This is a genomic window from Pseudomonas sp. Irchel 3A5 (genome assembly GCF_900187575.1).
Classification (GTDB): Bacteria; Pseudomonadota; Gammaproteobacteria; order Pseudomonadales; family Pseudomonadaceae; genus Aquipseudomonas; species Aquipseudomonas folii.
The window spans coordinates 1-57,671 of sequence record NZ_FYDU01000019.1; the positions used below are offsets into that span (position 1 = coordinate 1).

At 55.4% G+C, this 57,671-nt stretch carries 45 protein-coding genes and 2 pseudogenes (1 of these 47 running past the window's edge); 29 read left to right on the forward strand and 18 right to left on the reverse strand.

Going from position 1 to position 57,671, the window contains the following annotated elements:
• The first annotated feature begins 44 nt into the window (after positions 1 to 44).
• Positions 45 to 416 carry a hypothetical protein gene (locus CKW31_RS25820; RefSeq protein WP_141230188.1) on the forward strand — a complete coding sequence of 124 codons (372 nt, stop codon included), beginning with the start codon at positions 45 to 47 and terminating at the stop codon, positions 414 to 416.
• Between the two features lie 214 nt (positions 417 to 630).
• On the opposite strand, the gene CKW31_RS29930 is transcribed toward CKW31_RS25820, so the two are convergent.
• From CKW31_RS29930 to CKW31_RS25835, 3 genes are all read right to left on the reverse strand, one after another.
• Entirely contained in the window at positions 631 to 1,710 is a 1,080-nt protein-coding gene (locus tag CKW31_RS29930) for a hypothetical protein (RefSeq protein ID WP_176469989.1), read from the reverse strand.
• 105 nt (positions 1,711 to 1,815) lie between these two features.
• A complete protein-coding gene (locus CKW31_RS25830; RefSeq protein ID WP_095101389.1) occupies positions 1,816 to 3,342 on the reverse strand; it encodes a purine phosphorylase in 1,527 nt (508 codons plus the stop codon).
• A 50-nt stretch (positions 3,343 to 3,392) separates the two neighbouring features.
• Complete coding sequence (locus CKW31_RS25835) at positions 3,393 to 4,211, reverse strand: YafY family protein (RefSeq protein WP_240995185.1); 819 nt, start codon at positions 4,209 to 4,211, stop codon at positions 3,393 to 3,395.
• A 345-nt stretch (positions 4,212 to 4,556) separates the two neighbouring features.
• Between CKW31_RS25835 and CKW31_RS25840 the strand changes: the two genes are divergently transcribed.
• From CKW31_RS25840 to CKW31_RS25900, 13 genes are all read left to right on the forward strand, one after another.
• Positions 4,557 to 5,501 carry a CBASS oligonucleotide cyclase gene (locus CKW31_RS25840; RefSeq protein WP_095101391.1) on the forward strand — a complete coding sequence of 315 codons (945 nt, stop codon included), beginning with the start codon at positions 4,557 to 4,559 and terminating at the stop codon, positions 5,499 to 5,501.
• Entirely contained in the window at positions 5,498 to 5,986 is a 489-nt protein-coding gene (locus CKW31_RS25845) for a hypothetical protein (protein WP_081360873.1), read from the forward strand. The genes CKW31_RS25840 and CKW31_RS25845 overlap by 4 nt, the downstream gene beginning before the upstream one ends.
• Positions 5,986 to 6,882: an ATP-binding protein gene (locus CKW31_RS25850; protein ID WP_081360875.1), complete on the forward strand. Its 897-nt coding sequence runs from the start codon at positions 5,986 to 5,988 to the stop codon at positions 6,880 to 6,882. The genes CKW31_RS25845 and CKW31_RS25850 overlap by 1 nt, the downstream gene beginning before the upstream one ends.
• A 64-nt stretch (positions 6,883 to 6,946) precedes the next feature.
• Entirely contained in the window at positions 6,947 to 7,495 is a 549-nt protein-coding gene (locus tag CKW31_RS25855; protein WP_095101393.1) for a 3'-5' exonuclease, read from the forward strand.
• A 109-nt stretch (positions 7,496 to 7,604) separates the two neighbouring features.
• Positions 7,605 to 7,907, forward strand: coding sequence for a hypothetical protein (locus tag CKW31_RS25860; protein ID WP_095101395.1), 303 nt, complete (start codon positions 7,605 to 7,607; stop codon positions 7,905 to 7,907).
• A gap of 158 nt (positions 7,908 to 8,065) precedes the next feature.
• On the forward strand, positions 8,066 to 8,425 hold the full coding sequence (locus CKW31_RS29935) for a hypothetical protein (RefSeq protein ID WP_176469990.1): 360 nt from the start codon (positions 8,066 to 8,068) through the stop codon (positions 8,423 to 8,425).
• 407 nt (positions 8,426 to 8,832) lie between these two features.
• Positions 8,833 to 10,071, forward strand: a complete 1,239-nt coding sequence (locus CKW31_RS25870; RefSeq protein WP_141230189.1) for a hypothetical protein — start codon at positions 8,833 to 8,835, stop codon at positions 10,069 to 10,071.
• A 535-nt stretch (positions 10,072 to 10,606) separates the two neighbouring features.
• Complete coding sequence (locus tag CKW31_RS25875) at positions 10,607 to 11,743, forward strand: radical SAM protein (RefSeq protein WP_095101399.1); 1,137 nt, start codon at positions 10,607 to 10,609, stop codon at positions 11,741 to 11,743.
• Positions 11,743 to 12,357: a 3'-5' exonuclease gene (locus CKW31_RS25880; RefSeq protein WP_095101401.1), complete on the forward strand. Its 615-nt coding sequence runs from the start codon at positions 11,743 to 11,745 to the stop codon at positions 12,355 to 12,357. Before CKW31_RS25875 ends, CKW31_RS25880 begins: the two co-directional genes overlap by 1 nt.
• Positions 12,351 to 12,935 (forward strand): AAA family ATPase, encoded by a 585-nt coding sequence (locus tag CKW31_RS25885; protein ID WP_095101403.1) that lies wholly within the window; start codon positions 12,351 to 12,353, stop codon positions 12,933 to 12,935. The genes CKW31_RS25880 and CKW31_RS25885 overlap by 7 nt, the downstream gene beginning before the upstream one ends.
• Positions 12,932 to 13,717, forward strand: a complete 786-nt coding sequence (locus tag CKW31_RS25890; RefSeq protein ID WP_095101405.1) for an aldo/keto reductase — start codon at positions 12,932 to 12,934, stop codon at positions 13,715 to 13,717. The genes CKW31_RS25885 and CKW31_RS25890 overlap by 4 nt, the downstream gene beginning before the upstream one ends.
• 95 nt (positions 13,718 to 13,812) lie before the next feature.
• Positions 13,813 to 14,622: a TIGR02391 family protein gene (locus tag CKW31_RS25895; RefSeq protein WP_095101407.1), complete on the forward strand. Its 810-nt coding sequence runs from the start codon at positions 13,813 to 13,815 to the stop codon at positions 14,620 to 14,622.
• A 70-nt stretch (positions 14,623 to 14,692) separates the two neighbouring features.
• Positions 14,693 to 15,190 carry a GIY-YIG nuclease family protein gene (locus CKW31_RS25900; RefSeq protein WP_095101409.1) on the forward strand — a complete coding sequence of 166 codons (498 nt, stop codon included), beginning with the start codon at positions 14,693 to 14,695 and terminating at the stop codon, positions 15,188 to 15,190.
• A gap of 402 nt (positions 15,191 to 15,592) precedes the next feature.
• Here the strand turns inward: CKW31_RS25900 and CKW31_RS29690 are convergent.
• Positions 15,593 to 15,688: pseudogene (locus CKW31_RS29690) on the reverse strand (IS3 family transposase); the annotation flags it as partial.
• Positions 15,689 to 16,040: 352 nt separating this feature from the next.
• On the opposite strand from CKW31_RS29690, the gene CKW31_RS25910 reads away from it, so the two are divergent.
• Complete coding sequence (locus CKW31_RS25910; RefSeq protein ID WP_095101413.1) at positions 16,041 to 19,562, forward strand: NACHT domain-containing NTPase; 3,522 nt, start codon at positions 16,041 to 16,043, stop codon at positions 19,560 to 19,562.
• A 253-nt stretch (positions 19,563 to 19,815) separates the two neighbouring features.
• Here the strand turns inward: CKW31_RS25910 and CKW31_RS25915 are convergent, their stop codons facing one another.
• From CKW31_RS25915 to CKW31_RS25930, 4 genes and pseudogenes are all read right to left on the reverse strand, one after another.
• Positions 19,816 to 22,923, reverse strand: coding sequence for an ATP-binding protein (locus CKW31_RS25915; RefSeq protein WP_095101415.1), 3,108 nt, complete (start codon positions 22,921 to 22,923; stop codon positions 19,816 to 19,818).
• Positions 22,916 to 24,676 (reverse strand): hypothetical protein, encoded by a 1,761-nt coding sequence (locus tag CKW31_RS25920; RefSeq protein ID WP_218192164.1) that lies wholly within the window; start codon positions 24,674 to 24,676, stop codon positions 22,916 to 22,918. The genes CKW31_RS25915 and CKW31_RS25920 overlap by 8 nt, the downstream gene beginning before the upstream one ends.
• Positions 24,677 to 24,854: 178 nt before the next feature.
• Positions 24,855 to 25,553, reverse strand: a pseudogene (locus CKW31_RS25925) (conjugal transfer nickase/helicase domain-containing protein); the annotation flags it as partial.
• 49 nt (positions 25,554 to 25,602) lie between these two features.
• The gene (locus CKW31_RS25930; protein ID WP_095101417.1) at positions 25,603 to 26,517 is read right to left on the reverse strand and encodes a LysR family transcriptional regulator; all 915 of its coding nucleotides are present in this window, start codon (positions 26,515 to 26,517) and stop codon (positions 25,603 to 25,605) included.
• A 373-nt stretch (positions 26,518 to 26,890) separates the two neighbouring features.
• Here CKW31_RS25930 and CKW31_RS25935 point away from each other — a divergent pair, with 373 nt between their 5' ends.
• The 4 genes from CKW31_RS25935 (at position 26,891) to pgm (ending at position 34,432) form a co-directional block, all read left to right on the forward strand.
• On the forward strand, positions 26,891 to 27,919 hold the full coding sequence (locus tag CKW31_RS25935) for a zinc-dependent alcohol dehydrogenase family protein (RefSeq protein WP_095101419.1): 1,029 nt from the start codon (positions 26,891 to 26,893) through the stop codon (positions 27,917 to 27,919).
• A gap of 595 nt (positions 27,920 to 28,514) precedes the next feature.
• The gene (locus CKW31_RS25940) at positions 28,515 to 30,020 is read left to right on the forward strand and encodes a hypothetical protein (protein WP_095101421.1); all 1,506 of its coding nucleotides are present in this window, start codon (positions 28,515 to 28,517) and stop codon (positions 30,018 to 30,020) included.
• 353 nt (positions 30,021 to 30,373) lie between these two features.
• Positions 30,374 to 32,659, forward strand: a complete 2,286-nt coding sequence (locus tag CKW31_RS25945; protein WP_256582734.1) for an ATP-dependent DNA helicase — start codon at positions 30,374 to 30,376, stop codon at positions 32,657 to 32,659.
• 132 nt (positions 32,660 to 32,791) lie between these two features.
• A complete protein-coding gene (pgm, locus tag CKW31_RS25950; protein WP_095101423.1) occupies positions 32,792 to 34,432 on the forward strand; it encodes a phosphoglucomutase (alpha-D-glucose-1,6-bisphosphate-dependent) in 1,641 nt (546 codons plus the stop codon).
• Between the two features lie 227 nt (positions 34,433 to 34,659).
• On the opposite strand, the gene CKW31_RS25955 is transcribed toward pgm, so the two are convergent.
• On the reverse strand, positions 34,660 to 35,355 hold the full coding sequence (locus tag CKW31_RS25955; RefSeq protein ID WP_095101425.1) for a pirin family protein: 696 nt from the start codon (positions 35,353 to 35,355) through the stop codon (positions 34,660 to 34,662).
• A gap of 280 nt (positions 35,356 to 35,635) precedes the next feature.
• Between CKW31_RS25955 and CKW31_RS25960 the strand changes: the two genes are divergently transcribed.
• Positions 35,636 to 38,128, forward strand: a complete 2,493-nt coding sequence (locus CKW31_RS25960) for a UvrD-helicase domain-containing protein (protein ID WP_176469991.1) — start codon at positions 35,636 to 35,638, stop codon at positions 38,126 to 38,128.
• A gap of 173 nt (positions 38,129 to 38,301) precedes the next feature.
• On the opposite strand, the gene CKW31_RS25965 is transcribed toward CKW31_RS25960, so the two are convergent.
• Positions 38,302 to 38,574 carry a DUF1652 domain-containing protein gene (locus CKW31_RS25965; RefSeq protein WP_176469993.1) on the reverse strand — a complete coding sequence of 91 codons (273 nt, stop codon included), beginning with the start codon at positions 38,572 to 38,574 and terminating at the stop codon, positions 38,302 to 38,304.
• 358 nt (positions 38,575 to 38,932) lie between these two features.
• Between CKW31_RS25965 and CKW31_RS25970 the strand changes: the two genes are divergently transcribed.
• From CKW31_RS25970 to CKW31_RS25995, 6 genes are all read left to right on the forward strand, one after another.
• Positions 38,933 to 40,051 (forward strand): MFS transporter, encoded by a 1,119-nt coding sequence (locus CKW31_RS25970; protein WP_095101429.1) that lies wholly within the window; start codon positions 38,933 to 38,935, stop codon positions 40,049 to 40,051.
• Positions 40,052 to 40,336: 285 nt separating this feature from the next.
• Positions 40,337 to 41,017, forward strand: a complete 681-nt coding sequence (locus tag CKW31_RS25975; protein ID WP_095101431.1) for a hypothetical protein — start codon at positions 40,337 to 40,339, stop codon at positions 41,015 to 41,017.
• A 65-nt stretch (positions 41,018 to 41,082) separates the two neighbouring features.
• A complete protein-coding gene (gene lexA, locus CKW31_RS25980) occupies positions 41,083 to 41,700 on the forward strand; it encodes a transcriptional repressor LexA (protein WP_095101433.1) in 618 nt (205 codons plus the stop codon).
• Positions 41,700 to 42,317, forward strand: coding sequence for a translesion DNA synthesis-associated protein ImuA (gene imuA, locus CKW31_RS25985; protein WP_095101435.1), 618 nt, complete (start codon positions 41,700 to 41,702; stop codon positions 42,315 to 42,317). Before lexA ends, imuA begins: the two co-directional genes overlap by 1 nt.
• Positions 42,318 to 42,326: 9 nt before the next feature.
• The gene (locus CKW31_RS25990; protein ID WP_095101437.1) at positions 42,327 to 43,742 is read left to right on the forward strand and encodes a DNA polymerase Y family protein; all 1,416 of its coding nucleotides are present in this window, start codon (positions 42,327 to 42,329) and stop codon (positions 43,740 to 43,742) included.
• A complete protein-coding gene (locus tag CKW31_RS25995; RefSeq protein WP_095101439.1) occupies positions 43,739 to 46,840 on the forward strand; it encodes an error-prone DNA polymerase in 3,102 nt (1,033 codons plus the stop codon). Before CKW31_RS25990 ends, CKW31_RS25995 begins: the two co-directional genes overlap by 4 nt.
• 131 nt (positions 46,841 to 46,971) lie before the next feature.
• Here the strand turns inward: CKW31_RS25995 and CKW31_RS26000 are convergent, their stop codons facing one another.
• Complete coding sequence (locus tag CKW31_RS26000) at positions 46,972 to 47,409, reverse strand: response regulator (RefSeq protein ID WP_095101441.1); 438 nt, start codon at positions 47,407 to 47,409, stop codon at positions 46,972 to 46,974.
• Positions 47,410 to 47,953: 544 nt separating this feature from the next.
• On the opposite strand from CKW31_RS26000, the gene CKW31_RS26010 reads away from it, so the two are divergent.
• Positions 47,954 to 48,853 (forward strand): polysaccharide deacetylase family protein, encoded by a 900-nt coding sequence (locus tag CKW31_RS26010; RefSeq protein ID WP_095101446.1) that lies wholly within the window; start codon positions 47,954 to 47,956, stop codon positions 48,851 to 48,853.
• A 104-nt stretch (positions 48,854 to 48,957) separates the two neighbouring features.
• Here CKW31_RS26010 and CKW31_RS26015 read toward each other — a convergent pair whose 3' ends face one another.
• A complete protein-coding gene (locus tag CKW31_RS26015; protein ID WP_095101448.1) occupies positions 48,958 to 50,046 on the reverse strand; it encodes an NADH:flavin oxidoreductase/NADH oxidase in 1,089 nt (362 codons plus the stop codon).
• 85 nt (positions 50,047 to 50,131) lie between these two features.
• Between CKW31_RS26015 and CKW31_RS26020 the strand changes: the two genes are divergently transcribed.
• On the forward strand, positions 50,132 to 50,434 hold the full coding sequence (locus tag CKW31_RS26020; RefSeq protein WP_095101450.1) for a helix-turn-helix transcriptional regulator: 303 nt from the start codon (positions 50,132 to 50,134) through the stop codon (positions 50,432 to 50,434).
• 46 nt (positions 50,435 to 50,480) lie between these two features.
• A complete protein-coding gene (locus tag CKW31_RS26025; RefSeq protein ID WP_087264168.1) occupies positions 50,481 to 50,768 on the forward strand; it encodes a DUF1883 domain-containing protein in 288 nt (95 codons plus the stop codon).
• A 196-nt stretch (positions 50,769 to 50,964) separates the two neighbouring features.
• Here CKW31_RS26025 and CKW31_RS26030 read toward each other — a convergent pair whose 3' ends face one another.
• The 6 genes from CKW31_RS26030 to CKW31_RS26055 form a co-directional block, all read right to left on the reverse strand.
• The gene (locus CKW31_RS26030) at positions 50,965 to 52,197 is read right to left on the reverse strand and encodes a M20 family metallopeptidase (RefSeq protein WP_256582731.1); all 1,233 of its coding nucleotides are present in this window, start codon (positions 52,195 to 52,197) and stop codon (positions 50,965 to 50,967) included.
• Positions 52,172 to 53,821: an ABC transporter ATP-binding protein gene (locus CKW31_RS26035; protein ID WP_095101454.1), complete on the reverse strand. Its 1,650-nt coding sequence runs from the start codon at positions 53,819 to 53,821 to the stop codon at positions 52,172 to 52,174. Before CKW31_RS26035 ends, CKW31_RS26030 begins: the two co-directional genes overlap by 26 nt.
• Positions 53,818 to 54,651, reverse strand: a complete 834-nt coding sequence (locus CKW31_RS26040) for an ABC transporter permease (protein WP_095101456.1) — start codon at positions 54,649 to 54,651, stop codon at positions 53,818 to 53,820. The genes CKW31_RS26035 and CKW31_RS26040 overlap by 4 nt, the downstream gene beginning before the upstream one ends.
• Positions 54,644 to 55,591, reverse strand: coding sequence for an ABC transporter permease (locus CKW31_RS26045; protein WP_095101458.1), 948 nt, complete (start codon positions 55,589 to 55,591; stop codon positions 54,644 to 54,646). Before CKW31_RS26045 ends, CKW31_RS26040 begins: the two co-directional genes overlap by 8 nt.
• 15 nt (positions 55,592 to 55,606) lie before the next feature.
• On the reverse strand, positions 55,607 to 57,178 hold the full coding sequence (locus CKW31_RS26050) for an ABC transporter substrate-binding protein (RefSeq protein WP_095101460.1): 1,572 nt from the start codon (positions 57,176 to 57,178) through the stop codon (positions 55,607 to 55,609).
• Positions 57,179 to 57,270: 92 nt separating this feature from the next.
• A protein-coding gene (locus tag CKW31_RS26055) for a M20 family metallopeptidase (RefSeq protein WP_095101462.1) crosses the window boundary here: on the reverse strand, positions 57,271 to 57,671 show its 3' portion. The gene runs 892 nt beyond the window's last position; 401 of the gene's 1,293 nt are visible here — the last part of the coding sequence; its start codon lies off the right edge, out of view; its stop codon occupies positions 57,271 to 57,273.

The following is a 57,671-nucleotide window of genomic DNA, read 5'->3' on the forward strand; positions in this document are numbered from 1 at the left end:
CAGAAGAGGAGATGATCAATCCAAGGGCTTGAGTACATCCGTAGATGCGTTCTGACAACGTTGCTCTAAGTACATTTGGAATGAGCGATGCAGCATCACTTGCAAGATGCCTTGGCCATACGCTTACCATGGACGTGAAGTGGGAACCGTTGGTTGTAAAAAACACAGGACTAGGCACCCTTCGGGGCTACCTGACAGAAGAAGGGAAGCTGTTTGTGGAGAACACGCCGGACGCTAACCTGGTAGGCTTTATGCCCGGAGGAATGCGCCCGGTGGGCGAAGCTGTGAAAAATCCTGAAAATGCTCTTATCGTCGCGGGCCCACAGGCGTTTGTGGGGGAATGGCTGTGGGAAGGTCGGGACAATAGTGCGAGAAATCCATTTACGCATCCCCCATTCATTTTCTGCCGAAAATGAGGGTGGCTTAGTTATTTCTGGACTCCGGCCTTTTGTCTGAGAAAGCCAAGTTCCAGATTCGGTTAAGTAAACTCATCATGTCTGTACCCCAGCAGCTACCGCGAAAAAGCAATGGTGTGGGCGTCGAGCCGGGATGGCTACGGGTTTGAATGGGGGGGATGGCAAGAGCTTTACGAGCCGCTACACCACACGGCTTGTGAAACTCGATCGGGATTTACGGTTCGAGTCCGAGCGCTTGCCTCATTCGGATGATCGCCATATCCGCCTCGCCGTTGGGCAGCGTCTCCGCTCGATACGGGACGTCTACACGTGAGCCTGGCGGCACCTCAGTCAAGGTAACCTCGATTCCCACCGTCCGAAGTGCATCCACAATGACCTCTACAATTGGGTCAAGGCTGGCAAGGCCATCCCAAGAAACTCTTGATTCCCAAGCATCGCGCAGTGCTCCTAACAGCGCGTCGAAGTGCTGGGTCAGATCGCTGGCCATTTCGCAGCGTTCCTCAAGGTCGACAGCCTCGTCAATACCCTCAAGATGGCCCATGAGATAGGCCGCCATCTTGAGTGGCATCGCAGTCTCGCGTCCGGTTTCTACCAACAGTCGAGCAACGTCGCCGTGAGTCCTAAATTGTTTGATCGAGGCACGTGCTCGGTCTACAGCACCGTCAAGCGACGTTTCTAGGCCCTGAACGTAACTGTCGGTCACAAGCGTTCCCTGACTGACCAGCGCGCTAAGGCGGCAGGCTGCGTATTCCTCCCAGATGATGTGGGCTGTTTCCCGCAGTGTGCTTGTTGCCCAGTCTCCTTGATGCGGTTCCAGCATGATTCCCGGGGAGTGTGCTTCAAACCAGCCTGCTGTCTGCACGTGGCCAAGCTCATGGGCAAGGAAATTGGCTGCAGCCCAAAACTCATCGGTCTCGAGTTCATGTTCAACAAGACCGAGCAAAACGCTTCCCTTCAGCACAACGTGCATTTTGACCTCGCCATCCCGGCGAACCCTGAGGGCCTTACCAACACCCACAAGTCCATCCTGGTTGGTGTACTGCTTCGCAATCGTTGAGTCGTAACCCAAGTCGACAGAGGCAAGCGCGTCGTCGTAGTCGAGGCCAATCGTGATGCCGTCCAAATTGGACAGGTTCATGTATCGACCAGAGGCTTCAACCACCTTTTGAACAATTGCGATGAATTTTTCCTGCCATTCAATACCTTCAGGTATGCCCCGAAATGATATTTGGCATGATGCAGGGATGGAGCAGGGCGGAAGTGGCTGGTCTTCGGATCGGACGTCATCAGTCAAGTTCATGTCTCCTTGCATAGTCCGGCCCTTACGCCGGAGCAGGTTGCTCTTTATGGTGAAAGCGCCCTTGGCCGAAGGGCGCTCAACTTAACAAGAGGCAATGGCTCAGATAGCCGGTCTGCGGCTCCATCCGTGGGTGGCGTAATCCAGGGTCACGATGGCAGCAGCCTCGGAAGCCACCTTGTGGAAAGTGTTGTCCTTGGTCTTGTCACCGTAATCGCTGATGCCGCGAACGACTATCACAGGCACGTTCTGCTTGTCGCAGGCGTCGAACACCCCGTAGGCCTCCATTTCAGCTACCACAGCTTTGTCGTGAATGCCTTGGAAACTCTCGAAAAGTTTCGGGTCTCGAATTAGCAGTTCGCCGGAAGCAATGGTTGCAGGGGATACTTTTAGCTGGGCAGCAACCTCACCCGCTATGGACGCTACCGGCATCGCGAAGCCAAGCTTGTTCGCATGGTCTTGCAGGCGATCGGGCAAGGACGCGGTTGCGAAGTAAGCATTGAGATCTTGCTGGGTAGAGAGCCCAGGTCGAGCCATTTCCGGTCGCGCTGCAAGCTCGCCACCTGCAAGCGCTGCCGCTCCTTCGTAGTACACGACGCGTTCGGACAAGATGACTTCACCGAGGCTCAGTTTTTTACGCCGGCCTGCAGCGATCCCCATCATCAGAACTTTTTTGGGTTTCAGCTCCGACAGCAGGAGCGTTGTGATGGCGGTTGCATTGACGTTGCCAGGATTGCCGAGAGAAGTGATGACGCAAGAAAGTGGGCCGTCAGGTCGTTGAATCGTCACGGGCCAATAGTGGACGCCATGTGCGGTGAAGCGCGTTGGAACATCTTCGCCAACACCGAACATTTTCTTTGCAGCTGCCAGCTCAATAGCGATGGCCGTGATGACCAGAAGGTCTGGAGAGCGTGCCGCTTCCCTGGCCACGATCTCATCTTGGAACATTCCTACGGAAAGATCTGCCAGCTTGTCCAGGCTGTGGAGCGGCTCCTGCAGAGACATGCTGTCCAGTCGGCCTTTCACCTGTTCGCCCGTGAATGGAAACAACGTCAGGGGCTCCTTGAAGAAGTTTGCGTGAAGGCCGAGCGCTCCTTTGCCGTCCTCGCTGAACCCACCAAGGTTCAAGTCAAATGGCAGCACGGGCTGCTTCCATCTGCGCATCTTGCGGGCTCGGTCTGAAACACCTTTACCGCCACCCAGCGCAATCATTGCCGTGGCAACTTCCACTTGTTCATCACCGATGTTTCCGCCGGTGACCACGTCGTCTTCGAGGTAGATGATCTCCGCGAAATTTTCAGCGGAGAGCCGACGGATGAGCATTCGCTGCTCTGGAGTCATTTTTTCCTGCATGGCCAACTTAGAGGTCACGATCTTCAACTGGCGAGCAGGGGGGGAGCCAGCCAACAGCTTTTCTGCCTCGTAGGCCACTGTCCAATCGAAGGTCAGCGCATCACCACCTTCATTGGTGGGGCAGCCTGCCAAGTAGACGACCAAGCCCCCCTGTGCAGCCAGGACGCTCTTAGTAACCGCACGAGTGAAGTCATGCGCGAAGTCGATCGTGGCCTTCTCTGTCTTCTTGGAGATGCTGCCTGCGATCAGAATGAATTCATTTTCAAGATTTGCCATCGTGACAATTCCAGTAGCTGATGTGATGAGTGTTGGCTGGCTTCTAATCGTTATGGGTGTAGCAGGGCATAAATCTCATCCCTATTTTTGAGTGCCAGTTGAATGACTTCGGGACGTTGTACAGCTTGATCCTCCGTGAGGTTGAGCTGGAAAAGCAGGTAGAGCAGCAATGCTTGGCGGCACTCCAGATGCATTTCTCCGTTTTCCATTGAATAGTCACTCTCGATCAGGCGACGCTTAGCAGGACTGAGCTTGGGATGAGCAGTGAGAACGACGTCGACCATCTTGTTCCAGGCTGTATCCATCGATGCTCGCTCATGATCTGGGCCTGCGTACTGAGCACGCTTAATACGTGTAAGCGAGAAATCTCGGAAGTCATTGCGTTTATGGCAGTACGCTCGTGCATGCCAGCGATTTCCGTCATGCACTAACGCATGAGGGGTCAGCTTACGTTCGCTGCCTTCGGGATCAGTCATGGACTGGTACGTGACCTCAACTGAACCATTCTCACGAATGGCTCGCAGAATCTCACCGACAACATCCGCGTTAAGACGTCGTCCCAATTTGGGAACGCCAGCGACGGGGGATTGCCATCCCAAAAAGCTCCCGTAAGGCACATCTGGTTGAACAGCCACGCGCAACAAATCTTCGAGGTAACGTTCAACTGCACTGGACTGGAAAACCGGTTGGAATGCTTCCGTCGCTCGGTAAACACGCGCTCGCGTGTCGTACTCCATGTTGTTGGAGGCCAGCTTTGTGTACTCGGTTATATCCAGCGAAGCTTGTGGCACCGATATGCCGAAGAAGTCAGTGAGATTGCTTCGATTGATTTGCCCATCCCACCGCAACCGATAGTCGATGAATTCCAAGCGACGCTCCTGGCCCCAACGCGCTCCTTGCCGGCCCTTAGTGGGTTGCTCGTCCGTGGGATTGGAATCGTTTGTCATGTCGAACCCCGATAGCGTATAAAAACTAGACTGCATCTAAAAACTATGCGTATATTAATCATACGCTAGCAACCTATTAGGTGCAATTTCTCCCTGCGATCCACCGATTTGGTGCGTTGTAGGAGGGTGGCGACTGACAGCGAGCCGTTTGAATGGTGTGTGCATGAAGCAGGCATCGTTCCGCCAACTCATCCGTCGGCATGTGGTGTAGCTGCTGGTAGGAAGGCTGTTGCAACTATCTCAACCATTTCTAGGAGGGAGCGGCCGATGCCACTTACCAATACGCAGGTCAGGTACTACGACAGTAACGTTTTGCGCTTACCGAAGGACAAGCGTGAAACCTACAACGCCCAGGTCGATCGGCTGATTGCTGCGTTGCGCGATAGCCTAAAGAAGCAGGACAAGATCATCATTAAACGTGTGGTGAAAGCCGGATCGTTCGCCAAGCACACCATCCTTCGGAAGACCTCTGAGGACGCCGTCGATGTAGATGTGGTGTTTTACATCAGCGGCGAAAAGGTAGATGAGGAAACGTTCTCAAGCCTGAGCCAAAAAATCTATGAGGCGCTGATCAAGCTGTATCCGAATAAAGCTGTTGAGGACTTTGAAATCCAGCGCAAGGCCGCAACCGTCACCTTCGTTGGTACCGGGCTGGACGTCGACATAGTTCCAGTCATTGAAAACCCGAACAAGGAGGGTTACGGCTGGCAGTTTGACCGTGTTGATGGCTCGAAGACCGAGACTTGCGCTCCGTGCCAGGTGAAATTCGTGAAGGATCGCAAGGATCAAGATCCTGACTTCCGCACCCTTGTGCGCTTGGCCAAGCGCTGGCGTACGAAGGCCGAGTGCCCACTTAAGTCCTTTCACATTGAACTCATCATGGCTCACGTGCTGGAGGTGAACGGAAAAGAGGGTTCTCTGGAAAAGCGCTTTCGAGATTTTCTCCTCTACATCGTCGAGTCGGGCCTACAGGACGTCATCAAATTTCCCGAGAACCGAACAATCTCCGAGTTTACCGACCCAGTCGTGATTCTTGATCCCGTATGTGACACGAATAACGTGGCCAGCCGGATTACTGAAGCTGAACGCGAAGAAATTGTTCGGATCGCTGATGCGTCTTGGGAAACAGCGAATTTTGCGTCCGTCGAAGGGGATTTCGAAATCTGGAAAGAGTTGTTCGGTCGATCGTTTAAGGTAGAGGATGCAGCATGACCCAGAGCTCCACTCAGACTACAACATTCACCACCACGGATGTCGAAGCGGTAGTTCGGCGTATCACCGCTGACCTAGTAATGATCGCTTCCAGCAGTGGCGCTGTCACTGAAGAGCGTGCTCGCGAATGGGGGAATGACATCGAACTGCTGGCCAAGAACGGCTATCTAAATTACGTCGATCTCACGCTCCTCAGTCACGGGGTCGAACAGAAGGCAACTCGCTTTTACGTCAATGAGTCGGGGACGCTAGCTAACGATCGTCCTGGCGATGCCCGCTGGCCGAAAGTTGCTGGGCCCCATCTGCGAATCGTACTGTCTCACCACAGCACTTACGATCAACAAGCACAAGAAAAATTGGCCGGGAGAATGAAGATCTCCTGGACGACGAGCAACGACGATATCAGTCATTCGCGGCTGACACAGAGCGGTGGGCGTGAATACTCCAGCAATGGCTACGGCATGCAACGCAAGGACTACACCTGATGACTAAGAACAGCGTATTCGATGCCGCAATCGATTTGCCGCAGCGGCAACTAACCGAGCGTGAGGGCGTGCTGCTTGGATTTGATAGTCGCTATGAGCGTATCCACAACCAGCTTCGCCTGTTGCTCAACCAAGGCCAATTGCAGGAGTGGAGCAATACTCATCACAAAAGCGTATTGCCCATCTGCAATCTGATAGCTGACCAATATCCACTTGTGATTTTTCACGGTGACGTGGGGACAGGCAAGACAGCAACAGCAGAGTGCATTGCGAACCGAATCGTCCGTGAGTCGCGCACTGAAGATTCCGTATTGTTCAAACTGAGCAATAGGGTGCGCGGTTCCGGCAAGGTCGGTGAAATGGGAACGCTGTTGACTCAAGCCTGGGCAGAGGTGGTAGAGGCCGCGGGCAAGAACCGCCGTGCAATCTTGATCATCGACGAGGGGGATTCGATCGCTGCTTCCAGGTCTCAAAGCCAGAGTCACCACGAAGACAAAGTCGCAGTGAACACGCTAATTCAAGGTGTCGATGACCTACGTAAATACGGTGGTCGTGTTGTGGTGATCCTCTGCACTAATCGGTTGTCGGTGCTTGACGCTGCTCTACGCCGACGTGCTGCCATCGTTGAGGAGTTCACTCGCCCTGACGTTGCTGAGAGAAAAGCGCTCTTCAGCATGGATCTGGCGGGGATGGGGCTTTCGGATAAACAACTTGGTGAGTTGGCTGCTGCGACGGGAGAGCGGGGAAATCAACCCGCCTGGACATACTCCGATATTCGCACTCGGTTATACCCATCAGCAATGGCCAAGGCTTTTCCAGATCGAGCCTTGAGCTTCAAGGATCTAACTGAGTCCCTTTTGTCGATGCGTCCGTCTCCCGTCATGGAAGACAACTGACGCATGCTGTCCATGGTAGCGGTGCTACCCACGCGTAGAACATTCCAATGCAAGCGGAGCATGTATGAAGGCAGGTAAAGAGATATTCGTGTCGGTCGACGTTGAGGCTTCAGGCCCAATTCCTGGCAAATACAGCATGCTTTCTATAGGGGCATGCGTCGTCTCAGACGTCGACGCTCAGTTTTCCTGCTATATCAAGCCCATTTCCGATGACTTCGTCCCGGAGGCAATGGAGGTTACGGGTCTCTCGCTAGAGAAGCTTCGTGCAGAAGGTCTGGAGCCGAAAGAGGCAATGTCTCGCTTCAAGACCTGGATCGATTCATTGGCTTCCGATAGCGAAACCGTAGTATTCGTGGGATTCAATGCATCCTTTGACTGGGGGTTCGTGAATTATTATTTTCACCAATTTCTCGGTGAAAATCCATTCGGTATAGCCGCGCTGGACATCAAGTCGATGTATTTTGGTGCTTCAGGCTGCACATGGAAGATGACGCGATCTAGCGAAATAGCAAAGGTGGTTAATCCGGAAAGTGCCGCCGACCACGATGCCTTGCATGACGCTATTTACCAGGCAGAATTGTTTTCTCTGATCCGTAAAAAAATTATGGAATAAAACTCCTTCACAATCTTGTTTGTCCTGGTTTTATTAATTGTAACTAGCTTAACTCTGCTCTGGTGGGGAGGGTGGAGTGTGGCTCCTCCAACGAGTGCAAGGAAGGGGAATGGGGTCTCGTGGCTACTTGAGTTTTATTAAAGATAATCCAGTTTACAAAAAAGCTGAAAAGGACTGGCATGTTGAGCTGACAGACTACACAGTTTTTTGGTTTGATCTGTTAGTGAATCCACCCGCGGGTGTCGACTACCAGAAACGTATTTCAGACCAGCTACGTGCCTACCGAAAAGAAGTCGAAGAATGTAATGATAAGCGCTTTGTCTACTTCATCACGTCTAGAGATAAAGTGCGGTTTAGTACCAAGAAGGCCCCTGAGTATAGCTGGACTAAAAAAGAAGTAATTATTCACTAGAGGTAGGTTCGAAAAGAAAACCCAAGAAACTCCGACTTCCAGCTTTGCCCGAGCTGATAGGTGTTCAGCTTCCAGTAATTTTCAATGAAGGTCGATTCATCGGGCTTTGGGGCCCTGGTCAGTCCTATGCAACAGGGTTCACTGTGCATGAGTTTTTGATGATGCATAACATAAATTTTGGAATTGACACGGAGGTTCTATACGTCGGCTCCACCGACGATCCTGCTCGCCGCCCGTTAAAACGAGATCACCGCGGCTACAGTGACTCACTGTATGGTATCTCTACAGCAGAAAAAGACGTATTTGTTTATTATAATTTGTTCAAGGCTCTCTCAATTACAAAAGAAAGCCCGTATGCACTTCATTTTATTTTAGGTAACTCGATGATTGATGAGGTGCAGAAAAAAGAAGAAGGCCTGTTGCTTGAACATGGCCTTATCCATTACTTTGGTGCGAAGAGCCAGGAGAAGAGTAGAGAACACGAGTATGGGAGGCTGCGAGAGGGTATAGCAGGCTGAAAGAGAATTACAAGATCGCCTCTGTTAATTTTCACATGGAAGCAGAAACTTCGACTGAGTATTGGACGCTATTTTCTAGTCAAGTGCAGAGTGGTCATCGTCACGGGTTTTCTCTTACATTGGATAATGGCCAGGTAAAAACTGGTGATGCCAAGAATCCGCTTATGCAGTCTAGCGATGTTGAGCAGGCTGTGGTGAAGAAGTAGTTTTAGCGAGCTATTTGGCAATCATGGCCTTTGAATGTTGATCTGAATTTTGGAAGATGGTTAGAGGTCATGTGTTACATTAAGCGCTATTCTCGATCTTCTCAAGGCGAAACTTGACGTCGCTGGACTGCAATAATAAACAATCGTGGTGTTCCCTAGGTGCGTGCCCAGTAGCTTCCGTAAAAAGGATTTTTAAATTATATGTTACCTGAAGAATTTGATGAGTTCATCTCTGGTACTAGCGAAATCGCCTTCGTCAAGACGACGGAGGTAATTGCTGATCCACTAGGTCATCTCTCTGCCGAGCAAGTTGAAAGTATTTATCAACGATATCTACAAGGCGAAAAGGTCAGCGAGCTATTAAATGAGTTTTCCATCAAATCTAATGCAAACTCACTTTTACCGCTCCTTCCTAATTTGGAACGTAAAGATCTTTCGTGTCCTCATTGCACTGCCCATGCGATTCAGAAGCGTGCTGCCCGAAATAGAACTGCGAATAGACCAGTGTGCACCGGGTGCGATCACACTTACGCCATATATCGGGACGATACCTGTGGTTGTAGGGGTTGTGTAAGTGGATACTTAGGCCAGCTCAATGGCGACGGTATGCACTGCAGAGTCCCCTACGAGGGGTTGACGCTTCGTGAAAAGGTAATCTTGCTCGCTGCTCTTATGATGGCAGGACCAACTGACGTGACGTGTTTATCATTTGTACAGCTTCAACGATGGCATCGCCGGTTGGCACCTACGTCCGGGTATCAAGATAAGTGCATCAAAGATTTATTCAGTAGGCGTATCATCCTGGTATCCCCGGAAACATCGTTTGATGCGCTAGACTTTTATCGCACATATGAACGATATGACTTTTTGTGGTGGGTTCCTAATGTCAGCGATGATGCTGACGGCATAGCCTTAGATATTCAGTCTCTTCAGATGCTAATCGCTTATGACCTGGATAGAAATAAGGCTGAACTTGAGCCTGTTTTGAAAGAGCTAATCTATGAGGTTGCTGAAGAAGAACTCATAGAGTATCTGAACTACCGAGTGGAGAACGCATCGGTAAAGTTCAAGGCCGAGCGCGCAACACGCGAGGTTTTGAGGCCTTTGCTTGCCTCTAGCTCTGTCAGCAACATATTTAGCATTATTTGGAAGGCTGTTAAACAAGCGGATAAATCGCTTGAGAAAGGAGTTTTCAAGGGGGCCACACATGCCGGTAACTGGATCCCGTCTGCCATCGTGCGTGTGGCTGAGGAGGAGAAACAGTACGAATATGACCGATTGAAAGGGTCTAAAATCTGTCAGATTTCTGAGGTCATTTACAGCCTGATTCTAGACGACCCAGATGGTAGCTTTAAGATGCCTCTACCGCGTTACACCGCCGAGGTGATGCGACCGGTGCTCGAAGGTATCAGTAGCGCAAAAGGCGCGAAAATCGCGTGATTCTGTCGAGAGGCATAGTCAGCAGAGGGCGTACGCTCCCTGCTGAATTTTATTGCACGTCACTTGCGGGGTTTACCCGCATCACTCCGCTTATCTCGAATCTGTCCATCTTGATTTCGAGAGCGTGGCTGCTCACCACCGCCTGGCTTGGGAACGTTGACGTCTTTGTTGATAGGGCGACGATCTGTCATACGAAATCTCCTTCATGCGTTAAGGATATTACGAAATACATCGGTAGACAGCCGGCGCATCAGAGGGAACCACGTTATGTGGTGTTTTTTGATTTGCCTTGCCACAACATAGTGTGTTTTTGCTAGATTCGCAATTATTTTGGATCACATCCTATGGCGCTTGAGCAAAGGGGGCTGCGGATAGAGAAACCTTTGGCACAGCCATACGAGCCGGACTTGCCCGTGCGCTCAGGAATCAAGCTATCATCTGGCCATTACTGTTACCTACCAAGGATGGGCGGGTAGGCACCCTAAATGGGCGCTCACTCCATCTGATGATCCGATGGCAAGCAAGGAGAATCGCAGTGAGATCCCAGGTCAGAATCATCGACTCGACGCAGTTAAAAAACGCCAACCCGAACCTTGTAGATCCTGTCGGTTACCGCAAAAGCGGGCTGAGCTTGAATCACATCATCGGCTGTCCACTCGATTGCAGCTACTGCGTTCGTCATCTCTATGGAAATTTCGATCAGCGCACGCCGCAAGCATTGATGAGCGATAAAGAAGCCTTCCAGCGATTTATCACTCACCGGTATTTCCAGCCTCATATCACACCCGTTCAGTTGTTCAACCGGGCTACCGACCCGATGCTCCCCGAGGTCAAGAGTCATACCCATAATCTGCTGCGTATGCTTGATGAGGCCGGGCTAACCAACAATGTGCTTGTGATCACTCGATGGCGTGTATCTCAGGACGATTGCGAGCGCTTCAATACGCTCAGAAATATCAAGCTGACAGTGCTGGTTACGTACTCAGGAATTGATGATCCGAAGATCGAGCCCATCAAATCTTCGATCGCTGCCAACAGCCTGAAGATGCTGTTCCGCCATGCCAGGCACTACAAAGTGGTGTTGTATTGGCGCCCAATCGTTCCAGGGCTAAACGACTCGTTAGAACACATTGCAAAGGCTGCGGCGCTGGCCAACCATGCCCATGCGACCGTATTTAGCGGGCTGTTCTATCGAAAGGAAATAGCCGAGTTTTACCAGAGCCAAGGAATCCCTGAACCGTACAAAATGACGGCAAGGCGAAAACTACTCCCGCTGGAAGATGAGCATAGGTTGCTCAGATTGTATGGGGAACAGAATCAGGTGACACCGATCTTCCACAAAACCTCTTGCGGAGTCGCCTTTGCGCATGCACAACCCGATTACAACGGACACTTCGGCATCACCGAACTATGCGATACCTGCCCTAGCTCCCAATTCTCCATCTGCAAGGCGGCATGGAAGACGCCAGATCAGCAGATTCTCAATCGAATGTGCCACGAGCTGGGTGCTGTGGAAGACCCGCAGGTGAACGACCGTGCGATTGTCGTTCGTGGCCTGGATGAACAGCGTCGTTACTATTTACAGCACTCCCTAGGCTATCAGGTGCACGACGCTGACAAGCCCCATCACTACGCGCGCCATGGCCGCGCCGAGGCTACAAGGAATCTCTGATGCTAAAAACAGACTTCGCCTGGCCCTCTGAACCAATCATCATCGTAGACGTTGAGGGCAATGGGCATACGCCACCCGACTTGGTCGAGGTGGGAATCGCCTCATTTCCACCGACGGAAAACCGCGAGCTTTTGTCTTGGTTAATCAAGCCCGTCCACCGGATCACTTGGCAGGCCCAGCGAATCCACGGTATTAAAAACGCGGAGCTGGAAAATTGCCCATCCTGGGCTGAGATCATGGATGACGTCGAGCAGCACCTGCAGAGCCGATGGTTCGTCGCGCACAATGCGTCGGTCGACTATGGCGTGATGAAGCGTCACCTACCCGAATGGTCGCCAGTGGGGGTCATCGACACTTTGAAACTTGCTCGTCACGTTTACCCTAACGCCAAGAGCCATCGGCTTGAGTCATTGCTCATTGACACAGGGCTGCGCGACAAGGTCGCCGACCAGCTCCACCGGGCAGCAGATGATGCTTATGCGACGGCCTTATTGCTTGATCATCTCATCGAAAAGTCAGCTGCCAGCACTTGGCAGGACATCTGCAAAATCGCGCAGCTCAAAACGCAACCTCACGAGCAATCGCCTCCCCCGGAGCAAGGAAGCCTATGGTGAAGCCTGTTCTTTTAGGTGTCACTGGAACCCACTCCACGGGGAAATCCACCTTCTGTGAAGCGCTCAAAGTTTCACTTGAGTGCAAAGGCATCTGCGTTGCTACCATCCCATCGTTCGGGAAGCTTGCGGTACAGCAAGGTATCCCGCTGCTCACTCAGCATACCTACGACTCCACGATGTGGTTTATCGACCGTACGCTCGAGGCGCAGCGAGCAGCGGCTGACACTGCCGAGGTGATATTGGTCGATCGACCGATCATGGATGCCGTGGCGTATTGGAATGCCGCAGTTGAGCATCGAGGTACACCCGCACCGATGCACCAGGTAGACGTGGTCAGATCATTAATCACCAGCCAGCTCCCTGGCTACACGACGATCGTTGCGACCAGGCTTGATAGCTCCATTGCTCTTGGCCCAGGGCGCGATACCAACTTGCCTTTCAGGGCGTCCGTCGACAGCCATTTGCACCAGATTTTGAGAGACTTCGGGATCCAGCATCAGATGCTTGTTCCTGACGTACGGGATGCTCTTCTCGATAGCTTACACACCCATATCATTCGAAAATTGGAGCACTTATGACCGCCGCCCGTACGGGACTCTTGGCAGGACAGCAGGTTAGGCGCCTCGGGTTTGGCACCATGAGGCTCACGGGGCCGGGCATCTGGGGCCCACCAGTTTCAGAAGCTGAAGCTGTTCAGCTCCTGCGTAAAGCGGTGGAGTTGGGCGTGCAACACATCGATACCGCTGACGCCTATGGGCCAAATGTGGCCGAGGGGCTAATTCGTAAAGCGTTGTTTCCCTATGCCGACGACCTGATCATTGCAACTAAAGGTGGCTTCACCCGTCAAGGTCCCGGTAAGTGGACGCCATGTGGCGTTCCAGCGTATCTGCGCCAGTGCGTTGAGATGAGCCTCAGGCAGCTCAACGTCGAAGCGATAGATCTGTATTACTTGCACCGTGTCGATCCAAATGTCCCCTTGGCTGACCAGGTCGGGGAGCTTGAGCAGATGCGACAAGAAGGGAAGATCAAATGCCTGGGCTTGTCGAAAGTCGATATTCCTCAAATCACGCAGGCGATTGCGATTGCACCCATCGCCGCGGTTCAGAATCAATTTAGCATCCTGGATAACCAGTCCGAGGATGTGATCCGCTGGTGTGAGCAGAACGAAATAGCCTTCATTCCCTACGCGCCTCTGAGCGCCGGAAGATATTTTTCAACCGGTGAGGTTCGAGGCCAGTCCGCCTCGGCAACCCATGCCTTGAAATGGCTTCTGAACTACTCGCCGGTCATGTTCCCAATTCCGGGCACATCCAGAGTTGAGCATCTGGAGGAAAACCTCAGATCGGATATTGAGGGCTAGCACCTCGTGCGCTCTCTCATTCGACACATTGGCCTATGGGCTATTTTTCCCAGCTACTCGAGTGGCACTCTAGTGTTTACCGATGGAGATTGGCTTTGAGTACCCGCATCCCACCTTTTAGTTCGCAACACCTAGAAGCTGCATGTCGTGTTCTGGCTGATACGGAACGTGGCTTGAGCGGCACTCAAATTGGATATCTCCTCCAAAACATTCGCGTTCCGGACGCCGACGCCAACAACACCAAGTGGAAGCGCTTGTTCAACGCTTTGGCACAAATGCAAAACCAGCATCAGGTCGGGAACCATCTCATTCTTTTCATCAACAGCGCTATGAATCCTGTGAGCTACGCCCGGGATCGTGAGGCCTTTATTTGGCGCAGGGATGAGCTCAACGTTGTCCTAGCATTCTCGGGATTCTATGTGCGCGATGACGGAAAGGTCGGGCGTGCAAACAAGGCAACCACACTGGATGTGGCCCGTGCCCGTGTAGGCCGGCTCAAAGCTGCGCTAGAAGCCCGAGCAGTACATGAGGAGGTTTTGAAATATTGTAGGGCAGAACTGTTGAGCGAAAATTACTTCCACGCCGTATTTGAGGCTACAAAGGGGATTGCGGCACGAATCCGAAATCTTTCGGGCTTGAATGGTGATGGGGCCGATTTGGTGACAAAGGCTTTCCTTGGCCAAAGCCCAATGCTTGCCTTGGGTCCCCTGGCCACCGAGTCTGAGAAAAGTGAGCAGAAGGGATTTGCGAATCTGCTAATCGGACTGTTCGGCGCCGTCCGCAATCCTTTGGCGCATGCGACGAAGATAGATTGGCCTATGTCCGAGCAAGATGCCCTCGACATTCTGACGATGGTATCGCTTATGCATCGTAAGCTTGATGTTACTCGCAAGATAAACCCTTAGGTTCAGTAGGGCGAGCCAGCGGATTTACTCGGCGGCTTTGTGCCGACTCACCTCTATCGAGAAAAATGCGATGCCGGTCTATTTCATTGGTCAGGTACAGGCCAACAATTGCATCCACATCAAAATAGGGCGCACTAGCGACATCACGCGCCGGCGTGGTCAGCTACAGACCGGTACCCCCTTTCCTTTGGAGGTGATGGGCTGGATTCATTCAGAAGATGATGCAGCTCTTGAACGGAAGCTCCACATCCATTTCGCGCCACAGAGGAAGATAGGAGAATGGTTCCGGATCGAACCTGCTGACGTCTTGCCCATCCTGATGGATGAAGGTGAAGATGGATTCATAGCGAAAAATGCTGATGCATTCGAAATCACGGGGTATGGACAAGACGCGTTACCGGAATACATGGGCGTCTGGGCGTGGGGTGACTTGGAGATTCAAGAGTGCTGTCCGTTTTGTGGATGCTTTTGCGGTATGCATTACCAAGACGCTTCCGGCATGTACCACTGCATCAATTGCGATGTGCTCACAGACTTTTCGGATATCTCGCGGCAAAATTGTGATTGATCCTCGCGCCTCGAACTTTCTCGATCATGGCCGTGAAATAAAGATTCGCTAAGGCGCTGCCGCGGATCGGTGGCCCAGTGAAGGAACGCGAGATTGGATATTCGTGGCGGGGGTGGAGGTGATCAACGTCTAAGCCGTCGGCAATTCACCTACCCAACCCCGGCTATAGGAGCGAGAGGGTTCACCATATGCTTACACCGGTTCCTCATTGATCGTGTTGGTTACCGTCACGCTTGGTCATGCCGCTATGTTCGGTGGGAGGATCGTATTGTGTCTCTGCAACGGGCCGACAGTATTTCATAGGGGCCAGAAGATAGTAATCGACACGCTGATGTGATCGGATAACTGTCAGTACCGATGCAAAACTGACCCACCGGAGGTGTGGACGTTTTCTTGGACTGATTATGCTGTAATTCCCCGATACTGTCGGTACTCCAAGGGGCTCAGGCCACCGAGTGAGAGTTTGATTCGATGCTGGTTATACCAGCGGATGTATCGGATCGAACTGAAGGGCGAATCGATGCGCAGACGCAACGAAATTAACGGCGACAGCGACTTCAGACTAAGAATGCAAACCTGCGTCGCTGCGCTCCGACTGCCTGTCCGAATGAGCGTGGAACGAGTGTCCGGATGTTGGTGGGCTGAGTGTCCGGATGGCGTAGAATCCGCAGCCATGAGTAGGCCTAACTCTTGGATAGTGGTCGTGAGGTGCGGAGGATCCGATACAAAAGTTACTGAAGGTGGTGTGCAGTTGAGGGGGCTACGCCATAAATGATCTTGAGGTTCTTGGCAACCGTCTGGATGAGTGGCACTCTTGCGCAGTTTTCAGAATGGAATAGATGTACGCAATATGTCCGAGAATGCGCCAGGGGTTCAGAAAAAACAGCGGGCTGGCGGGGCGGCCAATGCAGCAGGGATGAATTTTCAAGCCGCTGCCACGGCCTACGTCTGTGTTTGTATGCTCGAGGAAGAACCCGTTGCCTGGCTGGAGAAGCTATGCGCTGAACCGCCTGTGCCTGTTGCTGTCATCCCAGAGAGTGGTGGCCCTGGTGATGACATTCGGATTGATTTCAAGGGCGGTTTCACTGCAGAAGTGCAGGTGAAGAAGGGGTTGACGGCAAATGTCCGGCTATGGAAAACCCTGGATGCCCTGGCGAAGGCAGTTCACGAGGGAACGCTTGCCTATGGCGTTCTCATTGTCGATCCGCAGTCGAGTAGGGCGATCCGTATCAAGCTCGCCCAGGACATTATTGACGTAGGCAAGGGCGCTGATGTCTCAACGAAGGGGCATATTGCCACTTGGCAACGTCGGCTTGAGTCCAAGGGTATCCCTATCGAGGCTGTATGCCCGCGCATCAGGATCAAGATATTTCACGGAACTGAGGTGGATAGTGGCGATGTTGAGGGTGCAAGGAAAGCCCTGAATCGCTTGATGGTGTCCTGCAATACGTCCCAGGGCGCGTGGCCCACACTCATCGACGAAGTGATGGGTGAAATGGCATCTTCTGGCCGAATAAACAGTGACTCATTGGCGAAGATGTTTACCCGTCATGGGTTTGCTCTTAATCCAAAGACCTGTTCAGCGGCTCTGCACTCACACTACAGGGATTGGGTGAAAGATCACAACTCGGACTTTGCGTGGCCGGGGGCGAGGAAGGGCTTACCGCTGCACAGGAGGCTTCCATTGCAGGTGTGCCGATACGAGCACTCCAGACACCGCAATGAAAGTGTCCAGTCTGCATTGACCCGCTATCGGGCAGGAGCCGAAGCCAAACGCTACGCGGATAAATTCGACATTGATTGGCTCGCTCGTTTCAAGAAACGAGCAGTTATTGTCGCGGGCCCGGGGCTGGGCAAAACAATGGCGTTGAGGGTGCTTGCACATCGCTACTCAGTGGATGGTTATTTCGTGCTGTTCGTTCGGCTCAAGCATGTTGTCAAGGTGATGAGCGAGGGCAAAACCTTCAAGTTTGCATTGATCGAGACAGCCGTGGGCAATTCGGGCCTCAGTCGCGAAGAATTTTTGTCGATTGACCCGGCTCTATGGGTCTTGCTGGCGGACGGTCTGGACGAGTGTGGGGCTCAGCGCGGCTCTGTGGCGTTTCAACTGAGGACATTTGTGTCAGGCCGCCCAGGCATGCGCGCCGTCCTCACCACAAGGCCTATGGGTTACGAAACCCACGAGCTCGAAGCGTGGGCACATTACGAGATTATTCCTCCAGCGAAGGAGGAGGGGGCCGACAATCTGGCGAAGTTGATGATAGCGGGCGCAGACGGGGATCGAACGCCAGAAGAGTGCGAAAGGATTGCCAGAACTCAACTGCGCAAGTCGCCCGCGTCGGACGCCATCAGCACCAGCCCACTGCTGCTTGGCATGGCTGCCTGTCTCCTGCTTCAATACCCGGAGCTGCCCGAAAACAGGACTGAGCTTTATGTTCAGTTCTTGCGGCTGTATGACAAGCTCCCGTCCGAGCTCAATGTTGAAAGCGAAATATCTGCGCTTACGGTACTGAACGCGCTCGGTTGGTTCCTTCGAAAAAAACCTGCCGAAGAGCGCTCCGAGCTGGAAAGTCGATGTGCCCATGAATTGGTCCTTGAAGGGTATTCGTTGTCTGATGCAAAAAAGCAGGTGCGTATCGCGCTTGAACACTGGAAGAAGCTAGGGCTAATCGAGGAACTGAGCCACCAACTCACTGAACTGTTGACCTTCACACACTTGTCTTTCGCTGAGTTTCTCGCTGCACGGTACCTGTTGGAGCAACATCCGCGATTGCTGGGAGAGGTAGCGTATGACTCGCAGTGGCAGGAAGTCTTGGGCTATGCAGTAGAGCTTGGAATGTCTCCCTCGCTTGTCGATGTCCTTTTGGAACAGCATGAGAAGGGTGAACCAGAGGCGCTTTATTATGCTTTGTTCTGGTCCTCTAAATTCGAGGCAGCAGCCAGTGAAGCGTCACTTGAACGGTTGATCGGCACTGCCATCGAGGTACTCGACAGCTCCACATCGCTATCTGATCCGCTTCATTTCAAAGTGGGGCATGGTCTGTGTGAAATCGCCCCGAAGACAAGCCGTCTTCTGGATGCGTGGGTAAGCCGTCACCTTGAATCTCCCCAGCCCTCTCTCCGGTTGATTGCCTGGAGCATTGCTTCACGGTGTGCCATTGCGCTACCTGAAGTGCTGCGGCCCCGCCCCATTTTTTTAGAACTGCTGGCCATTTATGGCAAACCGCTTGATATGCACGACATTTTCTCAAAGCGCGTGCGCCATGAAGCGCTGCTTCTCCAGCACGTAGCGCTGATGGTGCTCAAGTCCTGCAGTCAGAATGAGATAGAGGCGTTCTCGGACAGCTTGTCAGCAGATGAGCGTTTGCAGAAGACCTTGGAGTTTCGGTTTCAGATTCTGAAGATTCGAAATGATCACGGTATTCGAGAAAAAAACAGTGGTTTGGCTAAACCCTTGCGTAATTTATTCCCAAGACCGGTACCAGACCCTGAGGCGCTTGGACGCTTTAGAGATCGCCAGCGTCGCGTATCACGGTTATTGGCGAATGCGTTTTGCAATGGTGCTTTGCATAAGCCTCTTGATGCCTTTCCTGAGCTTGCGGCGTTTATCTTGGCTATTCAACTTGACCCTTACAATCTGCGGGAAGAGTTTGGAGATCATGAGCCGGAAGATCTTGTCAGCTTTGGCTCGACGTGCAGAGATTTTGCGTTACTTTTTGGGCTGGATCTGCCTGAGCTCGCTGCGGAAGCCTGGGAGGTGCTCAGGCGGCTCGAAACGGAACCGCAGTTTTCGTTGTTCGATTTCTTGCCCCTTGTGGACATTGAAAGCAATGGAGTAGCCGACAGCCCGAGACTTCAAGTGAACCTGGAGCATGCAAAATTCAATTTACTTAGGGGCTCCAGGAAAATTCAGATCATGGCCACCGTGCTCCTAGTGCAGGCCACTCTCACCGATCAAGAGGTCTGCGAGTTACTATACAACGCCTCGGATTCAGCGTTGGCGTGCGTCTGTTTGGTGGTTGAGGCTCAATGCCCTGATCGTGCCACCGAGCTGTTCGTTCGCTATTTGCAGGATGTCGACTGCCAGCAAGCTGAGCACATCCTGCAAAGCCTTGTGCAGCTACAGGCACCCGCGATTGATGGGCTTGAAGCCCTCGCCATCGGCTACCTCACCCATGCCAATATTGAAGTCGTGGTGAGCGCTATCGACCTGATCAAGGGTTGGGTGGAGGACGAAGGGTTTTCGCGAACACTGGCTATCGAGTATGCGCTGCAGTACTGGAAGGACCGCCCCAGCATTTCTGATGAATCAGATCGGGATGTTTGTTCTGAGCTGAACTGGCTGCAGGACGCTATGGCCGGAGTCGGTTAGTCCGCGGAAAATTAAATTATTTCAGACTACGATGCCTCTGTATTGTCCTTGACTATACACGTAGTGGTCATGTTTCATTTCCACATTTCCCTAGTATTGATCGAAAGGAGGCGCCGGCCGGACCGGACCCAGCACTTAACGATGAGCCTTCACATCCTTCTTTTCTGAATTTCGTACGATACAACTCTCGGAATAGTGGCTCACAGTGAGATTCATCGCATACCGAAAGTCTGCCTAAATTCAGAAAGCAGGATCATGAACGGGATAGCACAATTTTTTTGAATCGCTCGTTGCCCAAAAACTCGAACTTTCTCTGAAAGAGGGCTGCGAGCCGGGCATCTGCAGTCGCGAAGAAAACCTGCTTGCGCATACTCACAGCAAGATCACGCAGATAGTCCAGAAATGACAGTGCGTTTAGATCATCGATGTGTGCAATGGGGTCATCGATCAACAGCACCGGAGGAGCAGTTTCCGCGCTGCGGTTTAAAGCTAGAAATATCGATAGCGCTAAAGCGGCACGCTGGCCTGTACTCACCTGTGTCGCTGCGTGGGTTCGAAGGCCATCTCGTGTGACGAGAAGATGCTCCCCGTTGAAGTCGCCCAGCTTATATTCCGCGGGAGAATGAATCCTGGCGAATATTTCGCTGACGTGTCCCCGTATCGACTCAAGAGCTTCCTGCGTTGCTTTCTCAAGAGAGTGGTTTTCAACGATGTCGGCTAGCGCGTCAATGGCTTTTGTCAGGTTTTCTTTCCGGTCCGTTGCGGCCTTAAGCAGGTCAGCGCTCTGTTGAAGCTCCAGCGTCTTGGTGCTTAGCTCAGAGCGCGCTTCTGTTTCGCTATTTTCGGCGTGCAGGGCGCGGTCGAAGGCATTAATTGCATCCTCGACAGCCTGCAATATTGGTTCTAGAGGTTGATCATCCTCGATGGTAATTGATTGGGCCGCACCCTCAAGAAAGCTCTTGGCCACATCATGCTTTTCCAGCGCTCGTTGGATCCCGATAGCCAGGTCTTTGGGAGAGGAGCTATCCGCAATAAGCCCTATCGATCCTGCAATTGCACTCGTATGGGAGTTCGTAAGCATCAGAGTCTCGCGTACTTCAGAAGCAGTTTCGTTCGCTTCTTCTGCGTTTTTCTGTATTTCTGCTATGCGTGAATTTATGACTGCCAGACTCGAATAGTCTTGTTCAGCTCCAAGCAATTTAATAGCGGCAGCCTCTGCATCTGAGTAACCTGCCCAATCGGCGCCATATTGGCCGAGCGAACGCATCGTTGACTCCAGTCTTCCCAGCTCGCTAGTCGCTTCGACGAACTCCTGGTGCTTCAAGATCAATTGCTGATGAATATCGCGTACGGTTGCTAGGCTGTGTATGTCATTTGCATCGAAAAAGCGTTGCAGCATCTGGAGCGTAGTTAGCACATCACGTTCGCGTTGCGCGCGATCTCTGGCTACCTGCACTGCCTGATGAAGCCCGTTCGTCAGGCTTGTACTGTCGGTAGAGGTGAGCGACTCAATTTTATGAAGCAGCTCCCCGTCTAAATGGACGGTTGCGCAGACAGGGCAATGCAGCGCATCACCTGTACGATCAACTATGGTTTGGACAAGTCCGCGCAGATCAGAGCGAAGGGCAATCATCGACTGGCCCAGGCGTTCCTGTTGCAACAGGCTTTCAGAGGCTGACTTTTCCTGCTGCTCAGCGAGAGCAAGGCTTTCTGAGGCGACCTGAAGTGCTTCAGACAGACCACGAACAGCATACTCAATAGGTAGCTCTTGGGCTTCGTCGAGGGACGTTCCAGCGAGGGCAATTCGTCCATCAGAAGCCACAAGCTTGGTTTGCTCGATTGATCTAGCAAGCGCTGGTGCCCCAGCTTCGCAGTAGATCGACCATGTTTCCAGATCAACGAGTGCTGCTCTATAGCTCTCAATCAGCGCTTCATACTCACGGAGCTCTTGACGCTTGCGTATTTCTGACTCTTCCAGTTCCTGAGTTTTTTTGAGCGCGGTGAGCAATGTCTGCACGCTCTGTCGTAGTAGGGTTATTTTTGCGGGCGAGGTTTGTGCCAGGACAATAGCTTGGCGTAGTCCTCGCGAAAGCGATTCAAGTAGAGACCGATCCGAGGGGGAGAGAGGCTCATTGTCACCTTCCTGAATCCAGGAACACCCCAGCTCACGCAAACTCGCACGGAATGATTTTGCAAAGGTTGCGGATTCAGTAGGGGAGTCCTGTAATCGCTTGACCTCGTTGCCTAGAAGTTCGGTCTGTTTAAGAAGGGAAGGGATGCGCTCGTTGAAGCTCGTGCGCTTCGACACGGCGTCATCATGCAGTTTGTAGAGATCGGTCCATAGTGTCGATGTTTCACCACCTACCAGCAACAAACTCAGATCTTGTTTTAGTTTATCTGGGGTCGACTCACCAGAGAGGCGGAATGCGGCATCGGTGTCCAAAAAGTTGAATCGAGTGAATGACTGGGCGAGTGCACCAGTGCTTTGATTCGATCGTCCATACCAGGCGAGATTGCGCGCCTTAAGGGTGGCTGACAATGTGGTGCTTTTAACGGTGATTAATTCACCGGACGCAGTGATGACATCGGCTTCGATATTTTTGAATGTAGCTTCAGGGTCGCGACGAACACGCCCGCAGTACAAGGCTTCGATAGATTCGAGCAACGATGTTTTGCCCGCACCGTTTTGTCCAAATATCAGATTCACATCACCAAACTGGAACTGTTTTCCGCTGATGGGCGATCTAAAATCGCCTACGTGAAAGCGACGAATCAACCCAATACTCAGCGGATCAACTAGTGGTGGAGGAAGTGGCCGCATTACCGGGATTGTATCGGCAGCGAAGGCCTCGCCCGAGCCGACCAGCTCGATTAGTTGGGTTCGAGCGCGTTTCTCCAACAGGACACTGAGCGCTGCCGCACGTAAAATCTCTTCCCATTGAACGCTGGCGTCTGTGGACACCAGTGCGCTATGTACCTGAGTCGAGAGGGCGTCAAAACGTTCGAGCAGATCTTCCTCAGTAAGGACAAACTTTCTCGCAAAATGCCGATCCCCTTCGATGCGTGCCTTTGCTTCCAAAAAGTTATCATTGATCTGCGATTCAGGGCCCGCCCAAAAATACAGATAGCTGTTCCAGCGCTGGTCGCCATCGGCTGTGAAGAATTCACTCCCAAGCAGACCTTCCTGAAATTTCGCAAGATTATCTGCTCGCTGGATGACACTATCTGATAGGTCGATGTAGGCCGTAGCGAAGGTTTTGCCTTGGTAAATGCGTTCTCCACGAAGAATACCGTCGCCCAAGTCTTGAACCCGAGAGAGTTTTTCCGTGATCGTGCGACGCAACGTGGCTGAATCAACCATATGAGGCTTCCGTGTGATCGAGCGGAGTAACAGCGAGGAATTCGGTCTTGTCGTCTGCCGGATCGTCGAAGCGGGTCAGAGCTTCAATGCTCGCAAACTTGAGCTCACCAAATTCTCGATATGCAATGCAAAGTCGCTTTTGATAAGGTCCACCTGCTTGGCGCAGCAACTCATACAGTTTGTCTGCGATCGTCTCTAATTTTTGGCGCTGGGGTAAGTCGCCTAGGTAAACGATGAGAGTGGGTTTGTTGTCCGATGTCAGCACGTTGAAGTTTGGACTTGCCGCATCCCACCGCAGCACGGACGTCGCATCGACTCCAGCCACCTGAGGTGGCCATTCCACTCGGTTTGCAATTTCATGATGAATTTGGGCCGCCGTGCTGAGTCGCTGATGGCGAAAATCTCGGCTCTCACCATCCTGAGCAACGGTCAATCTTTGCACCACTTCATCAGGCCCAATCTTGCAGGAGTCGATATCTTTCAGCGTGCACCAATTAGGGCGACCAGTTATTTGGCCGGCGCTTAACGCCAATACGCGCTCAATGGCTAACGGATCTCGGTTGGCCATAATATGCTGCAGCGCTGTTTGCGTCGGCGGGTCAGCGTCAACCAGAGTGACGAACCCCGCATCAGGAACGTCTCCTACTGTCCACTCTTCAGCAGCAGTCGCCCATGTGTATCTCTGAACTGCTGTAGGGCCGTTTCGATTGGCCATGATTGCATTGCCAACGGTCATTACTTTCGGTACCCGTAGCTCGAACACCGCTTCGTCATAGTGGAAGAGGAGAGCATGGCGCCGCTCGGTCATGTAGGCATAGTAGATGCCTAAATTATGATTCGGTATGACGATCTCATCGTTTGAAGAACAATCCTCCGCAGCGCAGTACCAAGTCGATGCAGCGATGTTCCTCCATGCTTCAGGAGCTGTTCCAGGGGGACCGTGCTGGACGATGGACTGAGCCCAATTTAGGCAGACAATATGGCAATTACTGGAGCGAGGATCTGTATTGAATGTTGTGGTGCGATAGCGACGGTATGCCGCGTTACGCGGGCTCGGATTGAGCTGAATATGAATCAACGTTGAGCGATCATTGAAGTCAGCTAGCCATTCATCCCTTAACGCAAATGCGTCCGAGCAGATGATGACAGCTGCCGTGAGATGTCCACTACGACCACGAAACCTATAGATCTGAGTTCCCCGTCGTAACCATCGTTCTTCCAGAAATAGTGCGTCTCTAGAAGGGAACGTTTTGAATTGAACAAGCGCGACCAGTTTGGAGGAACCGTCTGGGCGCTTGGCCTGAAACAACAGGACTACAGGATCGAAGAGGTCTCGATCGATTTCTAAGCCTTGCCATGGTTCATGAATGACCAAGCAGAGATCGATAACGTTTTGTTGGAAATGCTCAAGTGCTTCCTGGGTGATGCTCTCGCACCCCAAAACCCAGAGCACACCTTCACCTGGTGTGATGCCAGTTGCTATCGCCTCTTCCAGTGCTGCCCACGGCATGAAATATTCGGGTGTTACGGCAAGGTGCGCGCCTCTTTCACGAGCCAACCTCAGCAACGACAAGCTCTTGGCAGTGGCAGCGGGCACATCGAAGTTACCGATACGTTGCTCCGACGCAAAAATCGGTCCACTGGGTTGCAGCAGCAGGGACGTGTAGCTGGCCTCTGTCGGCCGCAACATTTCCAGGTCTGGTTCCTGAAGGCCGTGCTCCAAGAGGGCTAACGATACATCTCGCGTCGGCATATTATTTTGTCTTCCGTGAGGAGTCTCAACAATAGCCGTAAAATGGTGTTGTTGGCAGTCATTATGGCAAATGATTTTAGTGCGGGGCCTAAACGCAATCCTCTCACTTGCGGTACAGAATGTGGGCACAATACTCAGGTGGATCGCGCTTCGACCCGAAATGAGATGCTTGGGGGATTTAAGCTTTTTCAATTTTAAGAAAAGGATTGTCGGGTGGTATCAATTCAAAAAATTGCTTCGGATCCTCAATCAAGTACCCCTTCAAGGTGGTTCTCTTCCTAGGGCCCTGCACTTGGCATGCCCATATGTTTAGGCCATTGTCTCTCTTTCTGTGGACCTTCAGTTTCTCAAACTGCTTTTGCACCCTTCGCCATTCCTCACCTGCGGAATCGGCTCCTAGTGAGATGCCGGGAAACTCCTGCGCGTAGCGTTGGAAGAGACCAGGCGTGACCAGAAATACGCTGCCACTCACCGTGTGGATTTTTGCCTTGCTGTCATTGATGACCAGCTTGTGGCTCAGGATGCCTTCCTTGACCCAATTCAGAAATGCCTGGCCAGGGTTATCCGAAGGGAGGGTTGAAGTTTCGAGAGCGCTTTCTGACGGTGCGGCACTGGCCTCAGGCTCTTCCAACTCGAACATGTCCAGCAGCGTGCCCAGGTAGTCAGCATACTCGCTCGTCATGGGATCTGGCTGCGATGGGTTTTGAGTTGATCTTGTATTGACAGCCTTTGGGGCTGGTGGTGATACCGGAGAGGTGGGCTGATTGTCATCAAGTGCAATGCTCACCGTTCCACTGAAGGTGGCGGGACGGTCTTCGCTCCCCCAAATCAACGCCGGTTGAAGGCGCAGAAAGGTAAAGCTCTGCTGCCAATTTCCCAATAACTTGTTGTTATAAAACGGTTTTATGGAATTTAGTGGAATTCCATTACAGGCTATCGGGGTCCCCAAAAAACATCTGAATCCGCGACCGCAACCACCTTTCACCCGGATCATTATCCTGAGACCCACGCCAGGCCATGTGCAGTTCGAAGGTCTGGGTCTCGATAGGCAAAGCCTCAGCCCTTACCCCGCCAGCGGCGGTCAATACAGCGGCTGCGTAGTCGGGCACTGTGGCGACGATATCGGTACCGGCGAGCAGAGTGGCCAGGCCGTTGAACTGTGGGACGGCGAGGACGACGTGGCGTTTGCGGCCGACTTTCTCGAGGTGTTCGTCGATAAAACCACTCAAGTCGCCTGCGAAGGACACCAGTGCGTGGGGCCGGGAGCAGAAGTCTTCGAGGCTCAATGCGCCGGGCATCGTGTCGGCGCGTAGCAGCATGGGTTTGCTGCGGCGCAGGACCTTGCGTTTGGCGTTGGCTGGCAGGTCGCTGGTGTAGCTGACGCCGATGGATATCTCGCCGGACGCCAACAGTGCAGGCATCAGGATGTAGTTGACCCGGCGAATGACCAGAACGATGCCCGGCGATTCCGAGCGCAGGCGTTTGAGCAGGGAAGGCAGGAGGGCGAATTCGACATCATCCGACAGGCCGATGCGAAATACGGCAGTGCTGGTTGCCGGGTCAAACTCCGAAGCGCGGCTGACGGCCGTGGAAATCGAATCAAGGGCTGGCGAGAGCAGGGCGAAAATCTCTGTTGCCCGGGCCGTTGGCTCCATGCTGCGACCTGTGCGCACAAACAACGGATCGTCAAACAGGCCACGCAAGCGTGACAGGGCAGCGCTGATCGCCGGTTGGCCGAGAAACAGTTTTTCGGCCGCCCGCGTCACGCTGCGCTCATGCATCAGGGTTTCAAAGACGATGAGCAAGTTGAGGTCGACGCGACGCAGGTCGTTGCGGTTCATGGCGGGAGATCTCGGGCCGTTGATCGATGCGATGGTGTGCAAACAGCGGGACACTTGCAGCTGTCTGGTGAAGCAGGGTGGATCTAGCTGACACATCTCGGGCATGAATAGTACGAGCAAACGCTACCTTTACGCATTCATAAATTTTCCGCGCGCCAGACGCCCGGCAACGCTGCGGGTTGCATTGTCTCGCTGACATGCGAACAATGGCCGCCCATGAATGCATGAGCGTTTGACGATTGGCCTGGGAATATCCATGCGAAACCTATGACAATCGATGACAGACATGTCGACTATTAATAGCCACTGATAGTGTTACCGGCAGAGCCCGGATAGAGTTCATGGCATCAAGGTTTTCTAGGCGAGGTTCGAAATGTCCCGCACGATTCGTTTTCATCAGTTTGGTCCAGCCGAGGTGCTCAAGATTGAAGAGCATCCGGTCGCGCTGCCAGCACCCGGTGAGGTTCAGGTACGTGTCCAGGCGATCGGTATCAGCTGGTACGACGTGCTCTGGCGGCAGAACCTGGCGCCTTCACAGGCACGGCTTCCAGCTGGTATCGGTCAGGAAATGGCCGGTGTCGTCACTGCCGTGGGTGAGGGCGTCGATGATTTGAAGGTCGGTGACAAGGTTGCCAGTTTTCCTGCGGCCGATCCGAATCAGCACCCGGTTTACGGTGAAATCATTGTCATGCCGCGCACGTCACTGACCCGTTATCCGGATGTTCTGACCCCGGTTCAGGCCAGTGTGCATTACACGTCGCTGCTGGTGGCGTACTTCGCCTATGTTGATCTGGCGCGAATCAAGCCGGGACAAACCGCTTTGGTCACGGATGCCAGCCACTGTTCAGGGCCTTCGTTTGTACAGTTAGGCAAGGCGCTGGGTTTGAAAGTGATCGCGGTCACCAAAACCGACGACGCTCGCGAGTACCTGTTGTCTCTGGGGGCCGACAAAGTGGTGGTCACCGAAGAGCAGGACCTTCTGATGGCCGTCAACAAGTACACAGACAATCGCGGTGTCGATGTCGTGCTCGACGGTCTGGGCGGTCCACAGATGTCGATCATGGGTGATGTTCTTGCGCCTCGCGGCAGTCTGGTGCTGTATGGCCTGCAAGGCGGTAATCAGACGCCGTTCCCGGCTTGTGCAGCGTTCCAGAAAAACATTCAGTTCTTCGTCCACTGTCTGGGCAATTTCACGGGCAAGCCGGAGCTGGGTATCACTCAGGATGACGCAGCGCTGCAACGTGCGCTGCGTGACATCAACCAGCTGACTGCCGATCGGGTGCTGGAGCCTCTCAAAACCCGGGTTTTCGCGTTCAGTGATGTGGTTCAGGCGCACCGCTACATGGATGGTTGCCCGATTGGTGGCCGTGCAGTGCTCGAAGTGGAAGAGCCTCAGGCCTGATCAGGCTGAGTGCTTCACCCTTGAAATGCCCTCCGCTCTGGAGGGCATTTTGCTTTTTGATATCTGGTTTTGGTCCGTAAGGCGAGCGTTGTCTTTTAGGGTTTAAACATTCGGCTCACAATTGTCCGAGTGCAATAAGCACTATTAAACAAACCGACAACAGTGCGGTGCGGTTTAATTGCCTGACTGGTTTGAATCACACTCTCTGTGGGGGGCTAGTTTATTAGAGAAGGGCGCAACCTTGACCATATCAAGGTGTGACATGTATCGTTCGCGAATGAATCAGCTCCACCGGTTAGCGCTGCAAGACCCAGGCTTTGCTAGGTCCTGCGGAGTCATGATGCGACAGAATGTCAGCCTTCTGTAAACATGAGATTAAACTAGTGCGTTTAATTTCGGCAAACTTAAACATACTAAAGTCCGTCGCTTTAATTCCTGTTTCGCAGCTTGTAATTGTGAAATTAATATCGATAATAGTTGGGTGCTTACCACTCAGGGAATGAGTCATGGTCAATTATGATTTTTCAGTGCTGTCCGATTTTAAACTCCTTTCTTGCAACGCACGTCATTGGGAAATGCAAAGGAGTGCGTCAGCATGAGCTCCATTCACGAACAGGCGATGAACTACGTCTATCAGCAAGTGCTGCAGCGGCTGCTGGGTTATTTTCGACGAGCAGAGCGCACAGCGCTGCAATTGCTGATTCAGCGATTGATCGTAGCGGCAGGCGGCATTGAGCGTATTTCAAGTTTCAATGTGCTGGTGCCTTTCAGTGGCGGAAAAGACAGCGCCTACACCGTAGCCCTGCTACGAGCCGCCCAGCTAAGCATCGCCGGGCGCGCGCCTGCCACCTTCAATCTGCGTGTCGCCAATATGCGCCACGCCGGTATCACCCCGGCGGTCATGGAGAATATCCAGCGGACCTACTCAGCGCTTTTCCTGCACGACGACCCTCGAGTGGAATTGTTGGAGGTTGACCATCAGGTTGTCAGAGTCTTTGAGCCAGGTGTGCCCATGTCCCGTGCCGGAAGGGAGCAGAATCGCTCGGACATGCTGGTCAATGGTCATGTGTCGGCCGGGGACGGCCGTACCACGTTCTGCAACAGTTGCTATCTGGGTATCGCCGAGTTCCTTGAGCGCGCTACCACCTGGGGGGACGGGGTGGATGCGGTGGTGAGTGGCGATTCGCGCAAGGAACAAAAACAGTACATCACGTGGGTGATGCGTCTGGCGCCGAGCACTGCTTATCGCTTTAAGGATTCGGGAAACCAGAATTTCAACGCGATGTTGAATATTGTCGGCAGCATCAGCCAGTCCTACCATCAGGAGCTGTACGGGGCAAATGATGAGCCAGCGGATCAGTTGATTGCGCCAGTCAACGTTACAAATAAAGGAGGGGCGCCAGCGTTCATCGCCATCTCCGACCTGATCGTCAGCAATGCTGAAGAGCACTGGAAGCTGCTGACCGAATTCCTGGGTTTCCGCTTTGAGGATCTGGCGTTCAGTTTCAGTGAGTCCGATTGCGCCAATCCGTTGCTGATGGCGCATATGCTGGGCTTGAAAGTGCAGTACGTCCAGGCGCGTAGTTATGCCGAGGGTATCGAAGAGTATCTGCAACTGGCCAAAACAATGATGCGACGCAAGGGCATGCCTCAGCGCCTGATTGATCAGGCCATGAATGCCTATGTCGGCGAGGAAGGGATTGCATCCCGTCGCGAGCTGGCGGCCACTTTTGCGCAGGAAGGTTTCGGTGTTAGCGAAGCACAGCTGATTTGCCTGCTGTTTTCACCGTTCGTCAATGAAGGGCGCGAGCTTGAGGGTTTCCTGCGGCGTCTGCATCCGGGCATGCTGGTCGCTCTGCCGGACCTGCACAAAGCCTTGCAGGGCCTGGCCGCACCTGATCAGGTTCTGCAATGGCTGGGCGACATAAGCGGGCTGACCCTTGAAGGCTTGCAGAGCCTGTATCGGAAAAAGCGCGTGGATTTCAGCGACCCGGCATCCATCATTGCCCGCGTCCGCGCCTCCGATCCTGACAAGAGACGGGTCATGACCGTTGACCCGCAGACGGGCGGCAATGTCGTTGAGGTGCTTTCGGGGCGTTGAGCGCTCAAACATGTATCAGACAAATACAAATTCACTGAATAGATGCGATTTGATGCTGGAGATCTATGGTTGTCCGCAAGCTGACGTGGGACCGGCTTTAGCCGGGAAGGCGGCATTTCTGACGATAAATATGCAGCGACTGTACTGGCCTCTTCCCGGCTAAAGCCGGTCCCACGCCATCGCGCCATTGTTCGATTCACAGGAAGTCACCAAGCTCCACCGATCCATTTGTATTTGCCAGATGTAGCCGGTGCTGGTATCTGTATGCCCATCCAGTACCGCCATCTCAGGTTGTGACCGTCATTTCTTCATCCAGCAGTTCTGAAATAAAGCCCGAGGTCGGCGCTGAAGAGTTGCGCTCCCTGGCTCCTGATCCCTCTGATCAAGCTCGTTATCTTGTGGCCGTTCGTGCGCTGTGTGAGTTCACCGCCAAAACGGGTGACCTTGATTTGCGCTTCACGCCATCTCCGACTGCACAGGAAGGCATCGCGGGGCATCGCAGTGTTGCGGCGCGACGCAGCCCCGGTTATCAGTCCGAAGTTTCACTGTCGGGCGAGTATCAGCAACTGAAGATTCGTGGTCGGGCCGATGGTTATGACCCTGCACTGAACCAGTTGGAGGAGATCAAGACTTACCGCGGCGAGTTGTCATCGATGCCAGGAAATCACCGGCAGTTGCACTGGGCACAGGTGAAGGTCTACGGCTGGCTGCTCTGCCAACAATTGCAACTGGACGAAGTCAGCCTGGCGCTGGTGTATTTCAACATTGTCACCGAGCAGGAAACACTGATTCGTGAGCGCTTTACTGCGCCGACCCTTAAGGCGTTCTTTCAGCAACACTGCGCCATATTTCTGCAATGGGCTGAGCAAGAACTGGAGCACTCCAGCGAACGCAATCAACAGTTGAGTCAGCTAAAATTTCCTCACGGGGGTTTCCGAACCGGTCAGCGTCACCTTGCTGAGTCTGTTTACAAGGCGGTCAGCACCGGCCGTTGCCTGACGGCGCAGGCCCCCACCGGCATTGGTAAAACCATCGGCACGTTGTTTCCCATGCTCAAGGCTGCGCCTACGCAGAAGCTGGACAAAGTGTTCTTCCTGACCGCCAAAACGCCTGGCCGCAAGCTGGCACTGGATGCATTGACGGTGATCCGTACCAGCGCACCGGAACTGAAGCTGCGTGTGCTGGAGCTGGTCGCCCGGGACAAGGCTTGCGAACATCCGGATAAGGCCTGCAATGGCGATTCCTGCCCACTGGCCAAGGGGTTTTATGACCGTTTGCCGGCGGCGCGCAGTGCTGCACTGGCCGCTCCCTGGCTGGACCAGGCCGGCATGCGGGATGTGGCACTTGCCCATGAAGTCTGTCCTTACTACCTCAGCCAGGAAATAGCGCGCTGGGCGGACGTGGTGATTGCTGACTACAACTACTATTTCGATCTCAGTGGATTGTTGTTCGGGCTAAGTCAGTTCAATCAATGGCGCGTGGCGGTGTTGGTGGACGAAGCCCATAACATGGTCGAGCGAGCCCGGCAGATGTACAGCGCCAGCCTCGATCAACAGGCCCTGAGTACATTGCGCCAGACCGCACCCGAGGCGTTGCAGAAAACCCTGCAACGCTTGAACCGGGAATGGAACGCGCTGCACAAGGAGCAGGTTGCGCCGTATCAGGCCTATCCCGTAACCCCAGGCAAGTTTCTGCAAAGCCTGAACTTGTGCGTCGCGTCCATGGGGGATTATTTCAATGATCATCCTCATGCGCTGAGTGGCGCGCTGCAGAGCTTTTATTTCGAGGCGATTGCGTTTGTCCGTATCGCCGAGTTGTTCGACGAGCACTTTGTGTTTGATATCAGTAAAAGGGCGCTGAGCAGCAAGCGCAGCCATTCCCGACTGTGCCTGCGTAATGTGGTTCCTGCCCGGTTCATTCGACCGAGGCTGACAGCGGCACTTAGCAGCGTGCTGTTCTCCGCAACCTTGAGTCCGCGTCACTATTACGCCGATCTGTTGGGTTTGCCCGCTGATACAGCGTGGATCGATGTGGAGTCGCCGTTCAGTCGAGATCAACTGGACGTGCAGATCATCAGCCGGATTTCCACGCGATTCACTCATCGTCAGGCTTCACTGGCGCCCATCGTGGAGCTTATCGCAGAACAGTTTCAGGCTCGACCGGGCAACTATCTGGCGTTTTTCAGCAGTTTTGATTATCAGCAGCAAGTCGCGGAGTTGATGCAGCAAACTCATCCGCACATCCCGATCTGGCAACAGGCCCGGGGCATGAGTGAAAGTGATCGTCAGGGCTTTCTCGATCGTTTTACCCTGGAAAGCCAGGGCGTTGGCTTCGCGGTACTGGGCGGCGCATTTGGCGAAGGCATCGATTTGCCAGGCGCGCGATTGATCGGTGCATTCATCGCAACACTGGGTCTGGCTCAACTCAATCCGGTCAATGAGCAGCTCAAACAGCGCATGGCTGCGTTGTTCGGCGCGGGCTACGATTACACCTACCTTTTCCCGGGTGTGCAAAAGGTTGTGCAGGCGGCGGGGCGGGTGATTCGTGGTCAGCAGGACCGAGGAGTGGTCATGCTGATCGATGATCGATTTGCCGAGTCCAGGGTTCGCCAGTTACTCCCGCACTGGTGGCAACTGTAATCGCTCTCCGACTCAGGGATCGATAGCCGAGCAACGAGGTCAAACTGCCAGTAAACTGCCGCGCCGCTGATCATTTTCGTTCGCCGTACAGCAGCCAGCTTTATTTCTATTCTGTTTTTTCATGGAGGTTGTATGAGTCTCAGTCCCTTCGCCGGCAAGCTGGCACCGCCTCAGTTGCTGGTTGATATTCCGCGACTGGTTACTGCTTATTACACCGGCCAGCCTGATGCGTCGATTTCGACCCAGCGCGTGGCGTTTGGTACTTCCGGCCACCGTGGCAGCTCGTTTGAGCTCAGTTTCAACGAGTGGCACGTTCTGGCCATCAGTCAGGCGATTTGCCTATACCGTCAGGCCAATGGCATCGATGGCCCGCTTTTTCTCGGTGCCGACACCCATGCCTTGTCCACACCCGCCGCGGCCAGCGCCCTGGAAGTCCTGGCCGCCAATGGTGTGCAAGTGATGATTTCCGAAGGTGACGAGTACACTCCGACACCGGCGGTTTCCCACGCGATCATTTGCTATAACCGTGGCCGCACGTCCGGTCTGGCAGACGGCATCGTCATCACGCCGTCGCACAACCCGCCGGAAAGCGGTGGCTTCAAATACAACCCTCCCAATGGTGGCCCGGCAGACAGCCATATCACCAAGTGGATTGAAGCCAAGGCCAATGAACTGCTGGCGGAAAAAATTCAGGGTGTCAGCCGTATCAGTCACGAAAGAGCACTGCGCGCCGACACGACTCATCGTCATGATTACTTGAATACCTATGTGGCTGACCTGAAGAGCGTCATCGACATGGATGCGATCCGCAATGCAGGTCTGCGCCTTGGCGTTGACCCATTGGGTGGTGCCGGCGTGCGTTACTGGTCGGCCATTGGCGAGCATTACGGTCTGAATCTGGACGTGGTCAACCAGTTCGTCGATCCGACGTTCCGCTTCATGAGCGTTGACTGGGACGGCCGCATTCGTATGGACCCCTCGTCCAACTTTGCCATGCAGGGCCTGATCGGTCTGAAAGACAAGTATCAGGTCGCGTTTGCCTGTGACCCTGACCACGATCGCCACGGCATCGTGACCCCAACAGGTGGTCTACTGGCCCCAAACAACTACCTGGCAGTCTCTATCGACTACCTGTTCCAGAATCGTCCGGACTGGCGTGCGGATGCAGCGGTTGGCAAAACCGTGGTCAGCAGCGGCATGATCGATCGGGTTGCTGCACGTCTGGGTCGTCGTCTGTACGAAGTACCGGTGGGCTTCAAATTCTTTGCTGAAGGTCTGTTTGATGGCTCGCTGGGTTTTGGCGGGGAAGAGAGCGCCGGCGCGTCGTTCCTGCGCAAGGACGGCACGGTCTGGACCACCGATAAGGATGGTCTGATTCCAGCACTGCTGGCAGCGGAAATCACCGCTCGTAAAGGCCGCGATCCAAGCGAAATTTACCAGGCCCTGACTGAGGAACTGGGCGAGCCGTTCTCGACGCGGGTTGAAGCGAAGGCCAGCCCTGAGCAAAAAGCGGCGTTGGGCAAGCTGTCGCCGGATCAGGTCAAGTCGACGGAACTGGCGGGTGAAGCTATTAAAAGTGTTCTCAGCCACGCACCGGGCAATAACCAGGCGATTGGCGGTCTCAAAGTGATGACCGAGAACGGCTGGTTTGCAGCACGGCCATCGGGCACCGAGGACATTTACAAAATCTATGCCGAGAGCTTCGTCGGTGAAGAGCACCTCAAGCGTCTGGTAGCAGAAGCTCAGGTGTTGGTGGATGCTGCGATTGCCTGACACACCGCCATAGCGGGCGTCGCGTATTCTCCGTGCTCTCTTACAGACTCATTATTGAACGGACGAATGATCTGTAGGAGCTGCCGAAGGCTGCGATAGCGGTGTGTCAGGACGACGGATTTCGCAGCCTTCGGCAGCTCCTACAAGTGATCTATTTCAATTCAATGCAAAAAAAGCCCGGACTCGCGAGAGTCCGGGCTTTTTCATTTGCAGCGTGTGCTCAAGGCTCAAGCCACGTCGACCAGCACGATTTCGCTGTCTTCGATGGCGGTGACCCGCAGTACGCGTTCATCTTCAACCGCAACGCCGTCCCGGGCGTTCGCTTGTAAACCGTTGACCTCAATGCTGCCGGTCGCCGGTACCAGATAAGCGCGTCGACCGGCATCCATCAGGTACTCGGCACTTTCCCCGGCTTTCAGGTTTGCCGCCACCAGACGTGCATCGGCGCGAATACGCAGGCTTACGTCATCACCTGATTTGCCACTGGCGAGGGTCACGAAACCTTCGCGATCACCTTTTGGAAACGGTTTGGCACCCCAGGAAGGCGCTGCGCCGGTTTCGTTGGGCATGATCCAGATCTGGAAGATCTTGGTCGCTGTCGATTCCTGATTGTACTCGCTGTGCGCTACACCGGTCCCGGCACTCATGACCTGCACATCACCTGCTTCGGTGCGGCCCTTGTTGCCCAGGCTGTCTTCGTGAGTAATGGCGCCCTCACGAACGTAGGTGATGATTTCCATGTCGCGGTGCGGGTGTTTAGGGAAGCCGGTACCGGCCTGAATCACATCATCGTTCCAGACTCGCAGTTGACCCCAGTTCATGCGTTGTGGGTCGTAGTATTCAGCGAACGAGAAATGGTGGTGTGCGTCCAGCCAGCCGTGGTTAGCGCCGCCCAAAGTGTTGAAAGGTCGTAATTGCAGCATGGTGTGGCCTCCTGTGCAGAAGCGGGCAAGGATGATGAGCCCGGGCTGCTGAACGTTGTTCGGTTGTCGATGGCTGTTATGATTGATCAAATTAATATCGATAAAAAGCGTAAATAATCGCTTTAAGCCATCTGTTAATTCGATGTATCAATTGCACGTTATTCTCTACTTCACCTGCACTTGATCGGCTAATTGCCTGATCGAAAAGCATTTACTGGAGCTTGAAGTCGAATCGGGCGACCATAGGCTACTTTTGTTTTATCTGTGCCCTGGAGCCTGCGTGCCAGACAATCTGCCTGTTGATGTTCCCGTCCATACCGAATCCGATCTGACGCCACCCAACCAGCTGCCGCTGATCAAACGCATGCTCGCGCGATTGATGGGGCGCGGATTGAATCGTCTGGGCGCGCAACATCCGCCTTCCTGGAATCAGGGTCATGCTGACGGCTACCTCAACGGTCACTTGCAGGGTGTCGAGGAGGGCTATGCCGAGGGGCACCTTGACGGCATCGAAGAGGGCCGCAAGGTTCTGGTGATCCGCGACATGCGTTCAAATGAGCATCGTGGCCCCCAAATCGATGATCATCTGTTCGATGACTGGCGTCTGCCGCTGACCGCTGACATCAAGAAACGCATGAAGGCCGACGTCGGGCAGAAGTTACCTGCCCATGCGCAACCCAGTGCGGCGCAATGGAAGATGATCTTCAGTGACACGCCGTCCACTTACGTCATCGCAGGCGCGGGCGCGGGTAAGTCGACATCGCTGGTGTTGCGCATCCTGCTGCTGAACCATTACCTGGGGTTCGAGCTGGACTCCATGACTGTGGTGACCTTCACTAGGGAGTCGCGCAAGGATTTCGTCAATAAACTGGTCGAGATATTTGCCTGCTGGGGGCTCGATCTGGACCAGAAGCAGGCGCGGGACGTGGTTCGCACGTTCCATTCGCGGATCTTGCCGTTGGTGCGCAGCATGCCGGGCCTCGAGAAACTCACTGCTTTTGAAAACCTCGGTGCCCAATCCATGGCAGGGCTGGAGGAGGGGGCGGACAGCAATCCTTTTGATCTGCGCATCAATGACGCTCAGCGTCAGCAACTGAATCTCTGCTATCGCGACCTGTATGCCAGTAGCGAGCGTTTCCGCGCGGTCATGGCGCCGTTATATCGCCAGGCGCTCCAGCTCAAGGAGCTGGAGCGCGACCACCCCGATGTACAGAAGCGGGTGACGGTCACTGAGTTGTCGGCCAAACGCGATGAAGAGCTGTGCGACATCATTGAAGACTTGTGGATTCGCGCCAGAGCCTGGCCCATCAAAGGCGTCGAGCCTATGCGGCAGACCGTCGAGATCAACGGCTTTGGCTTTCACTTGCACGGCTATATCGCAGAGCTGGATGCCTGGGTGGTACTCGGCTTCGATCCATCCGAAGATCAGCAGATGAAACGCCAGGGTGCGAAGTTGCCCATCTGGGCGGAGTGGGTCATCAAGCGCACACTGTTTCAAGCTTTCTGCCGCAAGCCATTGATATGGCTTGATAACTATGAGGCGGGCAGCCGTGTGTTGCAGTCCTTGTCAGGCGCAGCCGTTGCCGGGCCGGGATTCGATTACAAGGTCAAGGGGGATCTCAGCGCCGCGCCGCTGCTGGACAGTTTCGTCGCGGTAGCAGGTTTTATCGAAAACCTGGGGCTGGATGTGCCCGCAGCCGTTGCTGAAATGAGCTTTGCCAATAACGATCCCGACCGCTATTTCTTTGAGGCGCTGAGCCTTTTCTGGAAGGCCTTCGAAAATCACTTGCTGACCCAGACGCCGCCAGTGATGACCTATAACCGAATGTTCGCCCTGTTTGGCGAGAACTCGCCGGAAAACCTCAAGCTGGTGGGCGATCATCAGCTCAGGCCATTGGCCCATTTGATGATCGATGAGTTTCAGGACGTCTCGCCGCAGATCGTTTCCTGGGTGCGCGCCTGTCTGCGGGAGATACGTCGTCGCGGACCTGATCTGCATGTCGGGCGGGCCGCGCAGCATGCCTCTCTGTTGTGTGTCGGGGATGACTGGCAATCGATCTACGGCTGGCGTGGCAGCTCACCGAAATTCTTCATGGAGTTTCCCAAGGAGTTTCCTGCGCCGGCCACCACCAGGGTCATGCTCAGTGACAACTACCGGAGCCACCAGCACATTATTGATGCGGCCGAACACATTGTGCGGGCTGCGCCAGCCATTGCGGGGAAGAAAGCCAAAGCCAGCGGTGCAGCGCAGGAGCTGATACCGGTTACGGTGCTGGAGCGAGATGATGAGGCACTGGCTGAACGTTTGATCGAGCACTATAACGACGGCGATTCGATCCTGTTGCTGTATCGCAAGAGCAGCGATAAAGCCTTGCTTTCCGATAAGTTACAAGCGTTAGTGAATGCTGATTATGCGCTGCCGCCTCACTCGCGACGTTTCAAACAGCTGACCTATCACAGCGCCAAAGGCCTGCAGGCGGACGCAGTATTCCTGCTGGGCGATTGCCAGCATCTGACGCACTCGCCGTACAAGAATCAGCTTTATCGTCAGGCCGGATTAGGCAACCCCGGAGATACCGATGCTTTCGATAATGCGCAAAAAGACGAAGTGCTTCGCCTGGCCTACGTGGCGATTACCCGGGCCGTGCGGCATTGCTATTGGTATATCGATGGCAGCGCAAAGGAAGGGGGGAACACGACAAAGGCGTCAGAACGGATCCCTGCAGACAAGCCGTTTTTTGAGGATCAGCGTGGTCGCCTGACCAACGTGTAGAGCATTGTAGGGCGCGCGATGACGTGGGACCGGCTTCAGCCGGGAAGAGGCCACCTCAGGCACTAAAATTGTGTCGTCATAGATATCGCCTTCCCGGCTAAAGCCGGTCCCACGTCAGTTGGCGGCAAACATGGAATCGCCGGCGGAGAGAGGTAGAGCCATGCCAGTGCTGTTCAGGCCCCTACAGCCCGCAATGGCACGAACGACTCCAGCTCTGCCTCGATGGCCTCGATGATCAACTCCACCTCACTCGCGTTCATGACGGTTGAGCAACGCAAACCTGCAACTGCGATGACCGTCTCGCCACTGGCCCGATCGAACAGGCGGGCTACCATGCTGCTTGGGGCGTCCATAGTGGCTTCAAAGCCCACCGGGTGGAAATGCCAGCGCATCAGCTGACAAGCATTGGGGAACGTGACTTTGTTCATGAGGCCCACCTCTTTCAAACGAGCATGTTCATGGCTCAAATGGGGAGGCAAGGGAGCTGTCTAAACGGCAGCAAAAGCTGGGTGGCCCCGGTATGGATCAGAGAATTCCTACCTCGGCCGATGTGCCTTCCTGCAACATTTCCGAACAGTCCTTACGAAGATCAAAAGTAGCACTCCTGCGGGACACCAGGAGGGATTTTTTTGCAGTAAATGAAAAATATTTCGTTTTATTGATGTGAAGCATGCTCGTTATTCCTAAAGGCTCTTTCGGTTATGCCATTGCATTGAAAAGGCTATTTGCGCCGTCACAGGGTTGTCATGAGTAGCATTGAGACGGCATCCTGCGGCTCCGCTTTGTAACCGGATCTTTCTGGATATGGCTTCGGCTCCGCGCACCATTGATGTGGCTTCCCGTCGTTCTGCAATCGTTCTGGCGCTGTGTCTACCCAGCGATGTCTTGCTGTATCTGTTGCTGCCCATGCATGTGCAGGCTTTTGGCATCAGCCTCGCGCAAGCGGGTGTGCTGCTGGCGGCCAATCGGCTGGTGCGGATATTCGGTTACAGCTATGTGGTGCGCTATTACGCACGTCATGGTGACCGGCCTACGGTGATGCTGGCTGCAGCGACGGCGGCGGTTTGTGCCTTGGGCAATGCTTTCATTTCAGGTTTCTGGTGGTTACTGATTCTGCGTCTGGGATGGGGGTTGGCCTACGCGGCCATGAATCTTTCGACCCAGGTGCTGGCTACTTCGGAACTGACGGGGGCCGCGCACCGCTCAGGTCGTTCAAGGGCATTTATCGCTATCGGCCCCATGATTGCGTTACCGCTGGGGGCTCTGATCAGCATCGAGTTTGGTCCGCGTGTGATTTTCATGGTGCTGACCGTTGCGGCACTTGTCGGCTGGTGGCTTGCACGAGGTCTGCCTGACAGCCCGCATGTGATGCCAGCCCCCACAGGTCGACGCTTCAAAGCCCCGGACAGTGTTGCCATCTGGTCATTCATAGAAGGCGTTGCGCTGGATGGTCTGTTTATCTTCAGTCTCGCATTACAGGCGCAGACCGTGATGGGCGGCAACGGCGTTATCGTGGCAGGCGTTCTACTGGCTCTGCGTTATGTGTCAGAGATGGTGCTGAGTCCTGTCGGCGGCCGTGCTGCGGACCACTTTGGCGCGGTGCGCATGCTGGTGGTCTGCTCCTTGTTGACGTGTCTTGCACTCATCGCGTTTGGCTCTCACTGGTTGATACTGGGCGCGGGCGGGGTGCTGGTTCTACGTGCCGTGCAACTGCCGCTGGTGACGACGCTTGTTGCCCAGCGCAACCCCGGGCCTGATCGCGTTCAGGCATTGGCGGCCAATGCTGTCTGGCGGGATATCGGCGCGGGCATCGGACCTTTGTTGGCCGGATTATTGTTACCTGTTACTTCAGCCGTATGGGTGTATGCTCTCGCAGGTCTGGCGGTAGCGCTCAGTGCCGTATTTTGCGGGCTTCGCAAGTAGAAGACCCAGGCAGACGCAGTGTTTTATCCTTGAGAAAACACACATCCAAATAAACCTTAGTCTTTGATTTGTCCGGCTTTAAGGAGTGTCCGGTGAAACCTTAGGGGCGATTTTGACTCTTATTGGCACGTCAACAAGATCGAAACATGTGCGCGTTAGGCTGTGGGGCGTATCAGGGACACGCTTCGGAGTGCTCGAAAAAGGGAGTTGTACGGGGTAGCTGACCCGGTAAGGGAGGCATTTCACGCTACGCACCTCACTACTGCACATCAGAATCAGAGACCCATGAAAATTTCAAAATTCCCCATCCTCAGCCGGTTTCAGCGCCGCTGTGCCTGGCTTTTTGTTCCCGTGGCATTGGTCGCATCCTCTATAGCACTGTTGAGCCTGGGCAAAGGTGTACATGCCGAACCCAAGAATGGTACTCAGACACTGGTGTTCATGCGCCATGCGGAGAAACCCTCCATGGGTCTTGGGCAGCTCAATTGCCAAGGCCTGAACCGCGCCATTGATCTGTCCGAGTTGCTGCCGCGGCAATTCGGTAAAGCCAATTTCATTTTTGCCGCCAACCCCAGTCGTCATGTGGAAGAGGGCGAAGGTGATCAATCCTATAGCTACCTGCGGCCATTGATGACCGTTGGCCCGAGCGCCATCAAGCTGGGTTTGCCGGTCAATATCGACTTCGGCGCGAATGACACCGGCGCGCTGGCGGATGAGTTGATGCGCGACAAGTATCACAATGCAACCATCTATACGGCCTGGTCCCACGGCTACTTGCCTGAGTTGATCAACAAAGTGGCCGAAGAGGCTTCCGGGAAGAAAATCAAACTTCTGGATGACTGGACCGGTGATGACTTCGATTCAGTGCTGGTCCTGACCCTCAGGTGGGTTAACGGTAAAGCTTCGTTAGAGTACGAGAACTACAAGCAAGGGCTGAACGACGGCGCTGAGGGTTGTCCGAGCTGATTTTTTGAGTGCCGCAAGACCCGGCGACCAAATGCTCTAGCCAGAAATAACGCAATGGAGTACAAATGTACTCCATGAGCACATTATCTCCCAAACGCAGCGCCATCCTGACCTTCATCCGCGATCGTATCGCGCAGCAAGGTCAATCCCCGAGCCTGGCCGAAATCTCCGAAGCCTTTGGCTTTGCTTCGCGCAGTGTGGCCCGCAAACACATTATTGCCCTGACCGAAGCGGGCCTGATCGAGGTTATGCCCAATCAGGCCCGGGGTATCCGCCTGGTTCAGTCCGCGCCACGTCCCGAGTTGCTGGAAATTCCTGTCATGGGCCGCGTGGCAGCAGGTATGCCGATCGGACCGGACGTGGACTATCACGACACCTTGCTGCTGGACCGCAGTACTTTTTCCCGCGTTCCCGATTACCTGCTGCGTGTTCAGGGGGACTCGATGATCGAGGATGGCATTCTTGACGGTGACCTGGTGGGCGTACACCGCAGCAGCGATGCTCATGACGGTCAGATCGTGGTGGCACGGCTCGACGGCGAGGTAACGATCAAGCGTCTGCAAAAGGGGCACGATGCCTTTGTCCTGCTGCCGCGTAATCCAGCCTATGCACCCATCGTGGTAGAGGCGGACCAGGACTTCGCCATCGAGGGTGTGTTCTGTGGCCTGGTGAGGCGTGCATGATGGGCGCCGTGGTCAGTCTCGATGCGCTGCTCGACGAGCGCCGGGTCTGGAAAGGCCGGCAGCCCGCAGCGCCCGTCGGCTTGCAGCCCACTGGCCATTCAGCGCTGGACAACGTGTTGCCTGCGGGCGGCTGGCCAGCATCGGCACTCAGTGAAATTCTGGTCGCGGCCGATGGCAGTGGCGAATTGCGTCTGCTTTGGCCGACGCTGGCCCGGCTGGCCGACAGCGGCGAGCGTATCGTGCTGGTGGCGCCGCCTTACATTCCTTACCCTCAGGCCTGGCTTGCGGCCGGCATAGACATGCGTCAGGTCAGTCTGGTCCAGGCCAGTGAGCGCGATGCGCTGTGGGCAGCCGAACAATGTCTGCGCTCTGGCAGTTGTGGGGCTGTGCTGTGTTGGCCTCGTCAGGCGGATGATCGCGCCCTGCGCCGCTTGCAAGTGGCCGCCGAGACGGGGCAGACCCTGGCTTTCGCCTGTCGGCCCATCACGGCGCTGCACAATCCATCGCCCGCTGCGTTACGGATCGCCATCGATACGCGGCCTGAGCAATTACGTGTACTCAAATGCCGTGGCGGTCTTGCACCGGTCTCTCCCATTCCGTTCTCTACTGACGCCTGAGGTTCCCCTATGTTGTGGGCCTGTGTCCTGCTGCCACAAATGGCACTGGACGGCGTCATGCGCCGTCGTTCCGACCCTGACGAACCTCTGGCGTTGCTGAGCGGCACTGCGCAGCGGCGTATCCTGCAAGCAATCAACCCGGCGGCCCGGGCACTCGGGCTGCGCTCCGGTCAGTCGTTGACCAGTGCGCAGGTGCTGGTCAGGGATTTTGCCACGGTGGAATACGATCCTGCCGAGACTGAACGCCTGCACCGCTTGCTGGCCGCCTGGGCCTATCGTTTCAGTTCGCAGGTCAGCCTCAAGTATCCGCGGGTTTTGTTGATGGAGATCGAGTCCAGTCTCGGCCTGTTCGGTCCATGGCCGGTGTTCGAGGCGCGACTGCGTCAGGAACTGAGCGCACTGGGCTTCAGCCATCGCATCGTCGTCGCGCCCAACCCGGTAGCGGCGCGGATGTTGGCCAATGCCCATGACGGACTGGCCGTTACATGCCCCCGCGATCTACGCCAGAAGCTTGAGCAGATGCCCCTGGATCGGCTGGGTCTGGGTCGTGAAGTTGCCGTAGCGTTGTCGCGTATGGGGTTGCGCAACCTGCGTCAGGTACTGGCTTTGCCACGCGATACGTTAGCGCGACGCTTCCCGGCGCAGGTCTTGCAGCATCTGGATTCCCTGTTGGGGGAGCGCCCGGTTGCACTGGAGTGCTATGTGCCTCCGGATTATTTCGACGTACGCATCGAGCTGAATTTCGATGTTGAGTCTCATCAGGCGTTGCTTTTTCCACTCAAGCGCCTGATTGCAGATCTGGCCGCATTCCTCGCCGGGCGTGACAGTGGCGTGCAGCGTTTTGGCCTGTATCTGGAGCATAACGAAGGGCCAGACAGCGTTGTGCCTGTCGGGTTGCTCAGTGCCGAGCGCGAGGCTGGCATGCTGTTTGAGTTGGCCAGAGGCAGACTTGAGCAAGTTCAGGTGACATCACCCGTGAAGGCCGTACGCTTGCTGGCCCGGGACCTGCCAGCTTTTGTGCCTGCGCATCGGGAACTGTTCGATGAGCGCCCGCAACAGGCCTTGCCCTGGGAGCAACTGCGCGAGCGATTGCGGGCTCGGTTAGGTGATGACTCCGTTAACGCATTGCAGATGCACGAAGATCATCGCCCGGAATGCGCATGGCAACGTAACGCATCAGGCAAAGCCCGGCCCACTGCGCCCAAAGTCCCCAGGCCGGGTTGGTTACTCCCTGAGCCACAGCTATTACAGGGCGTAGGAACACGCATTCTTGCCGGCCCCGAGCGAATCGAATCGGGTTGGTGGGACGGTGGCGATGTGCGTCGGGACTACTTTCTGGTTGAAACTCGCAACGGACAGCGTGGCTGGGCTTATCGCACTGTTGGCGAACAGGGTGATCTGTTGCTGCATGGCTGGTTTGCATGAGCGATCAATATGCCGAGCTGCACTGCCTGTCGAACTTCAGTTTCCAGCGCGGCGCATCCAGTGCCATCGAGCTGTTCGAACGCGCCAAAGCCCACGGCTACTCGGCGCTGGCAATCACTGACGAGTGCACCCTCGCCGGAATCGTCCGTGCCTGGCAGGCCGCGAAAAAAACCGAATTACCCTTGATCGTCGGTAGCGAAATACAGATTGCCGACGGTCCCAAGGTTGTTCTGTTAGTTGAGAATTTGCAGGGCTATCAGGCCCTCTGCCAGTTGATAACTGTAGGTCGACGCAGAGCCAAAAAAGGTCAGTATCAACTTTTTCGTGAAGACTTCAGCCTGCCAATGTCAGGGCTGCTGGCCTTGTGGGTTCCGGATACCGAGCTGACAGACAGCACCTTGCATGAGCAAGGCCTTTGGCTGAACAGCCATTTTGCTGATGTGTTGTGGCTGGCCGTCGAGTTGCATTGTGGGCCCGATGACCAGCATCGTCTGGAGAAACTGCTGGCTCTGGCGCAAAGCCTGCAGATTCCGGCCGTCGCCAGCGGTGACGTGCACATGCACGCGCGGGGGCGGCGGGCCTTGCAAGACACCATGACCGCTATCCGTCATCACACAACCGTGGCCGAAGCGGGCCATCATCTGTTTGCCAACGGCGAGCGTCATTTGCGTTCGCCCAGGGTACTGGAGGCGCTCTATCCCGAAGCGCTGCTGGCTGAAAGCGCTCACATTGCCCGGCGCTGCTGCTTTGATCTGAAGCAGTTGCGTTACGAGTATCCCCACGAATTGGTGCCCGCCGGGCACACATCCACCTCGTGGTTGCGGGAAAAGACCGAGGAAGGCGTAAACAGACGCTGGCCACTTGGGCCTGCTGCCGAAACAAGGGCACAGATCGAAAAGGAACTGGGCCTTATCAGCGAGATGAAATTCGACAGCTATTTTCTGACGGTTCATGACATCGTCCAGTTCGCTCGCAGCCGCCATATCCTTTGTCAGGGCCGTGGCTCGGCGGCCAATTCGGTGGTGTGTTTTGCGCTGGGCATCACTGAACTGAATCCGGAAAAAAGCAACCTGCTGTTCGAGCGCTTCATTTCAAAAGAGCGTAATGAACCGCCGGATATCGACGTGGACTTCGAGCACGAGCGTCGTGAGGAGGTCTTGCAGTACGTATTTCAACGCTATGGGCGGGGCAGGGCAGCGCTGACGGCAGTGGCCAGCACTTACCACGGCACGGGCGCAGTGCGTGATGTCGCCAGAGTGCTGGGGTTGCCGTCTGACCAGATCAATGCGCTGGCCGATTGTTTCAGCAGTTGGAGCGATGAGTTGCCATCGGTGGAGCGCCTGCGGGAAAGCGGTTTCGATCCAGAGACGCCGATACTGCATCGGGTACTGACACTCACCGGCGAGCTGATTGGCTTTCCCCGGCATCTGTCGCAGCACCCCGGTGGTTTCGTGATTTCCGAACATCCGCTCAACACCCTGGTACCGGTTGAAAACGCCGCCATGGCCGACAGAACCATCATCCAGTGGGACAAGGACGATCTGGACGCCGTCGGTTTGCTCAAGGTCGATATTCTGGCACTGGGCATGCTCAGTGCGTTGCGTCGAACCTTTGATCTTGTGCGCCGCTATCGGGGAGACGAATGGACCCTCGCAACACTTCCCGTAGACGATCCGGCTACCTATGAAATGATCAGTCGTGCGGACACCGTCGGCGTTTTTCAGATTGAATCCCGCGCGCAGATGGCGATGCTGCCCCGTATGCAGCCCAGAAAGTTCTACGATCTGGTGATCGAGGTAGCTATTGTTCGTCCGGGCCCGATTCAGGGGGATATGGTTCATCCTTATCTGCGCAGGCGTAATGGCGAAGAGAAAGTGACCTATCCGCCCCGGCTTGAGAAAGTATTCCAACGTACCCTGGGCGTACCGTTGTTTCAGGAGCAGGTCATGGAGGTGGCGATCATTGCCGCCGATTACACGCCCGGCGAGGCGGATGAGTTGCGTCGCTCCATGGCCGCCTGGAAGCGTCATGGCGGGTTGGAGCCACATCGAGTGCGTCTGGCTGAACGGATGACCGCCAATGGTTACGAGCCTGCCTTCATTCAGCGAATTTTCGAGCAGATCAAAGGTTTTGGCAGCTACGGGTTTCCGGAGTCTCATGCAGCCAGTTTTGCCTTGTTGACTTACGCCAGCTGTTGGCTGAAGTGCCATGAGCCTGCGGCATTTGCCTGTGCGCTGATCAACAGCTGGCCGATGGGATTCTACAGCCCGGACCAAATCCTGCAGGACGCTCGTCGTCACCACATCGAAATTCGTCCGGTGGACGTGCGCTACAGCAACTGGGATTGCTCTCTTGAGCCTGTCGATCACCCTGACCGGAATCGCTCACTGGCATTGCGCATGGGACTTCGCATGGTTCGGGGGTTTCGCGAAGAGGATGGCCTGCGGATTGAAGCGGCCAGAGCGAGGAGTGCGCTAGTGGACGCCACTGACTTGAGTCAGCGCGCGGGGCTGGACGCTCGGGCGCTGGAACAACTGGCCGATGCCGGAGCCTTGCGTGGCCTGATCGGGCATCGCCATCGGGCACGCTGGGAAGTCGCGGGTGTAGAAGCTCAACGTCCCTTGTTCGGCCCTGAGCACACTCCCGCGGAAACCCAGGTTGCTTTGCCATTGCCGACAGTTGCCCAGGACTTGATGGCTGATTACGCCATGACCGGCACCACGCTGGGGCCCCATCCGTTGGCCATGTTGCGCCGTCAGTTGACTGCGAAACGGTTTCGCAGCTCAAAAGATTTGCTGGACCTTGAGCATGGCCGGACGTTAAGCGTCGCCGGGCTGGTGGTCGGTCGGCAGCGTCCGGGAACGGCCAGCGGCGTAACCTTCGTGACGCTTGAGGACGAGTTCGGAATGGTTAACGTAGTGGTGGTCTGGCGCGATCTTGCCGAGCGGCAGCGCAAGGTGCTGGTGGATTCGCAATTGCTTCAGGTGTTTGGTCGTCTGGAGTCACAGGGCGGCGTGCGCCATCTGATCGCTCAACGTCTTTACAATCTGACGCCGTTACTGACCGGGCTGGATGTACGCAGTCGAGACTTCAAATAAACGATCTGCCAGCCGTTCGGCGTGTAGATTGAAGGGCAAGGTGCCGACTGGCTGGCAGATGGTTTAACGTCTGGCGACGGCCTTTAAGGTTTGAATCGAAAAGGCAATTCGGGAGTTTCAGGCTGCGTTTCTCAGCGAGTCTCGCTGGCAGGTACGCTCAGTGGAGCTTTACTGGCATTAAGCGTGTCGTGGACACCGTCAAGCAGTTGGGAAATGGTCCAGGGTTTGGCGATAAACAGAACATCCGCAGGGAGCTGCTCGCTACCCGGTGTTCCGTGCCCTGACATGACAACAATGGGAATGCCCCATTTGGTGGCAACCATATTCGCCAACGCAATGCCATCCATGCTGCCGGGCATGCGTACGTCGGTCAGCAGTAGCGAGACATCCGCCGCATGCTTCTCGAGATACTCAACCGCCTGATCGGCATTTTCCACAGACTCAGTCCTGAAGCCGCCCTCGAACTCCAGAATCTCCTGCACAAAGTCCCGGATCATCGGTTCGTCTTCGACGATCAAGATCAGATCCTGGTTTTGCGAGGACTCCCCATACTGCGGTGATTGAGTCATTTTTCCCTTCCTCAGCCTCATACATTAAAAATCGGGAAGCACAGCAACGTGGATCCATTTTGTTGCTCCCCGATATCTGAACAAAACAAACCCGAAAAAATTCATTTTTTTATAAAAATCGACGAGTTGCAGACAATCGGTCCATTTAAACTTGCCCGAAAAGCGAAAAACATCAGCTTGAGGCAGATTTGCAGGAAAGTTATCACGATTGGAATGGACCGGAGGCAGTAAATAAAGCCGAACTGGGCAGACCTGTGAACTGGGTCGGAACCGGGCGCGATTATCCGGGTTGAATGAATATCCTTGTAGGCGTGAGCTTGCTCGCGATAGCGCAAGGTCAGACGGTAATTTCTCAACAGGTCTACCGTTATCGCGAGCAAGCTCACTCCTACAGCGTCCGTGTTTGCTGCGCGACAACGCGGCGTCTGAACAACGGGGATCTCCTGCAGATTGCAAACATCGGCACTACACCGCTAAATAACCTGCACGCACCCCACGTTTTTTGTCATCATTCCGCGCATCCGTCACCCGGAATACCCCGTCAATGCGAAGCTTCTGTACTGTTTTATCCGGGCTGGCCCTGTCGGCGGTTCTTGCAGGATGCATTGCGACGCCCATTCCCCTGACTCAACAAACCCGCGAACGCTTGAGTCAGCAAGCGCCGATCCGTTTCGTCGTGACCTTTGACGATGGTCCGAGTGCATCCAGCCTGGCCAACCCTACGGTGGAAGTGCTGCACAGTCTTGCAGAGAACCCGGTGCAAAACGATATCAAGGCCGTTTTCTTCGTCCAGACGGGAGCTACACGAGCGGGTAACAGTGACCGTGGTCGCAGAATCATGCGCCGTGAAGCCGTTGCGGGGCATATCCTGGGGTTTCATTCGGGTACGCCCGGCCATACTAACCATCGCTCATTGAGTGACGAAGTGCTGGAGCAATCCCTGCAACAGGGCAGCGCGATCATCGCATCAACCATGGGTAGCCCGCCGACGCTGCTCCGTCCACCGTTCTGGAACTACGACCAGCGTACGTTTGCGGCCTACCAGCGGCATGGCATGCGGGTGCTGCTGACCGATATCAGCGCCAATGACGGCAAAATCTGGGGCTTCAACGCCAGCCCACGCAGACGTGCCCACATGCTTCGGGAAATGTCCGAAGTGCGCGAACGCGTTGCCACCGGTGAGTTTCATGCGGTAGATGGTGCCATTCCGATTGTGGTGACCTTTCATGACCTGAATCGCTACACCGCACGGCACACCCGGGAATACCTGCAGATTTTATTGGACAGCGCTCAGGCAACCGGTCTGCAAGTAGCTCCCAAGCCTTTTTATGATGACCGCGCCGAGTTGCAACGCGCTGCGCTGTCCCGAACGGTGCCAACCAGTGCTGTTGCTGTCCACTTGCCAGGGGTGTGGGGTTGGCTCTGGGATAACGACTCCAGATAAACAACGTGCTGCAGACACTCAACCGCTGAAATGCAGAAAGGCGACACCGGGTCGCCTTTCTGCATTTAGTCTGTCGCTTAGTCTGTCGCCAGTATTACCGCCGATTAGTAGCGCTCAAGCCAGTGCGCATAAGCCGTAGGCAGTGTCCAGGACGCCCGGTCGATACCCAGTTCCTTAGCCGCGAAATAAGCCCAATGCGGGTTGGCCAGGTGAGCCTTGCCGACCATCACCAGATCCAGCTGACCCTCTTTGACCGCCTGCTCGGCGATACCCGGGAAACCAAAACCCCATGCGGACGAAACCGGAATGTCGGCTTCGCGGCGTACACGCTCGGCGATAGGTCCCATGAAGGCTGGAGCCCAAGGAATGTTGGCATCGGGAATGGAGAAGCCAATGCTGACACTCAGCATGTCCAGACCGGCCGCTTTGAACTGGCGGGTCAATTCGATGGATTCCAGCAGCGTCTGCTCGTCACGGCCATCGAATTCCAGCACACCGAAACGTGCCGTCAGGGGCAGATGCTCTGGCCAGACCTCACGCACGGCAGCCAGGGTTTCCAGCAGGAAACGGCTGCGGTTTTCGAAACTGCCGCCATAGGCATCTTCACGTTGGTTGGAGTGCTCGGAGAAGAACGACTGGGCCAGATAACCATGAGCGAAGTGCAGTTCCAGCCACTCAAAACCTGCATCTCGGGCACGGCGGGCTGCGGCGACGAAGTCTTCGCGGACACGGGCAATGTCGTCCAGCGTCATGGCCGTTGGCTGTTTTGACAAGTGAGCGCCAAAGGCAATGGAGGAGGGCGCGATGGTTTGCCAGCCGCGGGCATCATCAGCCGCGATATGGTCATCGCCTTCCCATGGACGGTTTGCGCTGGCCTTGCGGCCTGCGTGTGCAATCTGGATGCCGGGCACCGAACCCGCTGCCTTGATGGCCTGCACTACCGGTACAAACGCTTGGGCCTGCTCGTCGTTCCAGATCCCGGTGCAGCCCGGAGTGATCCGGCCTTCAGGCGAAACAGCTGTAGCTTCGACGATCACCAGACCAGCACCGCCGCGTGCCATGGCGGCCAGGTGTACCTGATGCCATTCGTTGATCAGGCCGTCGACTGCGGAGTATTGGCACATCGGCGGAACTGCAATCCGGTTGCGCAACGTGATGTCTTTCAGGGTGTAGGGTTGGAATAACGCAGACATTAAACAGACCTCGGAATGACGTTTCGTTTGTTCGATACTATTCGAACAATGGCTGTCCGGTAAACCCCCGTGTATGATTCGCCCCATGCGCCCATTCAAGCATCCCCCCGCCAGCGACTTTGAACTCGAGCGAGTGTTTTACGCTCTGAGCGATCCGGTTCGTCTGGAGATAGTCCGATATCTAGGCCGCGTGCCTCAGGCCACGTGTGGCGAGCTTGACGGTGGAAGACCCAAGTCGAGTATGTCCCATCATTTCCGGGTGCTGCGTGATGCAGGCCTGGTCATGACCCAGAACGTAGGCACCACGCACATGAACTCGCTGCGAACCGATGACCTGGACAGTCGATTTCCGGGGCTGATGGCCGCGATCCTTGCCCAAAAGGCTTGAAGCTTTCAATGACAGAAAGGCCTGACCCACCTGGCCGGAGCAGTAAATGAAATTCATACACCAGCGTGAACACCTCAATGAAGACGACATCGTGGTCATTCAGGCTTCGCAGACCTGCAATATTCGCCTGATGAGCGATGCAAACTTCCGCAGCTTCAAGAACGGTGGACGGCACACCTATCACGGCGGGGCGTTTGATACTTTTCCAGCCAAAATCACTGTGCCAAGCAGTGGCTACTGGAACATCACCCTCGACACCGTCACGCGCCGTGCTATCAGCGTAACGCGCAAACCGACACTGACGCACTCGATCAAGATTATTCGCAGGTCTTGATACTGCTGCCTGCGGAATCAGACCTGTAGGAGCTGCCGAAGGCTGCGATCGCGGTATGTCAGGCTAAATGCTTCGCAGCCTTCGGCAGCTCCTACAGAAAATGTTGGCGTCCTTGCCGTCTGGTTATGAACTCTTGTGCGTGAATTCATTGTTATGAGATGCAGCGTTATTCAAAACAGGGCAATTCGAAGCAGAGCTATTCGGCGACCTCACAAATGCTGAGGATAGCCAGGATGTAGACGCGCACCATGTCCAGGTAATCGCTGATGTGTACGCGTTCGTCCGGCATGGTGTTGAACTTGCCGCCCGGACCGCAGACGACGCCTTGCATGCCCAGACGCTGGTAAAAGTGCGCAGCGTCAGTGCCGAAATAAGCGGGCGGGGTGATGATGCCGGTTGGTTGCGGCTCGCCACGAACCTGCTGATAAGCAGCGTTGATCGCCTTGACGATCAGCGAGTCGTGGGACACCTCGAACGGTGGCATCAGCGGCTGATTGTCACTGTCATTGATCAACTTTGCCTGCAGCCCGGGGAATTGCTCGCAGAGCTGATCGAGCAAGCGCTGCAGGTCGGCCAGTACCGACTCCACGGTTTGCCCTGGCGTATAGCGTGCCGAACCGCGCAGGCGCAGGAAGTCCGCGACTTGTGGCGGACGCCATTCTTCGAGGTCGCGGCCCAGCGCGCCGCGCACCACGCCGATATGACCGCGGTTGACCTTCTCATGCTCCGGCGACCGTGCGCCGCTGAAGGTGATGCCGTTGATCTGCGGGATCAACTGCACCGCAGCGGTGATCACGTCCACGGCTTCTTCACGCTTGGACAGGTGACGGGTGTCGCCGGTCAGCTCGATGACGAACATCAAAGAGCCCACGTGCAGCGTAACGGCCTGCAGGTCGGTGGGTTCTGAATTGATGAAATAGTCCGCCTTCACACCTTGCTCGATGGCCGCAATGGTCCCGATGCCACCCTGCAGTTCACCCACCACATAAGTGAGGATGACATCGCCCTTGAGCTTGATACCCGCATCGATCAAGGTTTTCAGCGCGCAAAAATAGGCTGCATCACCAGCCTTCATGTTGGAAACGCCGATGCCGTAGATGAACTCGTCATCAATCTTTCCGGCCCACGGATCCACCGTCCAGCCTTCAGTCACCGGGTTGGTGTCGAGATGCCCATTGAACAGCAGGCTGTGACCGCCACCCTGGCCCTTGAGCGTGCCAATGGCGTTCAGGCGTTCGCCCGGCACCGGCATCAGTTTGGCGTCCAGCCCCAGTTCCGCCATTTGCCCCGCCATGTATTCGGCCAGTTGCCGTTCTTCGGGGGTGGCGCTGTAGCTTTTGTGCTGCACCATGCGCGCCAGGAAATCCAGGCAGTACGCCTCGTCAATGCGGTCGAGTAGCGCTTCAGGCGTCATGCAGGGGCTCTTCATCAAGGCGCTCCAATTCATTCAAAGGCTGCGGCACTGCGTCGAGCAGGGCGCGGGTATAGGGGTGAGTGGCCTGAGCGGCCATGCCCACGGCGGGCAGAATTTCCAGCAGATCGCCGCGGTACATCACGGCAATCCGGTGGGCAATCTGCCGGACCAGATTGAGGTCATGGGTAATGAACAGGTAAGCGGTACCGTGCTGGCGGCGTAGTTCCAGTAGCAGTTCGATCACCGTGGCCTGCACCGAAACGTCCAGCGCAGCGGTGATTTCATCGCAGATCACCAGTTCCGGGCGGGCGGCGAACGCGCGGGCGATGGCGACACGCTGCTTCTGTCCACCTGACAACTCATGGGGGTAGCGACTGGCAAAGTCTTCAGGCAGGCGCACTTCGCGCAGCAGACGGCCGATCGCCTCAGCTTCGGTTTCGCCTTGCGTCAGGCCATACAGGCGCAAGGGTCGAGACAGGATCTGCCCAATCGTCTGCCGTGGATTAAGCGAGGCATCCGGGTGCTGAAAGATGATTTGCACCTTGCGCCGATAATCGCGGTCCATCTGCGCGGGGCCGCAGATCGGTTTGCCGTCGAAATACACAGCGCCGGTAAACGGTGTCAAACCGGTCAAGGCCTTGGCCAGGGTTGATTTGCCCGAACCGGACTCGCCGATGATGCCAAGGATTTCACCCCGCGCCATGCTCAGGTTCATGTCGCGGGCCCCCATGGAGGGCACTGATTTACGCCGCAACAGACTGTCGAGCAGGCTAGGGCGACCATAACGGACGTTGAGGTCGCTGACTTGCAGTAGCGCCGGGCCGACGGATTTCTTCTCATCCAGCAGACGTTTGTCCGCAGCCGGAACAGCCGCCACCAGACGTTGCGTGTAAGGATCACTTGGGGCGCTGAAAATGCGTCCGCCACGAGCCTGCTCGACGATGCGCCCCTGATTGAGCACGCACACCCGATCCGCGACTCGCGACACCAGCGCCAGGTCATGGGAGATATATAAAGAAGCAACGCCGGTCTCTTCACGCAGACGGCGAAACAACTGCAGGATCTGCGCGGAGCTGATTACGTCTAGGGCCGTGGTCGGCTCATCGAAAATCAGGCACTGCGGGCGGCGGGCGAAGGCGGTTGCGATCAGCACACGCTGTTTCTCGCCACCGGACGCTTCATGGGGGAAGCGCTTCATCATCGCGGCAGGGTCTTTCAGGTCAACGTCGGCCAGCAACTGTTCGCCCAGGGCCCAGGCCTCGCGATAGCCCAGATCCCGGTGGCGGGTCAGGACTTCAACCACTTGCTCGCCGAGGCTGAGTGTCGGATTAAGCGACGCGCTAGGGTCCTGAAAGATCATGCCCAAACGCCCGCCGCGCAGCTTCTCTACTTCACGTTGAGGCATTTGCAGCAGGTTCTCGCCTTGCAGGCTGATGCTGCCGCCCATCTCCCGGGCATTGCTGGCCAGGTAGCGCATGATCGCCCAGCCGAGGGTGGTCTTGCCCGAGCCGGACTCACCGACCAGCCCGACGACTTCGCCTGCTGCAACGCTGAAGTCAATGTTCTGCAGGACATGCAGGGCGCCGGTGGGCAATTGATAGTCGAGGCTGTAATCAGCCACTTCCAGAATCGTACTCATGAGCGCTGCCCCTTGGGATTAAGGGCATCGCGCAAGCCATCGCCCAGCAGATTGAAGCCGATCGCAATGATGGCGATTGCCAGGCCCGGCATCAGCATCATCCACGGAGCCTGAAAGAAGTAGCGCCGCGCTTCGGCAACCATCAGCCCCCATTCAGGCTGTGGCGGTTGTGCGCCAAGGCCGAGGAAACTCAAGGTGGCGAACAGCATGATGGCGAAGGCCACGCGAATGGTTGCTTCGACGATGATCGGCGCCACGATATTGGGCAGCATTTCCCGCACCACGATGTAGGCGGTGGATTCGCCCCGGGCGATTGCGGCATTGACGTAGTCCTGACGGCGGGCAGCCAGGGCCACGCTGCGGGCAATACGCGCCATGCCTGGGACAAAGGCAATAGTGATTGCCAGTACCGCATTGAAATCGCTTTTGCCCAGAGTGCTGACAATCAACATTGCAAATAACAGCGTAGGAATCGCCATCACCGCGTCCAGCGTCCGCATCAATGCTTCGTCGACGCGACCGCCGAGGTAGCCGCTGACAGTGCCCAACAACGCGCCGATCAGCATCGCCATGGCGGTCGCAAACACGGAGAGCGAGATCGTCGCCTGGGCGCCAACCAGCACACGACTGAGGATGTCGCGACCCATTTGGTCAGTACCCAGCCAGTGCGTCAGGCTGGGCGCTTTGTAACGGGTGAGAATCGAAATGGCTTCCGGATCGAACGGGGCTAGCGCAGGGCCTGCGACCACCAGAATGACCGCCAGCAGCAAGATAAGACTGCCCAGCAAGCCTTGAGGCGTCGCCAGCAGCCGGTAGAAAACATTACGCATATTGAATTCGCCGGTCGAGATAGGCATAGGTCAGGTCAGCCACAAAGTTGACCACGCAATAAGTAGCGGCAAGGATCAGCACACCACCCTGAATCGCCGGCAAGTCCCGGGCGGCTACAGCGACCAGCAATTCGCGGCCGATGCCGGGGATGTTGAAAATCTCCTCGACCACGACGATGCCGCCCAGCAGGTAGCCAACGTCCAGCGCGACAATGGTGATGGTCGGCAGCAAGCCGTTGCGCAGCGCATGACGCAGCAATACCCGCCGCCGTGTGAGGCCCTTGAGGCGTGCGGCGCGTATGTAGTCGGTTTCCAGAACGTCGATCATCTCCGAGCGCACCATGCGCGAGACATGGGCAACCATGATCATCGACACCGTCAGCGTCGGTAGAATCAGGTGGCGAATGCCTTCGACGACGTTATCGCCCAGCGGCACATAGCCGGTCGCAGGCAGCAACTGCCAGAAATCAGCGAAGAGTAGAACCAGCAGCGTGGCGGTGACGAACTCGGGCAACGACACGCCGATGTAAGACAGCACGCCAATGATCAGGTCCACTGGACGCCCCCGACGCACAGCGGCAATGATTCCCAAAGGAATCGCCACCGCCAGCATCAGCAGCAACGAGCAGCTTGCCAGCAATAACGAGCGGCCCAGCGCATCAAGCAGCGAACCGAGCACTGGCTGGCCATTGCGCATCGACACACCCAGGTCGCCTTGCAGAACCCCCATCAACCAGTGACTGAATTGCAGCCAGGCTGGCTGATCCAGCCCGAGCCTGGCGCGCAGCGCTTCAAGGGCTTCAGGCGTGGCGTTCTGGCCCAGCAAGGTCACCGCCGCATCTGCCGGGAGCAGTTGCGTGATGGCAAAGACCAGCAGTGAAACGATCAGCAGGGTGTACACGACCAATAGCAAACGCTTGGTCAGATAAGCAGCAGTCACAGGTTTATCCTCGTTTCATCCACGCTTGGGCGCGCTGTCGTCCAGCCACGCCTGATCGAGACGGAATACCGCGCCGCGAGGGTGCAATTGATAGCCCTGGACGTAATTGCGTTGCGCGGCCAGTACATCGAAGAACGTCGGAATCAGCGATGGCACCTGCTCATGCATCAGTTTCTGCGCAGTGGCGTACAGAGCGGCGCGCTTGACCGGATCATCGGTGCCACGGGCTGCAGTCACTGCCGCGTCAAACTCGGCGTTGTTCCAGCGGGTTTCATTCCAGGCGGCATTCGACGTGTACAACAGCGAGAACACCGCGTCGGCGTAGGGCTGCATGTTGTAGAAGCCGACATAGAAGTTGCCTTTCTTCCAGACCTGATCCAGATAAGTGCTGTTGGCCATGGTCGCAACATTGATGTTGAAACCGGCTGGCTTGGCCATTTCGCGGACAGCAATACCCAGCTGGGTACGGGTGGACGGTTTGTCCGAAGCAACCAGCGTGATGTCCAGGCCGTTGGGATAACCGGCGTCGGCCAGCAGTTTTTTCGCCTGCTCGATATTGGCCTCTCGCAAGGCAATATCGCTGTGGTAGCGATAGGCAGCATTGAGCGGGGTGTCATTGCCGGGAGTACCAAAACCTTCCGCCACAAAATCCACGAGGGCGGCGCGGTCAACACAAAGAGACAGCGCCTGACGAACCCGCACATCGTTGAACGGTGGCTGGTCGCACGCCATGTTGATATTCAGGAACTGTCCGGAAGGCACGCGCAGACCTTTAACGCCACTGGCGTCACTGAGTCGGCTGAACTCTGTGGCTTGAGCCGACAGCATCAGGTCAATGTCGCCCGACATCAGCGCCGAGCTTTCCGCCGACGGATCGGGGTATACGCGGATTTCGATACGATCCAGATGCGGGCGTTCCGGGTCATGAAAGTGTTCGTTGCGGGCAACCACTACCATGCGTTCCGGCTCGAACGACACCAGTTTGAACGGCCCCGTGCCCACCGCTTCGCGGGACAGCCGCGCCAGATCGCCTTGCACGATGGCGGCCGGGACGATCTTGGCGTCCGGGTAGGCCAGGCTCACAGGCAAGTCGGCATACGGGGCGCTGGTGGTGATTTTTATGCGCACGTCATCAAGGGCTTCCACGGTTTGAATCGGGCCGATGTTGCGCAGGCCGGGCGAAGCGGTTTTTGGATCAAGGATCGCTTGCAGGCTGGCGGCAACGTCCTTGGCGGTGCAGGCGCTGCCATCGTGGAAGCGCAGGTTGCCGCGCAACGTGAAGGTCCACTCGGTCAGCGTGTCGTTGTGGCTCCAGGATTGCGCCAGATCCGGTTCTGCCTGCATCTCCTGACTCAGACGGGTCAGGCCGTTATAGAGCAGTTCGCTGAGCAGATACTCGGGATTAACCCGTGCCAGCAGCGGGTTGAGCATACCGACTGCCTGATCGACGCTGATACGCAGCGTGCCACCTTTGCGAGCCGCAGCGGCGGCCCAGAGTGTGCCGGAAAACGGCAGCATGGCCGCGCCGGTGACGATGGCGGAAGTGGTCAGGAAACGACGGCGGTTGAGCCTGAAAACGGTAGTCATGGCGATACTTCACTTTGCAATGAGTGGGCGTAGGGCAGCCAGGTAAGAAGCCGATAACCAGTCTTGATGCCGGTCTTCGGTGTTTCCAGTGTTCAGTCAGCAGGTGACTCAGTGAGCGCTGGCGAAACGAAGTCAGCGGCCAGATAGGTCAGGATCGATTGCGCCAGCGCCACCAGATCGCTGCGGGTGGTGTACTCGTCCGCAGCGTGAATACGGCTTTCCGGGCGGATCAGTCCACCCAGCAGAATTTCCTGGATGCCCGCTTGTTGCACCCATCCCATGTCCGAACTGCTCGACGAGCCGTAGCGCTGAAACTGTTCCGGGGTGAAACCGAAGCCGACACCCAGCGCCGCCTGCCAGCGCGGCCAGTGCGGACCGGTAGGGTCCGCAACCGGGGCCAGATGACCAATCACTTCATGTTCGAAGGACAACGCTTCGCTATCCGCCATGGCGCTCTCAATGCAGTTTTTCAACTCAGCCATGACCTGTTCGT

What these genes read in the sequence shown, in the direction of transcription:
- CKW31_RS25820 (WP_141230188.1), top strand. Translation starts at nt 45, where the DNA reads ATGCGTTCTGACAACGTTGCTCTAAGTACATTTGGAATGAGCGATGCA.
- CKW31_RS25830 (WP_095101389.1), bottom strand. Translation starts at nt 3,342, where the DNA reads ATGGCAAATCTTGAAAATGAATTCATTCTGATCGCAGGCAGCATCTCC.
- CKW31_RS25840 (WP_095101391.1), top strand. Translation starts at nt 4,557, where the DNA reads ATGCCACTTACCAATACGCAGGTCAGGTACTACGACAGTAACGTTTTG.
- CKW31_RS25845 (WP_081360873.1), top strand. Translation starts at nt 5,498, where the DNA reads ATGACCCAGAGCTCCACTCAGACTACAACATTCACCACCACGGATGTC.
- CKW31_RS25850 (WP_081360875.1), top strand. Translation starts at nt 5,986, where the DNA reads ATGACTAAGAACAGCGTATTCGATGCCGCAATCGATTTGCCGCAGCGG.
- CKW31_RS25855 (WP_095101393.1), top strand. Translation starts at nt 6,947, where the DNA reads ATGAAGGCAGGTAAAGAGATATTCGTGTCGGTCGACGTTGAGGCTTCA.
- CKW31_RS25860 (WP_095101395.1), top strand. Translation starts at nt 7,605, where the DNA reads ATGGGGTCTCGTGGCTACTTGAGTTTTATTAAAGATAATCCAGTTTAC.
- CKW31_RS29935 (WP_176469990.1), top strand. Translation starts at nt 8,066, where the DNA reads ATGATGCATAACATAAATTTTGGAATTGACACGGAGGTTCTATACGTC.
- CKW31_RS25870 (WP_141230189.1), top strand. Translation starts at nt 8,833, where the DNA reads ATGTTACCTGAAGAATTTGATGAGTTCATCTCTGGTACTAGCGAAATC.
- CKW31_RS25880 (WP_095101401.1), top strand. Translation starts at nt 11,743, where the DNA reads ATGCTAAAAACAGACTTCGCCTGGCCCTCTGAACCAATCATCATCGTA.
- CKW31_RS25885 (WP_095101403.1), top strand. Translation starts at nt 12,351, where the DNA reads ATGGTGAAGCCTGTTCTTTTAGGTGTCACTGGAACCCACTCCACGGGG.
- CKW31_RS25890 (WP_095101405.1), top strand. Translation starts at nt 12,932, where the DNA reads ATGACCGCCGCCCGTACGGGACTCTTGGCAGGACAGCAGGTTAGGCGC.
- CKW31_RS25900 (WP_095101409.1), top strand. Translation starts at nt 14,693, where the DNA reads ATGCCGGTCTATTTCATTGGTCAGGTACAGGCCAACAATTGCATCCAC.
- CKW31_RS25910 (WP_095101413.1), top strand. Translation starts at nt 16,041, where the DNA reads ATGTCCGAGAATGCGCCAGGGGTTCAGAAAAAACAGCGGGCTGGCGGG.
- CKW31_RS25915 (WP_095101415.1), bottom strand. Translation starts at nt 22,923, where the DNA reads ATGGTTGATTCAGCCACGTTGCGTCGCACGATCACGGAAAAACTCTCT.
- CKW31_RS25920 (WP_218192164.1), bottom strand. Translation starts at nt 24,676, where the DNA reads ATGCCGACGCGAGATGTATCGTTAGCCCTCTTGGAGCACGGCCTTCAG.
- CKW31_RS25930 (WP_095101417.1), bottom strand. Translation starts at nt 26,517, where the DNA reads ATGAACCGCAACGACCTGCGTCGCGTCGACCTCAACTTGCTCATCGTC.
- CKW31_RS25935 (WP_095101419.1), top strand. Translation starts at nt 26,891, where the DNA reads ATGTCCCGCACGATTCGTTTTCATCAGTTTGGTCCAGCCGAGGTGCTC.
- CKW31_RS25940 (WP_095101421.1), top strand. Translation starts at nt 28,515, where the DNA reads ATGAGCTCCATTCACGAACAGGCGATGAACTACGTCTATCAGCAAGTG.
- pgm (WP_095101423.1), top strand. Translation starts at nt 32,792, where the DNA reads ATGAGTCTCAGTCCCTTCGCCGGCAAGCTGGCACCGCCTCAGTTGCTG.
- CKW31_RS25955 (WP_095101425.1), bottom strand. Translation starts at nt 35,355, where the DNA reads ATGCTGCAATTACGACCTTTCAACACTTTGGGCGGCGCTAACCACGGC.
- CKW31_RS25970 (WP_095101429.1), top strand. Translation starts at nt 38,933, where the DNA reads ATGGCTTCGGCTCCGCGCACCATTGATGTGGCTTCCCGTCGTTCTGCA.
- CKW31_RS25975 (WP_095101431.1), top strand. Translation starts at nt 40,337, where the DNA reads ATGAAAATTTCAAAATTCCCCATCCTCAGCCGGTTTCAGCGCCGCTGT.
- lexA (WP_095101433.1), top strand. Translation starts at nt 41,083, where the DNA reads ATGTACTCCATGAGCACATTATCTCCCAAACGCAGCGCCATCCTGACC.
- imuA (WP_095101435.1), top strand. Translation starts at nt 41,700, where the DNA reads ATGGGCGCCGTGGTCAGTCTCGATGCGCTGCTCGACGAGCGCCGGGTC.
- CKW31_RS25990 (WP_095101437.1), top strand. Translation starts at nt 42,327, where the DNA reads ATGTTGTGGGCCTGTGTCCTGCTGCCACAAATGGCACTGGACGGCGTC.
- CKW31_RS25995 (WP_095101439.1), top strand. Translation starts at nt 43,739, where the DNA reads ATGAGCGATCAATATGCCGAGCTGCACTGCCTGTCGAACTTCAGTTTC.
- CKW31_RS26000 (WP_095101441.1), bottom strand. Translation starts at nt 47,409, where the DNA reads ATGACTCAATCACCGCAGTATGGGGAGTCCTCGCAAAACCAGGATCTG.
- CKW31_RS26010 (WP_095101446.1), top strand. Translation starts at nt 47,954, where the DNA reads ATGCGAAGCTTCTGTACTGTTTTATCCGGGCTGGCCCTGTCGGCGGTT.
- CKW31_RS26015 (WP_095101448.1), bottom strand. Translation starts at nt 50,046, where the DNA reads ATGTCTGCGTTATTCCAACCCTACACCCTGAAAGACATCACGTTGCGC.
- CKW31_RS26020 (WP_095101450.1), top strand. Translation starts at nt 50,132, where the DNA reads ATGCGCCCATTCAAGCATCCCCCCGCCAGCGACTTTGAACTCGAGCGA.
- CKW31_RS26025 (WP_087264168.1), top strand. Translation starts at nt 50,481, where the DNA reads ATGAAATTCATACACCAGCGTGAACACCTCAATGAAGACGACATCGTG.
- CKW31_RS26030 (WP_256582731.1), bottom strand. Translation starts at nt 52,197, where the DNA reads ATGAAGAGCCCCTGCATGACGCCTGAAGCGCTACTCGACCGCATTGAC.
- CKW31_RS26035 (WP_095101454.1), bottom strand. Translation starts at nt 53,821, where the DNA reads ATGAGTACGATTCTGGAAGTGGCTGATTACAGCCTCGACTATCAATTG.
- CKW31_RS26040 (WP_095101456.1), bottom strand. Translation starts at nt 54,651, where the DNA reads ATGCGTAATGTTTTCTACCGGCTGCTGGCGACGCCTCAAGGCTTGCTG.
- CKW31_RS26050 (WP_095101460.1), bottom strand. Translation starts at nt 57,178, where the DNA reads ATGACTACCGTTTTCAGGCTCAACCGCCGTCGTTTCCTGACCACTTCC.